The 57671-nt window shown below is 47.0% G+C and carries 62 protein-coding genes and 2 riboswitches (1 of these 64 running past the window's edge); of the genes, 19 read left to right on the plus strand and 43 right to left on the minus strand.

Annotated features, from left to right (window positions below; genetic code table 11):
• Positions 1–221: 221 nt before the first annotated feature.
• Positions 222–1124, minus strand: a complete 903-nt coding sequence (locus tag J7E21_RS12715; protein WP_215108322.1) for a DMT family transporter — start codon at positions 1122–1124, stop codon at positions 222–224.
• A 96-nt stretch (positions 1125–1220) separates the two neighbouring features.
• On the opposite strand from J7E21_RS12715, the gene J7E21_RS12720 reads away from it, so the two are divergent.
• Entirely contained in the window at positions 1221–1952 is a 732-nt protein-coding gene (locus J7E21_RS12720) for an MgtC/SapB family protein (RefSeq protein WP_215108324.1), read from the plus strand.
• Between the two features lie 13 nt (positions 1953–1965).
• On the plus strand, positions 1966–2955 hold the full coding sequence (locus J7E21_RS12725; protein WP_215108326.1) for a cation diffusion facilitator family transporter: 990 nt from the start codon (positions 1966–1968) through the stop codon (positions 2953–2955).
• Between the two features lie 37 nt (positions 2956–2992).
• Here the strand turns inward: J7E21_RS12725 and J7E21_RS12730 are convergent, their stop codons facing one another.
• The 4 genes from J7E21_RS12730 to pruA form a co-directional block, all read right to left on the minus strand.
• The gene (locus J7E21_RS12730; protein ID WP_215108328.1) at positions 2993–4156 is read right to left on the minus strand and encodes an iron-containing alcohol dehydrogenase; all 1164 of its coding nucleotides are present in this window, start codon (positions 4154–4156) and stop codon (positions 2993–2995) included.
• Between the two features lie 110 nt (positions 4157–4266).
• Positions 4267–5511, minus strand: a complete 1245-nt coding sequence (locus J7E21_RS12735) for a Glu/Leu/Phe/Val family dehydrogenase (protein ID WP_215108330.1) — start codon at positions 5509–5511, stop codon at positions 4267–4269.
• Positions 5512–5592: 81 nt separating this feature from the next.
• Positions 5593–6786 (minus strand): ornithine--oxo-acid transaminase, encoded by a 1194-nt coding sequence (locus J7E21_RS12740; protein ID WP_215108332.1) that lies wholly within the window; start codon positions 6784–6786, stop codon positions 5593–5595.
• A gap of 157 nt (positions 6787–6943) precedes the next feature.
• Positions 6944–8488, minus strand: coding sequence for an L-glutamate gamma-semialdehyde dehydrogenase (gene pruA, locus J7E21_RS12745; RefSeq protein ID WP_215108334.1), 1545 nt, complete (start codon positions 8486–8488; stop codon positions 6944–6946).
• A 139-nt stretch (positions 8489–8627) separates the two neighbouring features.
• Here pruA and J7E21_RS12750 point away from each other — a divergent pair, with 139 nt between their 5' ends.
• A complete protein-coding gene (locus tag J7E21_RS12750; protein WP_215108336.1) occupies positions 8628–9938 on the plus strand; it encodes a sigma 54-interacting transcriptional regulator in 1311 nt (436 codons plus the stop codon).
• Positions 9939–9964: 26 nt separating this feature from the next.
• Here J7E21_RS12750 and yugI read toward each other — a convergent pair whose 3' ends face one another.
• Positions 9965–10339, minus strand: a complete 375-nt coding sequence (gene yugI, locus J7E21_RS12755; protein WP_215108338.1) for a S1 domain-containing post-transcriptional regulator GSP13 — start codon at positions 10337–10339, stop codon at positions 9965–9967.
• Positions 10340–10428: 89 nt separating this feature from the next.
• Positions 10429–12957 (minus strand): hypothetical protein, encoded by a 2529-nt coding sequence (locus J7E21_RS12760; RefSeq protein ID WP_215108340.1) that lies wholly within the window; start codon positions 12955–12957, stop codon positions 10429–10431.
• Positions 12958–13099: 142 nt separating this feature from the next.
• Here J7E21_RS12760 and J7E21_RS12765 point away from each other — a divergent pair, with 142 nt between their 5' ends.
• The 3 genes from J7E21_RS12765 (at position 13100) to J7E21_RS12775 (ending at position 16168) form a co-directional block, all read left to right on the plus strand.
• Positions 13100–14437, plus strand: coding sequence for a sodium-dependent transporter (locus tag J7E21_RS12765; protein ID WP_215108342.1), 1338 nt, complete (start codon positions 13100–13102; stop codon positions 14435–14437).
• Positions 14438–14539: 102 nt separating this feature from the next.
• Positions 14540–14755, plus strand: coding sequence for a helix-turn-helix domain-containing protein (locus J7E21_RS12770; protein ID WP_215108344.1), 216 nt, complete (start codon positions 14540–14542; stop codon positions 14753–14755).
• Between the two features lie 228 nt (positions 14756–14983).
• Positions 14984–16168, plus strand: a complete 1185-nt coding sequence (locus J7E21_RS12775) for a MalY/PatB family protein (RefSeq protein ID WP_215108346.1) — start codon at positions 14984–14986, stop codon at positions 16166–16168.
• 46 nt (positions 16169–16214) lie between these two features.
• Here J7E21_RS12775 and J7E21_RS12780 read toward each other — a convergent pair whose 3' ends face one another.
• Positions 16215–16931, minus strand: a complete 717-nt coding sequence (locus tag J7E21_RS12780) for a peptidylprolyl isomerase (RefSeq protein ID WP_215108349.1) — start codon at positions 16929–16931, stop codon at positions 16215–16217.
• A gap of 130 nt (positions 16932–17061) precedes the next feature.
• On the opposite strand from J7E21_RS12780, the gene J7E21_RS12785 reads away from it, so the two are divergent.
• From J7E21_RS12785 to mnhG, 8 genes are all read left to right on the plus strand, one after another.
• Positions 17062–18294, plus strand: coding sequence for an MFS transporter (locus J7E21_RS12785; protein WP_215108600.1), 1233 nt, complete (start codon positions 17062–17064; stop codon positions 18292–18294).
• 233 nt (positions 18295–18527) lie between these two features.
• Positions 18528–20942 (plus strand): Na+/H+ antiporter subunit A, encoded by a 2415-nt coding sequence (locus tag J7E21_RS12790; protein WP_215108351.1) that lies wholly within the window; start codon positions 18528–18530, stop codon positions 20940–20942.
• The gene (locus tag J7E21_RS12795; protein WP_215108353.1) at positions 20929–21351 is read left to right on the plus strand and encodes a Na(+)/H(+) antiporter subunit B; all 423 of its coding nucleotides are present in this window, start codon (positions 20929–20931) and stop codon (positions 21349–21351) included. Before J7E21_RS12790 ends, J7E21_RS12795 begins: the two co-directional genes overlap by 14 nt.
• Complete coding sequence (locus J7E21_RS12800; RefSeq protein ID WP_215108355.1) at positions 21351–21698, plus strand: Na(+)/H(+) antiporter subunit C; 348 nt, start codon at positions 21351–21353, stop codon at positions 21696–21698. Before J7E21_RS12795 ends, J7E21_RS12800 begins: the two co-directional genes overlap by 1 nt.
• Positions 21691–23172, plus strand: coding sequence for a Na+/H+ antiporter subunit D (locus tag J7E21_RS12805; RefSeq protein WP_215108357.1), 1482 nt, complete (start codon positions 21691–21693; stop codon positions 23170–23172). The genes J7E21_RS12800 and J7E21_RS12805 overlap by 8 nt, the downstream gene beginning before the upstream one ends.
• 6 nt (positions 23173–23178) lie before the next feature.
• Positions 23179–23658, plus strand: coding sequence for a Na+/H+ antiporter subunit E (locus J7E21_RS12810; protein WP_215108359.1), 480 nt, complete (start codon positions 23179–23181; stop codon positions 23656–23658).
• The gene (locus J7E21_RS12815; protein ID WP_215108361.1) at positions 23655–23933 is read left to right on the plus strand and encodes a Na(+)/H(+) antiporter subunit F1; all 279 of its coding nucleotides are present in this window, start codon (positions 23655–23657) and stop codon (positions 23931–23933) included. The genes J7E21_RS12810 and J7E21_RS12815 overlap by 4 nt, the downstream gene beginning before the upstream one ends.
• Positions 23884–24342, plus strand: coding sequence for a monovalent cation/H(+) antiporter subunit G (mnhG, locus tag J7E21_RS12820; protein WP_251047986.1), 459 nt, complete (start codon positions 23884–23886; stop codon positions 24340–24342). The genes J7E21_RS12815 and mnhG overlap by 50 nt, the downstream gene beginning before the upstream one ends.
• Positions 24343–24379: 37 nt before the next feature.
• On the opposite strand, the gene J7E21_RS12825 is transcribed toward mnhG, so the two are convergent.
• Positions 24380–25870 carry a leucyl aminopeptidase gene (locus J7E21_RS12825; RefSeq protein WP_215108363.1) on the minus strand — a complete coding sequence of 497 codons (1491 nt, stop codon included), beginning with the start codon at positions 25868–25870 and terminating at the stop codon, positions 24380–24382.
• A gap of 258 nt (positions 25871–26128) precedes the next feature.
• Between J7E21_RS12825 and J7E21_RS12830 the strand changes: the two genes are divergently transcribed.
• Positions 26129–26602 (plus strand): divergent PAP2 family protein, encoded by a 474-nt coding sequence (locus tag J7E21_RS12830; RefSeq protein ID WP_215108365.1) that lies wholly within the window; start codon positions 26129–26131, stop codon positions 26600–26602.
• Between the two features lie 61 nt (positions 26603–26663).
• On the opposite strand, the gene J7E21_RS12835 is transcribed toward J7E21_RS12830, so the two are convergent.
• The 6 genes from J7E21_RS12835 to J7E21_RS12860 all read right to left on the minus strand — a co-directional run bounded on the left by J7E21_RS12835 (position 26664) and on the right by J7E21_RS12860 (position 30089).
• On the minus strand, positions 26664–26993 hold the full coding sequence (locus tag J7E21_RS12835; protein ID WP_215108367.1) for a YuiB family protein: 330 nt from the start codon (positions 26991–26993) through the stop codon (positions 26664–26666).
• A 143-nt stretch (positions 26994–27136) separates the two neighbouring features.
• Complete coding sequence (locus tag J7E21_RS12840; protein ID WP_215108369.1) at positions 27137–27265, minus strand: YuiA family protein; 129 nt, start codon at positions 27263–27265, stop codon at positions 27137–27139.
• A gap of 183 nt (positions 27266–27448) precedes the next feature.
• Positions 27449–27952, minus strand: a complete 504-nt coding sequence (locus J7E21_RS12845) for an NUDIX domain-containing protein (RefSeq protein ID WP_215108371.1) — start codon at positions 27950–27952, stop codon at positions 27449–27451.
• Positions 27953–28007: 55 nt separating this feature from the next.
• Positions 28008–29222, minus strand: coding sequence for an NAD(P)/FAD-dependent oxidoreductase (locus J7E21_RS12850; protein ID WP_215108373.1), 1215 nt, complete (start codon positions 29220–29222; stop codon positions 28008–28010).
• Positions 29223–29405: 183 nt separating this feature from the next.
• Complete coding sequence (locus tag J7E21_RS12855; protein ID WP_215108375.1) at positions 29406–29768, minus strand: HesB/IscA family protein; 363 nt, start codon at positions 29766–29768, stop codon at positions 29406–29408.
• An 84-nt stretch (positions 29769–29852) separates the two neighbouring features.
• Positions 29853–30089 (minus strand): NifU family protein, encoded by a 237-nt coding sequence (locus J7E21_RS12860; protein ID WP_215108377.1) that lies wholly within the window; start codon positions 30087–30089, stop codon positions 29853–29855.
• A gap of 83 nt (positions 30090–30172) precedes the next feature.
• Between J7E21_RS12860 and J7E21_RS12865 the strand changes: the two genes are divergently transcribed.
• On the plus strand, positions 30173–30499 hold the full coding sequence (locus J7E21_RS12865; protein ID WP_215108379.1) for a YuzD family protein: 327 nt from the start codon (positions 30173–30175) through the stop codon (positions 30497–30499).
• Between the two features lie 31 nt (positions 30500–30530).
• Here the strand turns inward: J7E21_RS12865 and J7E21_RS12870 are convergent, their stop codons facing one another.
• Positions 30531–31598, minus strand: coding sequence for an NAD(P)/FAD-dependent oxidoreductase (locus J7E21_RS12870; RefSeq protein ID WP_215108381.1), 1068 nt, complete (start codon positions 31596–31598; stop codon positions 30531–30533).
• 151 nt (positions 31599–31749) lie between these two features.
• Between J7E21_RS12870 and J7E21_RS12875 the strand changes: the two genes are divergently transcribed.
• Positions 31750–31986 (plus strand): YuzB family protein, encoded by a 237-nt coding sequence (locus J7E21_RS12875; RefSeq protein WP_215108383.1) that lies wholly within the window; start codon positions 31750–31752, stop codon positions 31984–31986.
• Between the two features lie 23 nt (positions 31987–32009).
• On the opposite strand, the gene J7E21_RS12880 is transcribed toward J7E21_RS12875, so the two are convergent.
• From J7E21_RS12880 to J7E21_RS12920, 9 genes are all read right to left on the minus strand, one after another.
• Entirely contained in the window at positions 32010–32783 is a 774-nt protein-coding gene (locus J7E21_RS12880) for a TIGR01457 family HAD-type hydrolase (protein WP_215108384.1), read from the minus strand.
• Positions 32770–33228, minus strand: a complete 459-nt coding sequence (locus tag J7E21_RS12885; RefSeq protein WP_215108386.1) for a DUF86 domain-containing protein — start codon at positions 33226–33228, stop codon at positions 32770–32772. Before J7E21_RS12885 ends, J7E21_RS12880 begins: the two co-directional genes overlap by 14 nt.
• Before the next feature lie 83 nt (positions 33229–33311).
• Positions 33312–33668 (minus strand): YutD family protein, encoded by a 357-nt coding sequence (locus tag J7E21_RS12890; protein WP_215108388.1) that lies wholly within the window; start codon positions 33666–33668, stop codon positions 33312–33314.
• Between the two features lie 197 nt (positions 33669–33865).
• Positions 33866–33994, minus strand: a complete 129-nt coding sequence (locus J7E21_RS12895) for a methionine/alanine import family NSS transporter small subunit (protein WP_215108390.1) — start codon at positions 33992–33994, stop codon at positions 33866–33868.
• A gap of 12 nt (positions 33995–34006) precedes the next feature.
• The gene (locus J7E21_RS12900) at positions 34007–35557 is read right to left on the minus strand and encodes a sodium-dependent transporter (RefSeq protein WP_215108392.1); all 1551 of its coding nucleotides are present in this window, start codon (positions 35555–35557) and stop codon (positions 34007–34009) included.
• Between the two features lie 199 nt (positions 35558–35756).
• The gene (locus J7E21_RS12905) at positions 35757–37331 is read right to left on the minus strand and encodes a Na+/H+ antiporter NhaC family protein (protein WP_215108394.1); all 1575 of its coding nucleotides are present in this window, start codon (positions 37329–37331) and stop codon (positions 35757–35759) included.
• A 111-nt stretch (positions 37332–37442) separates the two neighbouring features.
• Positions 37443–37623: riboswitch (Lysine riboswitch) on the minus strand.
• Between the two features lie 71 nt (positions 37624–37694).
• Positions 37695–39038 carry a bifunctional metallophosphatase/5'-nucleotidase gene (locus tag J7E21_RS12910; RefSeq protein ID WP_215108396.1) on the minus strand — a complete coding sequence of 448 codons (1344 nt, stop codon included), beginning with the start codon at positions 39036–39038 and terminating at the stop codon, positions 37695–37697.
• Positions 39039–39050: 12 nt separating this feature from the next.
• On the minus strand, positions 39051–39881 hold the full coding sequence (locus J7E21_RS12915; protein ID WP_215108398.1) for a sulfite exporter TauE/SafE family protein: 831 nt from the start codon (positions 39879–39881) through the stop codon (positions 39051–39053).
• Positions 39881–40741: a DUF72 domain-containing protein gene (locus J7E21_RS12920; RefSeq protein ID WP_215108400.1), complete on the minus strand. Its 861-nt coding sequence runs from the start codon at positions 40739–40741 to the stop codon at positions 39881–39883. The genes J7E21_RS12915 and J7E21_RS12920 overlap by 1 nt, the downstream gene beginning before the upstream one ends.
• A 263-nt stretch (positions 40742–41004) precedes the next feature.
• On the opposite strand from J7E21_RS12920, the gene J7E21_RS16335 reads away from it, so the two are divergent.
• Both J7E21_RS16335 and J7E21_RS12925 read left to right on the plus strand, forming a co-directional pair.
• Complete coding sequence (locus J7E21_RS16335; protein ID WP_251047994.1) at positions 41005–41217, plus strand: hypothetical protein; 213 nt, start codon at positions 41005–41007, stop codon at positions 41215–41217.
• On the plus strand, positions 41117–41608 hold the full coding sequence (locus J7E21_RS12925; RefSeq protein WP_251047987.1) for a DNA alkylation repair protein: 492 nt from the start codon (positions 41117–41119) through the stop codon (positions 41606–41608). Before J7E21_RS16335 ends, J7E21_RS12925 begins: the two co-directional genes overlap by 101 nt.
• 60 nt (positions 41609–41668) lie before the next feature.
• Here J7E21_RS12925 and J7E21_RS12930 read toward each other — a convergent pair whose 3' ends face one another.
• The 18 genes from J7E21_RS12930 to J7E21_RS13015 all read right to left on the minus strand — a co-directional run.
• Positions 41669–41854 carry a hypothetical protein gene (locus J7E21_RS12930; RefSeq protein ID WP_215108402.1) on the minus strand — a complete coding sequence of 62 codons (186 nt, stop codon included), beginning with the start codon at positions 41852–41854 and terminating at the stop codon, positions 41669–41671.
• 303 nt (positions 41855–42157) lie between these two features.
• Positions 42158–43555, minus strand: a complete 1398-nt coding sequence (gene sufB, locus J7E21_RS12935; RefSeq protein ID WP_215108403.1) for a Fe-S cluster assembly protein SufB — start codon at positions 43553–43555, stop codon at positions 42158–42160.
• A gap of 20 nt (positions 43556–43575) precedes the next feature.
• On the minus strand, positions 43576–44016 hold the full coding sequence (gene sufU, locus J7E21_RS12940) for a Fe-S cluster assembly sulfur transfer protein SufU (RefSeq protein WP_215108405.1): 441 nt from the start codon (positions 44014–44016) through the stop codon (positions 43576–43578).
• Positions 44006–45232 carry a cysteine desulfurase gene (locus tag J7E21_RS12945; RefSeq protein WP_215108413.1) on the minus strand — a complete coding sequence of 409 codons (1227 nt, stop codon included), beginning with the start codon at positions 45230–45232 and terminating at the stop codon, positions 44006–44008. Before J7E21_RS12945 ends, sufU begins: the two co-directional genes overlap by 11 nt.
• Positions 45232–46536 (minus strand): Fe-S cluster assembly protein SufD, encoded by a 1305-nt coding sequence (sufD, locus tag J7E21_RS12950; protein WP_215108415.1) that lies wholly within the window; start codon positions 46534–46536, stop codon positions 45232–45234. The genes J7E21_RS12945 and sufD overlap by 1 nt, the downstream gene beginning before the upstream one ends.
• 18 nt (positions 46537–46554) lie before the next feature.
• Positions 46555–47340 carry a Fe-S cluster assembly ATPase SufC gene (gene sufC / locus J7E21_RS12955; RefSeq protein WP_353047790.1) on the minus strand — a complete coding sequence of 262 codons (786 nt, stop codon included), beginning with the start codon at positions 47338–47340 and terminating at the stop codon, positions 46555–46557.
• Between the two features lie 336 nt (positions 47341–47676).
• Entirely contained in the window at positions 47677–47832 is a 156-nt protein-coding gene (locus J7E21_RS12960) for a YuzK family famiily protein (protein WP_215108419.1), read from the minus strand.
• Between the two features lie 324 nt (positions 47833–48156).
• On the minus strand, positions 48157–49323 hold the full coding sequence (locus tag J7E21_RS12965) for a dicarboxylate/amino acid:cation symporter (protein ID WP_215108422.1): 1167 nt from the start codon (positions 49321–49323) through the stop codon (positions 48157–48159).
• Positions 49324–49565: 242 nt separating this feature from the next.
• On the minus strand, positions 49566–50408 hold the full coding sequence (locus J7E21_RS12970; protein ID WP_215108424.1) for a MetQ/NlpA family ABC transporter substrate-binding protein: 843 nt from the start codon (positions 50406–50408) through the stop codon (positions 49566–49568).
• Between the two features lie 99 nt (positions 50409–50507).
• Complete coding sequence (locus J7E21_RS12975) at positions 50508–51176, minus strand: methionine ABC transporter permease (RefSeq protein WP_215108426.1); 669 nt, start codon at positions 51174–51176, stop codon at positions 50508–50510.
• On the minus strand, positions 51169–52194 hold the full coding sequence (locus J7E21_RS12980) for a methionine ABC transporter ATP-binding protein (RefSeq protein WP_215108428.1): 1026 nt from the start codon (positions 52192–52194) through the stop codon (positions 51169–51171). The genes J7E21_RS12975 and J7E21_RS12980 overlap by 8 nt, the downstream gene beginning before the upstream one ends.
• Positions 52195–52613: 419 nt before the next feature.
• A riboswitch (SAM riboswitch) is annotated at positions 52614–52718 on the minus strand.
• Between the two features lie 35 nt (positions 52719–52753).
• A complete protein-coding gene (locus J7E21_RS12985) occupies positions 52754–53077 on the minus strand; it encodes a thioredoxin family protein (RefSeq protein ID WP_215108430.1) in 324 nt (107 codons plus the stop codon).
• Entirely contained in the window at positions 53058–53420 is a 363-nt protein-coding gene (locus J7E21_RS12990; RefSeq protein ID WP_215108432.1) for a ribonuclease M5, read from the minus strand. Before J7E21_RS12990 ends, J7E21_RS12985 begins: the two co-directional genes overlap by 20 nt.
• A gap of 62 nt (positions 53421–53482) precedes the next feature.
• Positions 53483–53863, minus strand: coding sequence for a glycine cleavage system protein GcvH (gene gcvH, locus J7E21_RS12995; protein ID WP_215108434.1), 381 nt, complete (start codon positions 53861–53863; stop codon positions 53483–53485).
• A 77-nt stretch (positions 53864–53940) separates the two neighbouring features.
• Positions 53941–54294, minus strand: a complete 354-nt coding sequence (locus J7E21_RS13000; RefSeq protein ID WP_215108436.1) for an arsenate reductase family protein — start codon at positions 54292–54294, stop codon at positions 53941–53943.
• A 133-nt stretch (positions 54295–54427) separates the two neighbouring features.
• Entirely contained in the window at positions 54428–56209 is a 1782-nt protein-coding gene (locus J7E21_RS13005) for an acyl-CoA dehydrogenase family protein (RefSeq protein ID WP_215108438.1), read from the minus strand.
• A gap of 41 nt (positions 56210–56250) precedes the next feature.
• Positions 56251–57423, minus strand: coding sequence for an acetyl-CoA C-acetyltransferase (locus J7E21_RS13010; RefSeq protein WP_215108440.1), 1173 nt, complete (start codon positions 57421–57423; stop codon positions 56251–56253).
• Between the two features lie 27 nt (positions 57424–57450).
• Positions 57451–57671, minus strand: the end of a protein-coding gene (locus J7E21_RS13015) for a 3-hydroxyacyl-CoA dehydrogenase/enoyl-CoA hydratase family protein (protein WP_215108442.1). It continues 2164 nt past the right edge of the window; the window shows 221 of its 2385 coding nt (coding positions 2165–2385); its start codon lies beyond the right edge, outside the window; its stop codon occupies positions 57451–57453.

Consider the following 57671-nt stretch of genomic DNA (forward strand, 5'->3'; position numbering starts at 1 on the left):
GCCAAAGGCGACCCTCGCAAAAGCCGTTCGCACGCCTAAGCGCTCGTGACGTCTTTCGTTGACGTTTTGCTGTTCAGTTTTCAAGGTTCATGTTGTGCGCCTTGTTATTGGCGACTTGATTACTATATCCTTTTTACTTGTCGGTGTCAATACTATTTCAAAATATTTTTTCCGTCTTGTTTTGAGGACATTTATTACTATATACCGCTAGCTTTAAAAAATCAAGCACTTTCTTGAAAAAAGATTCTTCTAAGTTTTTTATAATCCGTTACAAAAAACAGTAACCCAGCAATTACAATGCTGCCTCCAATGATTTGAGTAGTGGTCACCAACTCACCGAGGATGAAATATGCGAGTATTGCAGCTCCAACTGGCTCAAACAAGATTGCTATGGAAATCACATTTGTGCTCACCCATTTCACCGCCCAGTTAAATAGCGTGTGGCCAAGAAGGTTTGGAATCAGCGCTAGCAGAATGAACCACATCCATTCACCGCCTGGATAGGGACCGAATGACTCTCCTTTGGCGATAATATAGAAAAATAGCGTTATCGTACTGAAAGAATAAACAACAAATGTATACGTAACTAACGAAAGGCGCTTCCTGACGTCTTGCCCAAACAATAAATAAGCAGTGATCAACGCACATGCAATGAGCGCGAGTATATCCCCGAACAAAGCACTTCCGCTTATCTGGAAATCACCATACGCAATTACAATACTTCCTGTGATTGCGATTGCACCTGATAACAAAGTCTTAATGGAGAGGCGCTCTTTGAAAAAGAAATACGTTCCGGCAAATGCAAAGAGAGGCTGTAGCGTCACCAAGACAGTTGAACTGGCAACCGAAGTATAGTTGAGAGATTCAAACCAGAGAATAAAATGAAATGCTAAAAAGACTCCAGCAATCGCTGAGAAAATCCAATCTCTTCTATTGAGGTTCTTTAACTCAGGCAAATAGCTATAGAGGAATACAGGTGCCATAAATAGAATAGAAAACAACATCCGATAAAACGCGGTGACACCTGCATCAGCTGTCGTCATTTTCACAAAGATCGCTGACATCGCAACTGAGATAACTCCAATCATAATAGGTATATAAGGATGGATCGCTGGTTTCTCCATAAGGCACCTCTAGCTGAATAAGATTTTCACATCACTTTACAGTTTGCCATTTGCTGGCTCGACATTCAACAGCAAAGTGAAACGGGGGTTTTGATTTTGGAATTTTTAAGCGCACTTGAGCTTTCCTCTTTTGAAACATTTTTAAAATTAATTATTGCAGCTGTTTTGAGTTTAGCAATCGGCTTGGAAAGGGAATTAAAAAGGAAGCCTGTCGGGTTAAAGACAAGCATGGTCATCGCTACCTTCAGTTGTTTGTTAACGATCATTTCAATCGAGTCGGCTTATATAGCGGAAGCCAGCAGCAACGAAGGCGTAAACATTACAATGGATCCGCTCCGTCTCGCAGCACAAATTGTTTCGGGCATCGGCTTCCTAGGGGCTGGAGTAATATTGAAGCGCGGCAATGATTCTATTTCAGGATTGACGACTGCCGCAATGATTTGGGGTGCTGGCGGCATCGGCATCGCAGTGGCTGCCGGCTTTTATATCGAAGCAGTCACTGCCGTGTTAATTGTGCTCATTGGGATTGAATTGCTTCCTCCCCTTCTCTTTCGCTTCGGGCCGAAGCGGTTGCGCCTGATGGAAGCCAAGCTGACGGTTTATGTTTCCGATGAAAACTCTATCGGGAAAGTATTAGAGGAATTAAAGCGCAGTGAAATGACTGTAGAGAACTTATCAATTCTTCATCCCGAACAGATGAACAAAACTCTCTATCATGTACTGTCGATTCGCATGTCTTATCTACAAGGAAAAGAGACGATTGATTTGTACCGGGAAATTTCAGCGATCGAATATGTGCAGCAAGTGGATATCGAAATGATCAATTAAAGGAGGAATTTTTTTGGGAGAGTTTTTTGGGTTATTAAAGGGAGGAAATAAACCGTCACTTTACGCCGCATTAATTAATACCTTCATTGCTATTATGAAAGGTGTCGCTTTCACCTTCACCGGCAACGTCGCTATGTTCGCTGAAACAATGCACTCCATCGGCGATGCGGCTAACCAATATTTTGTATTTATCGGATCTGCGTTATCAAAAAAAGCCCCAACTAAACGTTTTCCGAATGGATTTGGGCGACTGCTGAATTTAGTGCTGCTTGGAGCAGTTTTGATTGTCGGGATCATGGCATATGAAACGATACGGGAAGGCTGGCACCAAATCAGCGCCCCTGTGCAAGCGGAAGGCTTTATCATTAGCGTGGCCGTTTTATCGATAGCTATTTTACTTGAATTATTCGTCATGTATAAAGCCGGAAAAGAAGTATTGCACGAAGCCGGGGTTAAAGGCGGCGCACTTGCTCCATTAACTACTAGCTTCTCTCACTTGGACCGGGCAAAACCGGCCACAAAACTTGTTTTCTTGGAAGATTTGGTCGCGACAGCCGGCGGTATTCTCGCTTTAATTGCCGTGTTGATTGCACATTATACCGGCTTTCTACAAATTGAAGGAGCTGCATCGATTGCAATCGGCTTCATGATGTTCTATGTCGTGACAAAAGTATTTCTGGATAATGCCCGCGGTGCCATCGGCGAAACCGATGAACAAATGGTCAATCACATCGCTCACCTTTTGACCGATCGCCCGTCAGTGAAAGATATCCGCACGCTTGAGGTCGTCAAAGAAGGTGAATTTCTTCATGTCGAAACTTTAGTGGAAGTCGATCCGAAATTAACAGTGAAACAAGCGGATGAATTGCAAAACCGATTGGCTGAAATCATTTTGAGCCAGCCCAGTGTGGAAGATGTAATTGTTTCGTTGGATGCGGATGATGGCGAAACACATTGGGTTCACCTCAGCAACCGCCCCGATTCCTTGAAACAACCCGAATAAAAAAACCCGATGCTTTGGCATCGGGTTTTTTTCTGTATTAAAGTGAAGCTTGCAAGATTTTTTTGACGTCTTCGCCATTTAATTTATTGAAGTTACCGAATTCACCGTAAACGAGCGTTTTGTCCACGATGTCAGAAAAACGGGAATCGTCGATATCGTAATCTTTTAAGCTGCTCGGAGCTCCGATTGATGCCCAGAACTCAGCCAAGCGATCGATTCCTTCATGCGCAATTTGTTCCTCGGATTTATCCGCAGGATCAACATCGAATACGCGAACTGCCATCTGAGCGAAACGGGCTGGATTCACCGGTACATTATGGCGCATCCATTGCGGGAAGAGAATTGCTAATCCACCGGCATGTGGGATGTCATAAATCGCCGATACAGCATGCTCGATGTTATGTGACGCCCAGTCGCCGTTATAGCCCATCTGAAGGAAGTTATTGAGCCCCATAGTGCCGGCAAAAAGAACAGTTTCACGGTGTTCGAAGCTTTGGAGGTCCTCCAACAGCTTTGGAGCGGTTTCAATGACTGCACGCAAAACGCCCTCAATCATCTGGTCTTGCACGGGTGTATTGCTTGCGTTGTGGTAATACTGCTCAAACATATGCGACATCATGTCGACAACTCCATAAACTGTTTGATCACGGGGAACTGATTTCGTGTAAGTTGGATCTAAAATGGAGAATTTAGGGAACGTTATCGGGCTGCCCCAGCCGAATTTCTCTTCTGTTTCTTCATTAGTAATAACAGAACCAGCGTTCATCTCAGATCCTGTCGCTGCCAGAGTCAAAACAGTGCCAAAAGGCAATGCTTCTTTTGGTGCTGCTTTTCGTGTTACGAAATCCCATGCATCTCCGTCGTATTTAGCGCCGGCTGCAATGAGTTTCGTGCAGTCGATGACGGACCCTCCACCCACAGCAAGTAGCATGTCGATGTTTTCTTTTTTGCAGATTTCAATACCTTTTTTGGCTGTTGATAGGCGCGGGTTCGGCTCTACGCCTGCTAACTCGAAGATTTCTACATTCAATTCGTTCAAGGTGGCCATAACCTCATCGTACAAGCCGTTTTTCTTGATGCTGCCTCCGCCATAAACGACCAAGACTTTATTTCCATAATTAGGAATTTCGTTTTTCAATGCTTCTAGTTGATCTTTCCCGAAGATCAATTTAACCGGGTTATAAAAAGAAAATGCGTTCATGTAATTCCCTCCTTCGAATTGCGTTCAGTTTTCATTATGAATTTCCATTCCCGAAAAAGCAAAAAATTGAGCACAAGAAAACCGCTCGGCAATAGCCGAGCGGTTTGAACTTATACCCAACCGCGGAAACGTGATGCCTCTGCGGTTCTTCTTGCACCGACCATATAAGCGGCAAGGCGCATGTCGATATTGCGGTTCACGGAAACATTGTAGACGTTCTCAAAAGCTTCCACAAGTTTCTTCTCAAGCTTTTCGTCGACTTCCTCCTGCGTCCAATAATAACCTTGGTTATTTTGCACCCATTCAAAGTACGATACTGTGACACCGCCAGAACTTGCCAGCACATCCGGTACAAGCAAAATTCCGCGCTCTGTCAAGATTTTCGTTGCTTCTGCAGTAGTAGGGCCATTCGCCGCTTCTACTACAATCGACGCTTTAATGTCATGAGCGTTCTCTTCAGTGATCTGGTTGGCGATTGCCGCCGGCACCAAAATATCACAGTCGAGTTCGAACAATTCTTTGTTGGTGATCGTATTGTCGAATAAAGTCGTAACGGTGCCGAAGCTATCGCGGCGATCGAGAAGATAATCGATATCCAAGCCTTCCGGATCATGAAGCGCACCGTAGGCATCTGAAATGCCGACGACTTTCGCTCCAGCATCGTGAAGGAATTTCGCCAAGAAACTACCGGCGTTCCCGAACCCTTGGATGACGACGCTTGCGCCCTTCATATCAAGGCCACGTTTTTTCGCCGCTTCGTTAATAACGATTGTGACGCCCTGGGCAGTCGCTTTGTCGCGGCCTTGTGAGCCCCCGAGCACAATCGGCTTACCTGTGATGAATCCCGGTGAGTTGAATTCATCAATCTTGCTGTATTCGTCGAACATCCAGGCCATGATCTGCGAGTTGGTGAATACATCCGGCGCTGGGATATCTTTGTTCGGTCCGACAATCTGGCTGATAGCGCGCACGTAACCACGGCTCAGCTTTTCGATTTCGTGCATCGACATTTCCCGCGGATCACAGATGATTCCGCCTTTACCGCCGCCGTATGGCAAATCTACGATGCCGCATTTCAATGTCATCCACATGGAAAGCGCTATAACCTCGTCGCGGTTTACGTCGGGATGGAAACGGACTCCACCTTTAGTTGGACCGACTGCATCGTTATGCTGGGCACGGAACCCCGTGAACACCTTAGTCTTCCCGTCGTCCATCCGGATCGGGATACGCACTTCCAAGATCCGCATCGGTTCTTTCAGAAGTTCGTACATCGAATCTTCATATCCGAGTTTATCCAATGCAATTTTAATGACATCCTGCGTTGACGTCAACAAGTTCAAGTTTTCAGCCATTGTTTAATTTCGCCTCTTTGTATTTTAGTAATTACTCGCATCTAGTGTAACATGGCAAACATCCATTTGCCACATACATTGTTATTTTGTGAACACTTGGTGAATGCGCTCGAGCGCCCAGTCCAGTTCTTCTTTCGAGATGATGAGCGGCGGTGCAAAACGGATGACCGTATCATGTGTTTCTTTGCACAACAAACCGAGTTCTTTAAGCTGTTCGCAATACGGACGCGCTGCTTCTGTCAATTCCATTCCTATAAACAAGCCGCGGCCGCGGACTTCTTTAATAACCGGGTGGTCGAGTTTCTTCAGTTCATCCATGAAGTATGTGCCAAGCTCTAGTGAGCGGTCTGCCAGTTTTTCGTCTTGGATTACTTGCATAGAAGCGATCGATACCGCACATGCCAGCGGGTTGCCGCCAAAAGTCGAGCCGTGTGAACCTGGGTTGAAGACGCCAAGAACTTCGCTGTCCGCAACGACACAAGAGATTGGGAATACTCCTCCGCCGAGTGCTTTTCCGAGAATATACATATCCGGGTCTACGCCTTCCCATTCGCATGCAAACATTTTGCCGGTACGTGCCAGACCGCATTGGATTTCGTCAGCGATAAACAGCACATTATTTTCGCGGCAAAGTTCGCGCGCAGCTTTCAAGAAGCCCTCCGGAGGAATGATGATTCCTGCTTCACCTTGGATCGGCTCGATGAGGAATGCTGCCGTGTTTGGTGTAATAGCATTTTTCAGCGCATCCAAGTCACCGAATGGCACGATATTGATGCCAGGAAGCATCGGACCGAAACCTCTACGGTATTCAGGATCTGAAGAAAGTGAAACAGCAGTCATCGTACGGCCATGGAAGTTCCCTTCGCACGCAATGATTTCCGCTTTTCCATCCTCTATGCCTTTAACGTCATATGCCCAGCGGCGCGCAGCTTTGATTGCTGTTTCCACAGCTTCTGCGCCAGTATTCATTGGCAATGCCATTTCTTTTCCTGAAATTTTGCAGATCATTTCATACCATGGTGCCAATTGGTCATTATGGAACGCGCGTGATGTCAAAGTGACGCGGTCGGCTTGATCTTTTAAAGCCTGGATAATTTTCGGATGGCGGTGGCCTTGGTTCACTGCAGAATACGCAGAGAGCATGTCCATGAATTTATTGCCTTCCGGATCCGTTACCCATACGCCTTCCGCTTTCGAAATTACGATTGGCAGCGGATGATAGTTCTTAGCACCGTACTGTTCTGTTTTTTCAATGATTGTTTGTGATTGTGTCATTCCAAATTCCTCCTTAGTGTAAAGGCGAGACCCGATGAGCTTGAGAGACAAAGAAGCTTAATATTAAGACTTTGATTCGGCTTAACGGTACCTTTTTTTAAAAAAAGGCAGACGCGAAGTCTACCTTTTGTGCATCATTATACCATTATACGAATAATTAATACATCTCAGAAGTTGTTTGTGCTTGCATGTGAAGAACCAGATAGTCAGGACCGCCTGCTTTTGAGTCAGTACCGGACATATTGAATCCACCGAATGACTGATAACCTACGATAGCCCCTGTGCAGCCGCGGTTGAAGTACAAGTTACCGACATGGAATTCTTCGCGAGCATATTCAAGGTGTTCGCGGTTATTTGTAACAACTCCGCCGGTTAACCCGTACTCTGTATTGTTGGCGATAGCAATCGCTTCTTTAAAGTCTTTCGCTTTCATCAAGCCGACAACCGGTCCAAAGATTTCTTCCTGCATAATGCGGGCTTTTGGATCCAGGTCAGCAAAAACTGTAGGGTTGACGAAATAACCTGTTGAATCATCTCCGTCGCCACCTGCAACAAGACGTCCTTCGCCTTTGCCGATTTCGATATAATCCATAATTTTTTTGTATGAGTTTGCATCAATAACAGGACCCATAAACTTAGACTGGTCGACCGTGTTGCCGATTGTCAATTCGCTCGTCAATTCCACCACTCGCTCAAGCACTTCATCGTAAACATCTTCTACGATTACTGCGCGTGACCCTGCGGAACATTTTTGCCCACTGAAGCCGAAAGCAGATTTCACAATAGCTTGTGCAGCAAGCTCAAGGTCCGCTTCTTTGTCAATTACCATTGTATTTTTCCCGCCCATTTCAGCGATCAGGCGTTTCATCCAGATCTGTCCTTCGTTCACTTTTGAAGAACGTTGAGCAATGCGAAGTCCTACTTCTTTTGAACCTGTAAACGAAATGAAGCGAGTGTTCGGGTGGTCTACCAAATAGTCCCCAACTTCAGAACCTGGCCCTGGAATATAGTTGACGACGCCTTTAGGCATGCCTGCTTGTTCCAACACTTCGATGAATTTATAAGCAACAACCGGAGTTGTTGAAGCTGGCTTCAAGAGAACTGTGTTGCCGGTAACCATTGCCGCAACTGTCGTTCCTGCCATGATTGCAAATGCGAAGTTCCACGGGGAGATGACAACGCCAACACCGAGTGGGATATAGTCATAACGGTTGAATTCCCCTGGGCGGCTTTCCATCGGCATGCCGTCTTTTAGACGCAGCATTTGGCGCGCGTAATATTCAAGGAAATCGATTGCTTCTGCTGTATCTGCATCCGCTTCATTCCATGGCTTGCCTGCTTCTTTCGTCAAAAGAGCTGAGAATTCGTGTTTGCGGCGGCGAATGATTGCTGCGGCTCTGAACAATACGTCTGCACGCACTTCAGGCTTTACTTTTTTCCATGATTTGAATGCTTCGTCTGCTGATTGCATTGCTTTTTCTGCTAGTTCTTTATTTGATTTGGATACGCGTCCAACGATTTCTTCTTTATCTGCCGGGTTAAATGAAACGATTTTGTCTTCAGTCGTTACGCGTTCTCCGCCGATGATCAACGGGTAGTCTTGGCCGAGGTATCCTTCAACCGTTTTCAAGCCTTCTAGGTATGCGTTGCGATTCTCTTCGATCGAGAAATCTGTGAATGGTTCGTGTTTGTAGGGAATCATTGGGAATCCTCCTTGATTTTGAGTAAGCGCAAAAAAAATTTGCACTCTTAAACTGTTTCCACTTATAATAATGCAAAAGATTATTGCGTTTTTCAAGTGTTTTAATCTAAAAAGTCAAAATAATTTTGAGGTGCAGGCCATGAACCAACAGCAAATTGACTTGGCCCCTTTCTATAAATTCGCTGGAGAGCATGTGGCTGTAGGGATACACGCCATAGACGGCAAAGGGAAAACCATTTTATATAATCACAAGATGCGTGAAATTGAAGGCTTTGATTTTGAAGAACTCGCCGACCGCTCCTTGCTCGAAATGTTTCGCTTCGACCAAACCCAGAGTACATTGCTCCAAGTGCTGACAAGCGGGACACCGATTCTCAATGTCAAACAAACGTATTGGAACCGCAAAGGACAGGAAATCACGACCATCAATGATAGCTATCCGGTTTATGAGGACGGACGGCTGATTGGTGCCATTGAACTTGCGCGCGATGTGACAACACTCGAGAAAGTTATTTACCAGCCTTTAAAAAAATACGAAGAACCGATTACATTCGCCAGTCTGACTGCCATTTCCACCAGCATGAAGACAGTCATTGCCCGAGCACAAAAAGCCGCTGCGGCAAAACTTCCGGTCCTTCTTGTCGGCGAGTCAGGCACCGGCAAAGAACTGCTAGCAGAAGCGATCCATTCAGCACATGCATCTGGGTTGCCGATGCATGTTTTGTATTGCCACGGCACGGATGGCCGCTTAATTGATGCGCTCGGAGAAGAAATCGAGCGCATGCAGCAAGGTACGATTTATTGCGAGCGCATCGATTTATTGCCGCGCGCTTTGCAATTGCAGCTGCTTGAAGTGGTCGAGCGCCACGCAGCGAGTGACAGTTATTTTATCGCGAGCGTTGGCGACGACCCGGTCGAATTGATCGCTTCCGACATTTTGGTGAAAGATCTGTATTATTTCTTTTCGGCGATGACTATTAAGATCGAACCGCTGCGCTACCGAAAAGAGGATGTGTTGCCGTTCATCGATGATTATTTCTCCCGCCACCGCATGAAAATCGGTTCGGCTGTGCGCGGTTTGGACGCTGAAGTTGAAAAAATGTTTCTCAGCTATAACTGGCCTGGGAACTTGAAAGAGCTGGAACTTTTGCTCGATGAAATCACTTCATTGATTACCACACAAGAAACGGTGACCCCTGATATGCTGCCCTACCATTTCAAATACAAGACACAAGGCGGGTCATTGCAGGCGGAAGACTTTCTTGTCCGCTCTGATAAAGACCTGTTGCCGCTCGAAGAATATTTGCAGGAAGCAGAAATGTATTATTTGCAAAAAGCGATGGACTTGAATGCTGGAAATGTCACAAAAGCAGCGCACGCACTCGGCATGAGCCGTCAAAACCTTCAATACCGTTTGCGGAAAATCAAAAAAAACGCACAATCGACATAATGCCGATTGTGCGTTTTTTTGATTTCTTATTGGCCGGAACGTTTGATCCATTCCTGCATTTTGTCTTTCAATGAGTTGAAACCTTCTGAGTCACTCTCGTTCACGTGTGATTGAAGAGACTGGCGTGGTTTTTCGCTCTTTTGTGCTGCCGGCGGCTGCTCTTGCAACGCGCGGATCGACAAGCTGATTTTTTTCGATTTGTCGTCGACGTCCAATACTTTAACGTCTACTTCTTGGCCTACAGCCAAGTATTCGCTGACTTCTTTTACGTAGCCATGCGTGATTTCTGAAATGTGGACAAGCCCTTGTGTTTGGTCATCCAAAGCTACGAAAGCCCCGTATGGTTGAATTCCTGTTACTTTACCGGAGACCTTATCTCCTGTTTGATACGTTTTTGTCATAGTTAACCGCTCCTAGTCTTTTATCTAAATTACCGTCTACACCTCTTGGCATCTGTATATTATAGCACAGGTTATCTGAAATAGTAAAATCAGTAGTTAGGAAAGTGTTCAAATCGCCAGCCGCTTTCCGTTTCGACCATCTGCAAAAACTCGTACCATTGCTCTCCCGCCTCTGTTTCATAACGGATTTGCAGGTTCCCAACGGTGGTTCCTTGCACATTCAAGTCCGAAGCGGAGAATGCCATCGATTCTATATTTTCGAATCCGGCCACCTGGTGGCTGCTGGCATAATTACGCCAAAAATCCACATCCGTTTCTTCCCCTGAAATCCGCAGCAATTGATTAACGACCTCACCATCTTCTTCATCCACCGCGTGCAGCAATGCATAAACAACTACTAAAGGTGAGGTATCTGCCGGAATTTTTTTACCTTCCTTCAATTGTGTATAGGCATCTCGCCCTTGCTGCTCCAATGCCAAATTACGCCCCTCAACATATTCCCTCTGCTCGTATTGAATCAACCAAATATGGTCGATTTCCGTGACGAGTTTAAGCTGATGCGGATTCGTCTGATGCGTATACTCGGTTTGGCCGTCGTATGCCAAGCTTGGATGAAGCACCACTTTCTCCACGATGCGCTGCTCTTGGTCTGTAATCTCGACCCATAAAACTTTTTCGGTCAGTTCCGGCAGCGCTTCCCAATTAGCGGCATACTCTTCAAGGCTCGGCTTGAGTGCGCTATCGCTTTGCAGGTGCCACATCGTTTCAGCGTCTTGCTGTTGATTGGCATAAAAATAAAGCAGGTAGATATCCATCGGCTGCATACCCGCTAATAGATTACGGTCGTGTGAATCAGCAAAACGCGCGTACAATTGTTCCACGCGCCCATAGTCAAAATCCGTCAAATCCAAGATTTCAGACTCCAGCGGAAAATCGCCATTCGGCAGCGTCGCCTTTAAATCCCCGTTTCGAACAAGATGGTGCATTTCCAGGATCGTTCCGTATTCCAACGCGTCAAGCGTTGCGGAATTCCGCCAATTGCTGTCTTCCATTTCCTCGATCACCGGCAATAAAATCACTGCCGCCGCATCGAACAAAGTGAGAGATCTCCACAGCGTGCGGATTTCCGGCTTTACTTGCCCGTCTTCATAAATCTCGCTCTCCGCACCTTTAACAATCTGCCAAAAGGTTTGCTCATACATCACTTCAAGGTCGGGTTTCAATACACTGTCAGTCGGCTCATCCATAAGAAGGTATTGCATCGTATGCAAACTTTCAATGAGAAAATGCGGCTCCACCAGCCAGCCGCCTTCATCAAAATACGGATAGTTGGTTAATAGCTGCAAATAACGGTTCGCGAAAGAATGCGCATGAAATTGCGGAAGACGCTGCAATAAATTTGTGTTGCGTGTAGTCAAATACAGTTGGTCAGAATTCGCCAATCGGAAATTCAATCCGTATTCCGGCCATGAGGTGAGCAGCTGAGACAATTCTTCGGGGGCGTCTGACATATCATTCAATAATAGCGGCGGATTGGCATACGCTTCTGATTGTGCGGCCAACTGTTGCTGATGGTCTTGCAAAATGCCTTGCGCAAAACTTTGCAGTTCACCAGTCTTCTCTATGTACAGCTGCAAAAAGCGATCCACTTCCGCTGTCAACATGTTGCCGGAATTTTCTACTAGCCCGGCCATGCCCTTCGGTGTTTCGACCATCCATAGCAATTCCTTCACTTGGTTTTGAAAAGCTTCGGCATCGTCTTGCTGTGCTTTCAAATTGCTGGTGCCGAACACGGTTTCTTTTTGACGGTCCGCAGCTGAGACGTATTGAAAACTGCTATATTCGTCTTCCGTTAAACCGAGGCGCTGTTTGGCAGCTTCCCGCGTATCCACATATTGCTGCTCCATGTCTTCAGCCATTTCCGTGGTCAATTGGCCTTCTTGCGCTTGCCCGTCAGACGGCAGGCGAAAGGTATCGATAAAAAATGAAGCCCCGACCATTACAGCGAGCAGCGCGAGAGAAGCCCCGACGAGCCAAATGACCGGTTTTTTCACTTTTTGCTCTTTGTGAGGCGGTTTTTGAACGTCGGCTGCGACAGGTTCAGCAGGCATGTTCAAACTCGGCAGCTTTATGCGCGTATAGGATTTCGCCAAAAACTCCAGGCGCTGCGTAAGTTCTTGCGCGTCTGTTAACGCCAGTTTGATGAGCAATTTTTCATGCGCAGTTTCCACTAACTCGACCGCCATTTGTTCATCCAACTCGAGTATTCGAGCGGCAACGGGAAATGATTTACCGTTAACGAGATGGAGCACAACGAGCATTCGCTGTCGTTGCGGAAGCTCCTGAATTGCCTGATGGGTATCCCGGTCTTCCTGAAAACCGAGCAAAGCCCCGTCGTTCGGCTCTCCAATGTGACTTGATAATTCCGCAGCGGCTTCCTGATATAGCGTTAATGCTGCCCCGTCTCCAGGTGGGACTTGAGTTTTCAACCGCTCAACAATTTGGTGAAGAAAAACGCTCGAATCTTGATCGGCTAATCCATTTTGGTAGCCGAAACGCCATAATCCCTCCATTTCTGACTGCTTGATATGGTCCTTCTGTATCCCGTTTGCTGGCATGCCCTCATCAGCTCACTTCCGCACAAATTTCCTTTTATTTCTATTATACAAAAGAAAATCATTCCCTCTTTAAATAATTCTATTTTTTTTAGGAACGCTCGTGTAAAATAGGGAAATCCAATCGATTTAGGGGGAACTAATTATGAAAGCACGTGAACAATGGACGTCCAAGATCGGTTTTATTCTCGCAGCAGCCGGAAGCGCAATCGGGCTCGGGGCGATCTGGAAGTTCCCATACGAAACCGGAGCGAACGGAGGCAGCGTCTTTATTTTGCTGTTTATCCTGAGCACCGTCTTGATCGGCTTGCCGATTTTGCTCGCTGAATTTGTTATCGGGCGCCGCAGCCAGATGGATGCTGTCAGCGGACTCAAAAAACAAGCACCCGGAAAGCCGTGGTATTTGATCGGCTGGTCCGGATTTATTTTTTCTTTCCTCATTCTGTCTTTCTACAGTGTAGTCGGCGGCTGGGTGCTGTCGTACCTATTCCGCGCCGTCACTTTGCAGCTTTCGGGTCTCGACGACGATAATTTCGCCAATCTTTTCGGCGGCATCATCAGCAACCCTTGGGAAGTGCTGATTGCCCAAGCCGCATTTATGGCCTTGACGGTTTGGATCGTCGAGCGCGGTATCAAATCGGGGATTGAGCGTGCCAGCAAAATCATGATGCCGGCCTTGTTGATTTTCTTCGTCATTTTAATGATCCGCGCGTTGACACTTGACGGGGCCATGGAAGGCGTTCGCTTCATGTTCGTGCCGGATTGGTCATACTTCAATTTCGAAACGGCTCTCGTTGCATTAGGGCAAGCCTTCTTCTCCTTGAGTGTCGGTGTCGCCGGGATGATTACGTACGCATCTTATTTAAAAAAATCCGAGAACTTGACGCGTTCTGCAGTGAGCGTCGTATCGCTCAACATCCTCATTTCCATCATGGCGGGCTTGATCATCTTCCCGGCGGTGTTTGCACTCGGATACACGCCGGACCAAGGACCTGGACTAGTGTTCATCATCTTACCAGCTGTTTTTGACCAATTGTTCATGGGACAATTTCTGATCATCATTTTCTTTATCCTTCTATTGTTTGCGACTTTGACTTCATCGATTTCAATGTTGGAAATCACTGTTTCGATCGCCGTCAAAAACAAATACGACCGCCGTCGCCGCTTGGCATGGATCATCGGCTTGGCCATTTTTGTTGTCGGGATTCCGAGTGCCCTGTCGTTCGGCGTCATGAGTGAATCGGTGTTCTTCGGCTATACATTCTTTGATTTCGTCGACATTTTGACCAGCCGGATCGGGCTGCCGCTCGGTGCATTGTTCATTTCCTTGTTTGCAGGCTATGTCCTGACAAACAAAGATGCACATGACGAGCTGACACAACAGACGACTTGGGTCGAAGTCTGGCGCATACTTGTCCGTTACGTAGCACCGATTGCTATTGTTGTCGTGTTCATCAACGGAATCATCGACATTTTTTCCTAATTCCGTTGTTTGAAAAATGCCACAACTCTTTTTGTAAGCTGGGGCTTCCACGTGGTATGATAGAGCTAGAAGAAAGTTTTTAATGAAAAGGAGTGTATCGCTTTGAAAAAAGATTTGCACACCCAATTGAAAATGCTGCGGGAAGAACGCAACCTGTCACTTGACGACTTGTCTTTAAAGACACGCATCGGCACAGCACGCCTCGAATCCTATGAAAGTGGCGAAGAAGTACCCTCTGTCCAAACCATTCTCGTCTTGTCAAATGCACTGGAAGTACCTGCTTCCAATTTGCTTGACGGACTGGAAGCACCAAAATAAAAAAGCTTCGGCAATTGCCGAAGCTTTTTTTATTTGCCTTATTTTACTACTGCACTCAGTTTCATCTCCACAGCCAAGACTTATAGGAAACGGCCATGCATTTCCCTGACGGAATTCTCCGCGCACTTCAGTTCATTCTGGCAATGTCCATTTGTTTTTCACCTATCATTCCTGGAGCAGAAACCGCTATACTATTTATAGAAACCAAAAAGAAAAGAGGAGATTGCCTTGAGTTTGTTCGAACGAGTGCACGATCGCAGGGATAGCCGCTCGGTTAAATGGGAGCGGATGGAGAAAGTCTATGGAATTGGTGATGCATCCGATATTTTGCCGATGTGGGTCGCTGACATGGACTTCCCTGCGCCACCTGCAGTGACGGACGCTTTGCGCGAGCGATTGGAACATCCGATTTTCGGTTATTCATATATATGCGAAGAGTGCAAAACCGCAGCAGCCAACTGGCAGAAAAAGCGCCATGGCTTATCGATTGATACCGACTGGATGCTGTTCCATCAAGGCGTTATCCCAGCGATGGCGAGCATCATCGATGTGTTTACAACTCACGGCGACAAAGTGCTCGTCACGCCGCCCGTTTATCCGCCGTTTTTCTCTATCCCGAAAAACCTCGGCCGCGATGTGCTGTATTCAGAGTTGAAAGAGCAAGATGGCGAGTACACGATCGACTTCGCAGATTTCGAAGACAAACTTCAAGATGCGCGCTTGTTCATCTTATGCAATCCCCATAACCCGGGCGGGAAACTTTGGACCTCAGCAGAACTGGAACACATCATCCGATTATGTGCACAGCACGACGTATTGATCCTATCAGATGAGATCCATAGCGACCTGATCCATCAAGGCGAAATCCATATTCCTCTGCTGTCGGTCGCCGGCAGTGAGCGCGACCGCATATTCACTTGCCTGGCTCCGACGAAGACGTTCAACTTGGCCGGCATTCAAGCAGCGATGATCGTGGCAGCCGATCCTCATAAGCGCAACTTGCTGGATAAGCATATGCAGGCGCATGGTACGGGTTCATTGAACGCATTCGCTCCGGTCGCCTGGAAAGCCGCTTATGAAGAAGGCGAGCCATGGCTTGACGAATTGCTCGACGTCCTATCCAGCCATATCAGCTTTGCAGTGGAACGCCTTGAGCGTGAAGTGCCGGGCTTGAAAATCAACAAGCCGCAATCGACGTATTTATTATGGATTGATTACCGGGCGCTAGGCCTTTCTGAAGACGAAGCGATGCAGCGTTTGCTAAGGGATGGAAAAGTCGCGCTCGAAGCGGGTTCGAAATACGGGGAATCCGGACGCGGATTTTTGCGTATGAACATCGCTTGCCCGAGAACCACTTTAGAAGACGGCATCAGCCGGGTCATCCGCGCACTGGGCACCGACTACAACACGTAAAAGACTGTATAGAAAAAAGCTATCGAGAACTTCGATAGCTTTTTTCTTATGGCTCGATGATGTCGATCGATTCGATGACGATGTCTTCAAGTGGTTTGTCCTGTGCATTCTTTTCAACAGCGGCAATGGCATCGACGATTTCCAAGCCCTCTTCGACTTGTCCGAAGACGGTATGCGCGCCGTCAAGCCAAGGCGTCCCGCCCATTTCTTGATAAGCTGAGGCAACTTCTTCAGGATAATCAGCGACACTGCCATCTGGAACTGCGCCTGCCTGGACGATAAAGAACTGGCTGCCGTTCGTGCCCGGCCCAGCATTTGCCATGGATAGTGCACCATGGAAATTGAACAGCCGGTCGCTGAATTCATCTTCAAATGTTCCTCCGTAAATGCTTTCTCCGCCACTTCCTGTGCCTGTCGGATCTCCACCTTGCAACATGAAGTTCTCAATGATGCGGTGGAAGATGACGCCGTCATAATAGCCTGATTCTGCATGTCCAAGGAAATTCTCCACCGTTTTCGGTGCAATTTCCGGGAACAGGCGGATGCGGAGCGTGCCTTCTGATGTATGCATGTCCACTAAAGTTTCTTCTGTAACGCCTTCCGTAAGCTGCGGGTAGCTTGCCGGTTCAGAAGAAGATTGTGCTTCTTCGGTTTGGTTTGTTTGGTCTGTTTGGTCTGTTTGCACTTGTTCTTCCGCAGTTCCGCATGCCGCCAAGACGACCGCTGCCACTGCAATGAGCATAATCCATAAAGTTTTTTTCATATCAATTCACCCCGCTTTATTCTAGCATAGAATATTTCGGAATACAGCGGTATTTAATTCTCCTTTTTTCGGATAGCGAACTATTATATAATATAGGAAGAGTTTTGCTTTCAGAAAGAAGGGGTTCCAACTGGATACTCAAAAAAGAAACTTTTATATCATTATGTTCACCAATTTTCTTGTAGCAGGCAGCACAACAATGATCATGCCTTTTTTGTCCCTCTATATCGACTCGCTCGGCGATTTCTCGAGTGAATACGTACAGCGCTGGTCAGGACTGGTGTTTGGCGTCACCTTTGTTGCGGCTCTTATCATGTCGCCGATTTGGGGGCGCATTGCCGATAAATACGGGTTCAAGCCGATTCTCATCATCAATGGCTTCGGCATCGCGGTGAGCATCTTCCTGATGGGGACTGCCGGCTCAGTCGGTGAGTTGTTCATGATCCGTTTGTTCATGGGCATCGTCACAGGCTTTATTCCGACTTCACTCGCCTTCGTCAGCGCTCAAACTTCAAAAGAAACCGCCGGCAAGACACTCGGCACATTGCAGATGGGCAGCGTTTCGGGAACTTTATTCGGTCCGGTTCTCGGCGGGTTGATGGCCGATGCATTCGGCTTTACTTATACGTTTTTGATTACTGCTATAATCATCGGCATCGCCGCGTTGTTCGTCGTTTTCGGCTTGAAGGAAGTCCGCAAGCCCAAACGCAAAGATGCGCATGTCTACGCGCGCAGCACGGTCATTCACGGGATCTTGCATCACCGTTTATTGCTTAATGTGATGATTATCACCTCCCTCATTCAAATCGGCAATTTCAGCATACAGCCGCTGTTGTCTTTATATGTGGCGGAATTGACAGAAGGAACTGCGCAAGTGGCATTTTTAGCCGGTGTCACTTTCAGTGCGACCGGCGTCGGCACTTTGCTGTTTGCAAGACTTTGGGGGCGGCTCGGGGATTCAGTCGGTTATGAGAAAATTCTTGCCTTGCTTCTATTGCTCGCATTTTTGTTCATCATTCCGCAAGCATTCGTCACCGAGCTATGGCAATTGATCGTGCTGCGCTTATTCTTCGGCGTTGCGGTCGGCGGGATGATCCCGACCACTGCCGCTTTGATGCGCCGGGAAGCACCGATCGACATCCAAGGTGAAGTGATGGGCTATAACACTAGCTTCCGCTTTCTCGGCAATATCGTTGGGCCGATGTTCGGAGGCATCATCAGTGGATTCATCGGTATCTCCTCCGTTTTCATCGTCACAGGTTCCTTGTTTGTTCTCGCCTTTGCATTTCTTTGGTATACGAAAAGACAGCCTGAACAGGATTTCGAGGATGTTCTGCTTGAGCAGGAATTGAAACATTCCTAAAGAACAGCTGAAAAACACCCGCTTAAGGAAAAAAACCATCCTTTTGCGGGTGTTTTTATGCCCTATTTTAAATTCGCAATTTTCCGATTGCTGAGTTTCTTCCTATTAGAAAATAAACGAAAACACCACGCCTCTTCCATTCTCCGCAAGGGTGTACGGTGCAAATAAGCTTTCAATGCGTTATACTTTTTAATTAGAAACTCATCATGTATTGCATTGGAAGGAGGATTCAATTGTCTCTCGTATTTCTGATTTTCTTACCGATCCTTGCAGCGCTTTTTATTCCGCTGCTATTTAAACGACTCGGTCAGATCCATACAGGCTGGTTTGTCTTGCTTGTGCCGACAGCCTTGTTCTTATACTACGCCACTCGCCTTCCCTCTGTTATGGAAGGTGGCACTTATGTATCTGAACTTTCTTGGATCCCTTCCCTCGACATCGCCTTTATAGCGTACCTCGATGGATTGAGCTTATTGTTTTCACTGCTGATCACCGGTATCGGCGCATTGGTTGTGCTCTACTCCGTATTCTATTTGGATAAGCATCGTGAACAATTACATAATTTCTATGTTTATCTTTTGATCTTTATGAGCGCCATGCTTGGTGTTGTTCAATCGGATCATTTGATCACGCTGTACTTATTCTGGGAGTTGACATCGATTTCGTCATTCCTGTTGATCGCTTATTGGTACACGCGTGACCGCTCCCGCTTCGGCGCATTAAAATCAATGATGATTACTGTTTTCGGCGGGTTGATGATGCTCGGCGGTTTTGTTTTGCTCAGCATCATCGGCGGCACTTATTCCATCCGGGAATTGATTGCCCAAGCACCGGAACTTGCCGAACATGATTTCTTCATCTGGGCACTTGTTCTTGTGTTGCTCGGAGCCTTTACGAAATCCGCCCAATTCCCATTCTACATCTGGCTGCCGGATGCGATGGAAGCGCCGACACCTGTCAGTGCTTACCTCCACTCCGCAACGATGGTCAAAGCGGGCATCTATTTGGTCGCCCGCTTGACTCCGGTCTTTGCTTTATCTGAAGTATGGATGTGGCTCGTCGCAGGTGTCGGATTGTTCACCATGGTGTGGGCTTCGTTCTTTGCCTTAAAGCAAAAGGACTTGAAAGGGATTCTGGCGTTTTCGACCGTCTCCCAGCTCGGCCTCATCATGTCGCTGCTCGGCGTTGCCGCTGCTGCCTATCACGTTGAAGGTGCAGCTGAAACCTATCTGAAGTATGCGGCATTTGCGGCCATTTTCCACTTGATCAACCACGCAACGTTTAAAGGAAGTCTCTTTATGATCGCCGGAATTGTCGACCACGAAACCGGTACGCGCGACATACGAAAACTGGGCGGCTTGATGAGTTTGATGCCGATCAGTTTCACTGTCGCGTTGATCGGCTCACTTTCGATGGCCGGCATGCCGCCATTCAACGGCTTCCTCAGTAAGGAAATGTTCTTGACGGCGATGCTGTCGCTTCAGGAGTTCAATTTATTCTCGATGGATGTTTGGTGGATCCTGTTCCCTGTAATCGCTTGGATCGGATCGGTCTTCACTTTCATCTATAGTTTATACTTCGTGTTCCATACGTTCGCCGGAAAACACAAACCGGACCAATTGCCGAAACAAGCACACGAAGCACCGGTCGGCATGCTCATTTCACCGGTCTTTCTTGCTGTTCTCGTCGTGTTGATTTTCTTCATCCCGAACGTTATCGGCGATTGGCTTGTTAAACCTGCCGTTGCCGCAATACAGCCGTTCCTGTACGATTCACCGCAGAGCGTGGATATCACCGTTTCGGCATGGCACGGCTTTAACACAGAACTCTTTATGACGCTCGGCATTTTTGCTATCGGCGGCTTGATGTTCTGGACGCTGCGCAAATGGCAGCATTTATATGACCTTTACCCGGATCCTATTTCCTTGAATAGACTTTACGATGAATTGATGGTGCTCAGCGAGAGTGGTGTCAGCCGCTTCTCGAAAATGTATATGACCGGGTTTATCCGGACGTACCTCGTTTACATGTTCAGTTTTGTAATTTTCATTGTATTGTTGACTTTGTTCATGACCGATGCCTTCAGGTTGAATTTCGATAACCTGGCTCCAATTGGGGTTTATGAAATCGTCATTCTGTTTGCCATGCTCGGCGCGACGGTGACGATTCTTGTCTCGAAATCTCGTCTGACTGCCATCATCGCACTCGGTGCCGTCGGTTACTCTATCGCTTTGCTGTTCGTTATCTTCCGGGCACCTGATTTGGCACTGACTCAGCTCGTTATTGAAACCATTTCCGTTGCGTTGTTCTTGCTGGCATTCTACCACTTGCCGCAAATCAGCCGTAAGGAAGAGCGCATGAATTTCCGTTTCGGAAACGCAGTAGTCGCGTTCGGTGTTGGTCTCACAATGACACTGGTCGCCTTGTCAGCGCATTCCCAAAAAGCGCTGCCGTCGATTTCCGAATTCTATAAAGAAACGGTTTACACAGAAGCGGCTGGCGGTAACATCGTCAACGTAATCCTAGTCGACTATCGCGGATTCGATACTTTGTTTGAAATTGCGGTGCTTGCCATTGCCGCCATCGGAATCATCTCGATGATTCGCCTGCGATTGACGAAAAAGGAGGACCAGCATGAGAACAAATGATGTGATGCTTCAGACAGCCACAAAAGTGGTGACTTTCATCATCTTGATGTTTGCTGTCCACATTTTCTTCGCCGGCCATTACACTCCTGGCGGCGGATTTATCGGGGGACTTTTGACGACGACTGCAATCGTTCTGCTCATGCTGGCGTTTGATATTCCGACCGTCAAAAAAGTATTGCCGATCAATTATGTAGTACTGACCGCTGTGGGCTTACTGTTTGCAATCGCCACAGCCAGCGCTTCTATCATCTTTGATGTACCATTCTTCACCCATGCCTATGATTATTACGATTTGCCGCTGTTCGGCGAGACTTCCCTGCACTCGGCATTATTATTTGATATAGGTGTCTATTTGGTTGTTGTAGGTGTAACGATGACCATTATTCAAACGATTGGAGAGGATGAATAATGGAAATAATTATGTCAGTTGCCATCGGCTTGATGTTTATGGCAGCTGTGTACCTAATCCTATCGAAAAGCTTGATTCGCATCATCATCGGGACGAGCCTCTTGAGCCACGCCGCCCACCTATTGTTCCTGACCATGGGCGGGCTTGGCGGCATAGCGCCGCCGGTCGTATCAGACGGCGTCACCGTGAACGATTATGCAGACCCGCTCCCCCAAGCATTGATCTTGACCGCAATCGTTATCGCTTTCGCGGTTACATCGTTTTTCCTGGTGCTCGCCTACCGCGCTTACCAGGAGCTTGGAACGGATAATATGGAGCAATTGAGAGGTACTGAAGATTATGAGTAATTTATTATTGTTTCCGATTATCATTCCGTTACTCTTTGCCACGGTCTTAATGCTATTCCCGAAAAAAGTATATTTGCAGCGTCTGCTTTCCGTCATCGCTGTAGTTCTGACATTCATTTCGGGATTGTTCCTGCTCGCAAAAGTGTCAGCAGATGGCGTGCAAGCAGTTACACTCGGCAGCTGGCCAGCACCATTCGGTATTTCCATGGTGTCGGATATGTTCTCTGTGTTGCTTGTTTTAAGCTCCACGCTTGTTACGCTATTCATTTTGTTCTATAGCATCCCGACCATCGGGATCAGGCGCGAACGGTCGTTTTACTATCCAGCTGTCCTGTTCTTGATGGTCGGTGTAAACGGCGCTTTCACGACAGGCGATATTTTCAACTTGTTCGTCTTCGTTGAAGTTCTCTTGATGGCATCGTATGCGTTGATCGTCCACGGCGGGGAGAAATCCCAAATGCGCGAGTCGATCAAATACGTGCTCGTCAATATCATCTCCTCTGCGTTATTTGTAGTTGCGGTGGCGTATTTGTATTCTGTCACCGGGACATTGAATATGGCCGATCTGGCAGTTAAGATTCCAGAGATCGAAGCCGTTGGAATTTTGACGGTCATCGCTATCTTGTTCCTCGTCGTATTTGGATTTAAGGCGGCGATTTTCCCGCTTTACTTCTGGCTACCAGGTTCATATTTTGCTCCTCCTGGCGCGGTGTTGGCGCTGTTTGGCGCTTTGCTGACGAAAGTCGGCATCTACGCGATCATGCGGACCTATACTTTGTTCTTTACGATGAATATCGGATTTACGCATGAAGTGCTCGCAATCATCGCCATTTTGACGGTTCTCGCAGGCTGTGTCGGGGCACTCGCTTATTTCGATGTCAAAAAGATCATCATTTACAATATCATCATCGCCGTAGGAGTCGTACTGTTCGGCATTTCCCAAATGAATGTCGCAGGTACAGAAGGAGCCATCTTCTATTTGATCCATGATATGCTGATTAAAGCGGCATTATTTCTGCTAGTTGGCATATTGACGATCATCTATGGGACGAGTGATTTACGCAAAATGGGCGGCTTGATGAAGAGCTATCCAGTTCTTGGTTGGGTATTCCTCGTCACTGCTTTCGGCCTTGCGGGCATCCCCCCCCTTAGTGGGTTTCCAGGAAAGTTATTGATTGTCCAAGGCGGCTTTGAAGGTACGCATTTCTGGGGCAGCATCATCATCCTGGCTACCAGCTTGCTTGTATTGCTCAGCGTCATGCGTATTTTCATCTATGCTTTCTGGGGAGAGCCTAAGAAGATTCTTCCGGTCGATAAAGCACGCTATTATGCCATGTTCGTTCCAACTGTCATTCTTGTCGCCTTGACCATCGTGCTTGGCGTCGGTGCGGAACTCTTCATGCCGTTCATTGAGGACGCGGGTGAAGTGCTACTGAATCCATCGCTGTATTATGATGCGGTATTAAAGGAGTAGATTGATATGTCTTTGCAAATCCTATTGAATTTCTTCCTCGCGTTCGTCTGGATGTTCATGACAGTGTCATTTACTCCTTCCGGATTCACCATCGGCTTTTTGATTGGACTCGGCATCATCATGTTGATGCGCCGCTTCTTCTCAAAACGCCTCTACATTTCACGCGTATGGGCTTTGATTTCGTTGTTCCTGCTGTTCTTGCGGGAGCTGTTCAAATCGAGTGTACAAGTATTATCGATCGTTATCCGCCCAAATATGAACATCAAACCGGCCATTTTTGAAATGGAGACTGAGCTGAACGATGACTGGCAAGTGACATTATTGTCGGCGCTTATCACTTTGACGCCGGGTACGCTCGTCATCGGCATTTCGGATGACCAAAAACGTCTTTATATCCACGCGTTGGATTTCGAAGATATTGACGCTGCCGTCTCTTCGATCAAGAATACGTTCGAACGGGCGATTCTGGAGGTGAGCCGCGCATGATGACATTTTATTGGGTATCACTTTTTATTGTCAGCATCTCTTTTACTGGGTTGTTGTTTAGATTGGTGAAAGGGCCGACAGTTGCCGACCGTGTCGTAGCACTCGATGCTATTGGTGTTACGCTCGTTTCGATCGTTGCCCTGTTGTCTTTAATTATCGAGACGGAATTCTTCCTGGAGGTCATTCTTTTGATGAGCATCCTGTCGTTTATCGGTACAGCGGCCTTTGCGAAATTCCTGGAGAGAGGAGAGATTTTCGATCGAGATCCTCGTTGATATTCTCATAATCGTTCTGATCAGCATCGGTGTTTTGTTTAGCGGCGTCACCGCTCTTGGGTTGATCCGCTTGCCTGATGTATATACCCGTACGCATGCGGCTTCCAAAAGTTCGACGCTTGGCGTATTATCCGTGCTGCTCGGGACATTCATCCATTTTTGGTTTAATGAAGGCATATTCAATACACAGATGGTCATCGCCATCGCCTTCCTCTTCATCACCCAGCCGGTTGCGGGACATTTAATCGGCCGCGCTTCTTATATGACGGGCATCAAGTTAGCTGACGAAACGGTTCGCGACGATATGGGCCCTGCGCTGGAAAGAAAGCGCAAACAGCATGAAGAAGCTATGGACCAAGCCCCGGCAAGAAAGCGCACCACTCAACAAGAAGAATTGGAAAACCAATAAAAAAACAGCAGCCGGCGGGCTGCTGTTTTTTTATTGGTTATTCTTTGCTGAAGCCTTCGACGAAAAGCGCCAACGTTCTGACCATTGCTCCGGTTCCGCCTTCCGGTCCCAAATCATGGGCCGAATCAGCATGTGATGTACCCGCGATATCCAAATGGATCCACGGTATATCGCCGACAAACTCCCCAACAAAGCCGCCGCCAAAAATCATATGGCCGTCGCGCCCAGGTGAATTGTTCAAGTCGGCGACATTGCTTTTTCTCAGGCGCTTTTTATCATTTTCGGTGAGCGGCAATTGCCAGACAAACTCATCTGTTTTCTTTGAAGCTTCCAAGAGCTTTCCGTAAAATGCTTCATCGTTTGTCAGTGCACCAGTTTTGTCTTTGCCGAGTGCGACAATCACGCCTCCGGTCAATGTCGCGACATCCACCAGTTCAGTCGCTCCGAGTTGCTTAGCGTAAGTGACCGCATCCGCCAACACTAAACGCCCTTCCGCATCAGTGTTAAGCACTTCAATAGTTTTTCCGCTCATCGAGGTGATGACATCATCTGGTTTGAATGCAGTGCCAGATACCATATTGTCTGTCGAGGCAATCACTGCCACGACATTTTTATCCGGTTTGGTCTCTCCGATGATGCGCATAGCGCCGAGGACAGCAGCAGCCCCGCCCATGTCCCCCTTCATCCCCACAATGCCGTCTTTCGGCTTCAAGGAGTATCCACCGGTGTCGAATGTGATGCCTTTGCCGACGAGCGCTAAGGGTGCTTCAAAGCCCTCTGTTGCTTTGTACTTCAAAATGATGAGGCGCGGTTCTTCGTCAGAGCCTTGGTTGACCGCGAGCAATGCCCCCATGCCGAGCTCTTCCATTTCATTGCGCCCCAAAATTTCCGTCTCAAAGCCATACGCCTCACCTAGTTCTTCGGCATACTCCGCCATTGCAGTCGGTGTCAAAATGTTTGCTGGCATATTGACGAGCGTTCGCGCTTCGTTGACTGCTTCTGCATGGACCGTTCCAATAAATGCAGCGGTGCGGATCGACTCGTCTTTCTGCTCCGTCAAAAAACTCAGCAATTCCAAACGATGGTCTACTTCGTTCGAGCCGGTTTTATAATCGGCAAAGCGATAAGCGCCCATTTGAATCCCTTCCGCTGCTAAATGTGCGACTTGCTCACCCACCAGCGCATCATTTTCAAACGAAGCAGTATAAATGGCAGCATGACCGATTTTTTCTTTTGCTAATTGTTTGCCGACTAACCCAAATGCAAGGCGCATGTCTTCTGCTGTCCATTTCTTGCGATCCCCTATGCCAACAAACAGCACACGTGGAATGCTTCCGTTTAATGTCGGGTAAATGCTCAGCTTTTGTGAATCAAACGACAGCCCCCCTTTGAGCCATTCTGTCAAGCGCCCATCAAACCGTTTCTCCAATTCACTCCAGCCTTGCGCGTTTTCAGGGTGACGGCTCAACCCGACGATTAAAATCTCTGCCTGGCACGGTTCGGTTGGTTTCGTTACATTGATTTCCATGTGATTCCTCCTTTATCCCGCTTTAACGGCCTGTAAGACTCCCACTGCGAAAACTGTAAGATCCAACTGGCCGTAAAAGTCCGATTGGATCAACTAACAATTAACAGGGATGCCCCCATTAATTGAAGTTTCTCTTTATCCTACTTGTTTAGTGTATCATTACTTCGGCTTCCGGAATAGATAGACGACGCGCTCGATTTGCAAGGCGTATGGTATACTTTCTGTACCGACTTTTATGAAGAAAGGATTGCTCGCCGAATGGAACTTTTATCAAATACCCCATTAATGATTGCTTTGTTTGCAATCCTGTTTGCCCAATTCGTCAAAATTCCGATTCAATACGCTGTCACACGGGAATTGAATTGGGGACTCTTTACATCAACAGGCGGGATGCCGAGTTCGCATTCCGCCGCTGTCACTTCCTTGACGACGGCCGTAGCGTATGAAGCCGGTATTTCCTCCACTGTGTTCGCAGTTTCTGCCCTGTTCGCTGTCATCACGATGTATGATGCAACAGGCGTCCGCTTCCAAGCTGGACAACAAGCGTTAACGATCAATAAAATGCGCCAGGACCTCAATTCCTTTATGGAAGAAACGCGCAAGTGGCCATCCAAAAAAGAAGAAGAGAAAATAGAGGAATTAAAAACCCTGCTCGGTCATAAACCGAGCGAAGTGTTTATGGGTGCATTGACGGGGATTGCCATTTCGGTTATTTTCTATAGCATGATGTAAACGAAAAAAGCCGGACTGCTGATTGCAGTTCGGCTTTTTTATGTTGCGTTATGATAATGGATCAAAACATTTGATAACCCATTTTGCGTAAGACTTTCATGACGATCCCTGAAGTTACCGCACCTAAAAACCCAGCCGTAAGCACTGCAACATCACTGCCAGTCAAAGACCGGATCGTATCGCCAAGCATGGAAAACGACTCGCCTGGTGCAGTGAAATAATCGAATACCCCGACATCATCAATGACGAGCAAAATGACGATAGGATAGACGACTGCCATCAGCCACGTCATGCGAAGCAGCATGTTGAGCAAAAAGCCGATTCCAAAAAACATAACATAAAACAGCAAAATGGAAATGATCAATTGGACAATAGTAAATGAACTGTTCATGGACTCTAACCTCCGTTATTCCCTTACTCAGTTTACCCGAAAGCTCAAGTCCTTTCAATGTGAAGAACCAGTATTCATTACTTTGTCACAGACACTCATTCAACATAAAAAAAAGCACCCTAAGCGGCTGCTTTTTTAATCACTTATTTATTTTTTCCGGATCCGGAACAGCAGGAGCACGTTTCAGAACCGCCCAATCGTAATTGGAAATAACCTTGGCCCGCACAGTATGGGCAATGGTTTTCATTTGTTCTTTTCTTGAAGACTGTCATTCGAAACACCTCCTCTGTTGTTTTAATATTCTGAATTATTAGCAATATATCACGTATCGCAATTGCGTGCAAATTAAAAAAAGCATTTGTAAACGGATACAAATGCTTTTTTCTCTAGTATTCTCACTTTATCTTAATAATTCTTACTTTCTTCAAATTATCTGTTAATTCTTTTAAGCTTTTCTATTCTTGCCTGCGGAAAAACAATTTATAATCGGTGTAACCGAAAATCTGCCCTGGGTCGACATCTTCAATCGGCTCAAAACCTTCCTCTACTACATAGGCAGCCATCTCATGGAGCATCACCGAAGCTTCCGGATCCAGTGCCAACTCTTGCGGCGAACGCCACGCAGCATCATAGAGTTCTTCTGCTTGAGGGATGATTTTTTGCCCTTCCACCACCGGCCGGAGCAAAAAGACGGCCATATTATCGCTGATTTTCCCTTTAATGACGCCTGAGCGAAAACCGATCATTCCGAGCAGACGGCAATCAATTCCGGTTTCTTCTTTCACTTCCCGCAAAGCGGTTTGGTCAATGGTTTCGTCCCTTTCGACGAATCCAGCCGGCAGCGACCATTTGCCATGAAGGCCGCCGTAGCGTTTTTTGACGACGAGCCATTGCTGTTTCTCATTCACCACGAGTCCTGCTGCCCCAAGCCAAACATCCCCGCGTTTGCTTTTCGACATCCAAACGCCCTCCTGTCTTCATATGAAAAAGCCCCCCGCACCGGGAGGCTCATTTTTACCAGACTTTAAGTTTTCCTTTTTTCATGACAAGACCGGCTCCGCCGATCATGTACAATGCGCGGTTGTCGATCATTTTTTTCATGAACGCAGCGCGTCTTCCAGTCACTTTTTTGCCGAAGACTACACCAATTGCATCTTCATCACCAAGTGAGCAGACTGTTCCTTTTAGGTCCGGAACGAATTCTTCTGTCGTTCCTTCGCCAGCAAGCGCCTTAATGTTTTTTGCAATGCGCTCACCTTGCTGCATGGCAATTTGCGCAGTCGGAGGATACGGACGATTGATTTCTTCGTTGATCATCAATGCACAGTCTCCGACGATGAAGACATCAGAATAGCCAGGAGCACGCATGTCTTTTTCGACTTTGACGCGCGCACGCATGCTTTCGATCGATGTTTCTTCAATCAATCGGTTGCCGCGGACACCCGCTGCCCAAACCACTGTTCCGGCTTTGATGAATTCGAATTCTTCTTCGCCTTTTTTGATCTTCACGCCTTCTGGAGTCGCTTCCACAACTGGCGTGCCGATAGAGAATTCGATGCCTTTTGATTGAAGATGCCCTACAGCATAATCTACCAATTCCGAATCGAATCCTGGCAACACCATAGGAGCAGCTTCTACACAAATGACGCGGACTTTTTCTTGGGGAACATCAAATTCCTTGCACAGTTCCGGCACACGGTTCGCCAGTTCGCCCAAAAACTCGATGCCAGTGAAGCCAGCTCCGCCGACAACGATCGTCAAACGGCTATCATCTTTCACTTGCTCTGTTGACCAAGTCGCGAACTGGAATTCAATGTGCTCACGGATGTAACGAGCCGCCTTAACGTTGGCGATCGACAAAGCATATTTATCCAGTCCTTCGATGCCGAAAGTTTCTCCTTCATAGCCAAGCCCGATGACAAGGTAATCATATGTAAATTCACCATTGTCAGTTGAAACTTTTTTGTTATCTACGTCGATTGCTTCGACTGTCGCTTGAACAAAATTCGTTTTGCCGCTGTCGATGACGTCGATGATATCATAACGAACATCCTCCGGAAGCATTGTACCTGCTGCTGCTTCATGCAACCATGTGCTTTCGTAATGATATTCATTTTTGTTGATGAGCGTAATGTCTGCAGCGTCTGTCCCAAATTCTTTCTGCAAATTTACAACAGTGGTCAAGCCACCATAACCTGCACCTAATACTAAAATTGACGGTCTTTTCAATACAATCGCAACCACCTTCAAGTCATTTTATGCACCGGAAATCGTCGAACGTTCTTCCAGTAAACACCTACCCTCTATATTAGCCCTTTTGCCAATGCTTTTCAACAGTTGAGTGCCTATCCGGAAGATGGCCGCGAAAACTGAACATGAAGAAACCCGCTTTTATAAAAGCGGGTTTTCATTTCAGCAATTTTCAGGAGTTCCTTCTTTTTTTGCAGTGCGGAAACTGGTGCCGCATCCACAAGAAGCGATGGCGTTCGGGTTATCGATCGTAAACCCGCCGCCCATGAGCGATTGCTTATAGTCGACGATGGTGCCTGTTAGAATAGGCGCATCTTCTTTATTGATAAGTATTTGGATGCCATGCTGTTCGTATTGCTCATCGGCATCCGTCACTTCATGCTCAAAGCCCATGCCATACGTTAATCCGCTGCACCCTCCGCCATTGACGGCCACGCGGAGAAAAGCACCTTCTTCTTCATTGTGGCGCATCATTTCCTTCACTTGGAAAGAAGCGGCTTCTGTAATTTCTACGACTTGTGTCATCTACGTTCACCCTTTCTTTACCATGGATTTGCTCATCCACTTATGTGTGGACAGAAAAGGGACCTGTCAAAAGGTCCCCGAATATTAAAAGACTTGTTCCACTTCTACAATGCCGGGAACTTCTTCGACAAGTGCGCGCTCTATGCCCGCTTTCAATGTGATAGTGGAACTTGGGCAGCTTCCGCATGCACCCAACAGGCGCAATTTCACGATGCCGTCCTCTATATCCACCAATTCACAGTCTCCTCCGTCACGCAAAAGGAATGGACGCAATTTATCTAGGACTTCCATTACTTGGTCTTCCATCATAGCTTCAGTCATTTCTATCGACTCCTTTCATTACAATCATTATAATGTGATTAAGAAGAAAAAGCCAATAATGAATTTTCAGGAGGCCATTATCTATGACAAAAATTCCGACGATCGAAGTTTACGGTACTGAACAAATCTGCGCCAGCTGTGTAAATGCCCCGTCTTCAAAGGATACGTACGAATGGTTAGAGGCAGCTATTTCACGGAAGTACAAAAATCAGCCATTTTCAATAAGCTATATTGACATTGAGAACCCGCAACTGGAGGAACAGCACAAAGACTATGCCGCGCGCATTATGGAGGATGAATTTTTCTATCCGCTTGTGCTGATCGAAGGCGAAGTAGTCGGAGAAGGTTATATTCAGCTGAAGCCCGTTTACCGAGAACTTGAAAAACATGGCTTTAAAGCTGAACAATAAAAAAAGCGCTCCGCGGAGCGCTTTTTCTTATTTAACCATTATGCCATTTGTACATCCAAAGAACACCCGACTTCATTAATCGTGCGATGCGTCCTGTAACAGTGCGGTCAGCGAGATAAGCGAATCCTTGCTTTTTCCCGAGCGAGCCGAGGAAACCTTTGAGTTTGATCTCCGGCATCGTTTCAGGCAGTTCTTCGCCCTTCCACTTCATCCGCAGCACTTTGACAATTTGTTCGGCTTGTTCTTCCGCTAACTGAGCTGAAGGCGCCATCGGCAAAGCTGCACAATCGCCGACAACGTAGACATTCTCGTCCTGCGGCAATTGATGGTATTGGTTGATGATGACACGCCCGCTGCCATCGCATTCAAGATTCAGGTCGCGCACCGGCTTAACAGGCTGAATCCCTGCTGTCCAGACGACGGCGTCGACCGGAATCGTTTCTTCGTGATTATGGAGAAGATTCTGGTCGACTTTGGTGATGTTCGCATTGGAAACAACATCTACATTATTGTTATCAAACCATTTGTTGACGAAATTGCTGAGCCGTTCCGGAAAGTCGCGCAAAATCCGCGGACTGCGGTCAAACAGCTTGATCTGCAAGTCACTGCGGCTCTCGCGCAACTCACTTGCGAGTTCGATGCCGCTAAGTCCAGCACCGACAACACCTACTGTGGCGCCTGACTTCAAGCCGAGAAGAGCTTCATAGGTTTTGCGTGAGTTGCCGATCGTCTGGATGCTATACGTAAACTCATCCGCACCTGGCACTCCGTGGTATTTATCGATGCATCCGAGCCCAATAACCAATTCATCATATTCTATGCGCTGGCCGTCTTCTAAGAAGATGCATTTTTCCTCCAATCCGATTTCGCGGATTTCGCCGTTGACCATTTTCAAGCGTTCATGTTCAGGGAATGGAACGCGCACTTCCTGGTCTGATTCAGTACCGGCTGCCAGTGCATAAAATTCCGTTTTCATGCTGTGAAAAGGTGTTCTGTCGATTAAGATTATTTCCATGTCTTGTGGGAAATTGTTCGGCAAGAGGCGCAGCAAGACCCGCATATTGCCATATCCGCCACCAAGTAAGACTAATTTTTTCATAAAATTCTCCTTTAGCCCGTCATTCTGCTCATGATTCCACATATGAGTATAGCTGATTGTGATAACTTTCACAATCCTTTCGGGACAAAATCAATTAATTGACGGTTGCGCTAAAACACGGTAGGATTTTCTAGTAGTGAGGTGAGCTAGAATGAATCCGATTATTGAATTTTGCATGAGCAATCTTGCCAACGGTTCGGAAGAAGCTTTTGCAAAATTAGAGCAAGACCCGAATTTGGATGTGCTCGAATATGGTTGCTTAAGTTATTGTAGCCAGTGCGCCGAATCCCTATTTGCACTTGTCAATGGTGAAATTGTGGAGGCTGACACTCCGGAAGAGCTGACCAAAAAAGTTTACGAGTTTATTGAAGAAAACCCGTTATTTTAAGCCGCCATTTGGACGGCTTTTTTTTAATGTTCCCAAAACCCGAGATTCTCGAGCACAAAGCTTGCTGGGCGGTCTTTTTCAAGCACTGCCTCCATTGGGGTGACACCGGTATTCACGTGGACAGTATCAATGCCGAAACGAAGGCCGGCTTGGATGTCTGTATCGTAATTATCACCGATCATGACCATGTCTTCTTTACGGAATCCATACTCATGGTGGATCGCTTCGAGCATATGGATTTCCGGTTTGCCGATAAAGACCGGATCAATATCCGTCGCTTGGGCGACCAGTGCTGTAAACGCCCCATTCCCAGGCAGCAACCCTCGCTCTGTTGGAAATTTCAAATCCCTATTAGTCGACAAAAATACCGCTCCGCGCTGAACTTCCAGGCAAGCGCGCGCTAATTTATCATAATTGACTTGTGGGTCGAGTCCCATCAAAACGATATCCGCCTGCTTTTCGACCCGATTGATTCCGTGATCATCAAGCGCTTCCTCCAAGCCTTTCGAACCGACGAGAAAAACGGTTCTATCCGGGTACCAGCGGCGTATGTACTTAGCTGCCGCGATTGCGGAAGACATGATGCGTGCTTTTTCTGCATGAACGCCTACTTTTTCCAGCTTGTGATGCAGTTGGTCAACTGTCATAGAAGCGTTATTCGTAATATAGAACGGTTCAATGCCGCTTTCTTGCAGGCTTGCGACAAATTGTGCTGCTTTTACGACAGGCTCATTGCCGCGGTAAACCGTCCCATCCAAGTCCAAGCAATAAGCTTTATAGCGTTTAATTTTGGCCATTGTCATTCTCCGGAATAAATGCCGAAACAGGGCCCAATTCATGCTCGAGGTAATGGCTCACTTTCGGGCCGAATTGCTTTAATGCATCCAGATGAACATCCATTACCCGTGTAATTTCCTTGTGGTCGACAGCGATGAAATCTCTTACAAGCATTTTGCGCAGCCCGACCACTTCTTTAAACGGCTGATCCATTTCTTTGGTGATGACTTTTTCGTCTACGAGAATGTCGATGATATCTTCGTAGCTTCCCGGATCCCTCATGATAAACCCATCAATCATGGAATTCCCCACATCTATCACGGCCTCAATAGCACCAAGCGACAGCCGTTCAAGCGCAAGTTGGTCTTTCAATGAATTCCAGCTTGCATTTTCTTCATATAATGCGAGCAACGCATCCATATAAACAATAGCTTTTTTGATTTTTCCGCGGTCGATAAAATACATATTGAGTCCCTCCATTTAGCTGTTACTGCTAATGTCATTTCTTCTATATCATATCATATGCACATGAAAAAACCCCCGGCAGGTCAATCTGTCTCGGGGGTTTCCACTTGTTCTTCTTGTTCTTCCACTTGTTCTTTCGTTTGTTCTTCCACTTCTATTTCCGGTGCTCTTCCAGCCTTTTTCAGAATGAAATAGGAACAGCCAAAATTACAGTATTCATATAAATAATCCTGTAATGTGCTGATCTTTGTATCGTAGCTTGCCTTGCTGTTGCTGTCTTCGAAGAAACCTTTCAAGCGAAGTTGCCCGTAGCCCCAATCACCTAAGATATAATCGTATTTGGCCAGAATATCGCTGTACCTGTTCTGGAATGCTTCTTCCTGAAAGCCTTCGCGATGATCCACGTTCACCTCATAGTTCCATTTTTCTATTGTGATCAATATACTCACCATCCATACCTAGTAATGACGCCAGCACCGGAACCGAGCCGCTTGTTACGCATTCCTTTTGCAGCGCATTTCTACAAACTTATCCTCTTTCAAATGTATCACACCAAACCTTTCTGAACAAGCTGCGCTACTGATTGCTAAAGAAAACAAAAACCTCCAGCTGACTAGCAGCCGGAGGTTTTCAATTATTACCCTATATTTTGTTCTTTTGCTTTATTCGCTTTGCTTGATCTTACAGCGTGGAAAATGCTCGCTGCCAATCCTCCCCAGAGGAGGACCATACCGATAATCATGACGACAATAGCACTAACTGACATGTCGATCCCTCCTTATTTCTTTTCTTTTTCTTTCACTGGGTGTTCGGAATGCTCGTCGTAAAAGCGGTAGTTTTTATGCCACTTGCCGAGCGTGAATAATATTCCGAAGAGCAAGGCGCCCCCAGCGACTGCAACGCCGCCGAATAATGTGAACATATTGGAATAGCCTTCATAGTTCCCGGTATCCGTGTCAAATTGCTGGAATATGTTCAAGCGCAACAATCCGAACATCATGTAGCCGAGAACAATCGGCGTGATGATACCGAGGCTGAATTTCCACCAGCCGCCGAGATGGATGTCGGAAACTTCGTTCGCGTGATTCTGCAAATCGCCTGTTTTCCGCAAAATCCAGACGACCATGACAACTTCCACAAGACCGACTGCCGCGACACCGAATTGGTTGATGTAGTAATCGGCGATATCCAAGAAGAACAAACCACCCTGTGTTGCAAAGAGAACGGAGATCAATGCAGCAAGTCCGCCACCGAACGCTACGGCTTTGCGTCTTGAAATACCAAATTTCTCAGTGAATCCTGCGACATAAGTTTCTGTGATCGACATGAGCGATGTAAGCCCCGCAAGTGTCAGCGACAGGAAGAACAAGAAGCCGAAGAGACCATTCATTCCTGGGAATTGATTGATGATTGCCGGGAATACGACGAACGCGAGTCCGACCCCTGCAGAAGCGACATCCGCAACAGCAACATTTGATTGTGTCGCCATGAAGCCGAGTACAGCAAATACCCCGATACCCGCGAGCAACTCAAAGCTTGAGTTCGCAAAACCGGTAATGAAAGCGTTATTGGTAATATCCGATTTTTTCGGAAGATAACTGGAATACGTTATCATGATCGCAAAAGCAATCGATAAACTGAAGAATATGTGCCCATAGGCCGCAACCCAGACGACTGGATCCATTATGGCGTCGAAATTCGGTTTAAAGAATGCATCGAGACCCAACATCGCACCGTCAAGCGTTACAGCTCGTATTACGATGATGATGAAAATGACGATCAAAGTCGGAATGAAAATCCGGTTCGCCATTTCAATGCCGCGTTTTACGCCCGCTAATAAAATACCTAATGTGATGACCCAAACAACGACTAACGGGATGAAGATGCCCCAGACGATTCCCCCTGTCTCACCTGGTGACACGGTCAACTCGAGAAAATCATTGAATAAGAAGGCTTCCGTATCCTCTCCCCATGCCTGATTGAATGAGAACAATGTATAACGCATCGCCCAAGCAATAATGACGGCGTAATACACCGATATGACGAACGAAACAAATATCGCCCACCATCCAAGCCATTCTGCTTTCTTGCCGCTCATTCTAAAGAATGAAAGTGGCGCGGATCCGCGATAACGATGACCAATCGTGAATTCCAAGATTAAAATTGGAATACCGGCCGTTAAAAGAGCAAACAAATACGGAATAAAAAATGCGCCGCCACCATTTTCATAAGCTACATACGGGAATCGCCAAATATTCCCTAATCCTACTGCCGAGCCAACTGCCGCCATAATAAAACCGGCTCTAGTTCCCCATGTAGAACGTTCCATCTCTCTTCCCCCTTTGTTGTTAACTCCCATTTTTTTAACAGAAAAATAGGAAGTTTGTTTATATTCAGATTATTGTGGAATCTAAATTTAGTATAACTAGCACATACCTCAAAGTAAAGATAATTTCTATAAATTTTTCAAAAAAACTATTATAGCAATAATAAAAAGACGGAGATAAAATATCTCCGCCTTTCAGAACTTAGTTTTGAGTGTGTTTTTCCATTAAAGTAGTGCGTCTTGACCAAAAAATGAATAGTATTGCCAATGCAATGGCAACTGCTCCGAGTGCCAGTGGCAGCGAGCCGCTAAAGCCTATGACGATATACCCTATAGACGCCACAGCTGCAGAAGTTAACGCATATGGCAACTGCGTTACTACATGGTCCATGTGGTTGCTTCCCGCCCCTGTCGACGACAAGATTGTCGTATCGGAAATCGGTGAACAATGGTCTCCGAATACAGCCCCTGCCAACACGGCAGATAATGAAGGAAGCAATAATTCAGGCTCTGCCTGGATCATGATCGTTCCGGAAATCGGCAGCAAGATCCCGAATGACCCCCAGGAAGTTCCTGTGGAAAATGCCATGACACCCGCAAGCAAAAACAGCAGGACTGGCAAAATGCTCGTCGGGACATTGCCTTGTGCTACAGCATCTGCAAGGTAAGTACCGGTCTCAAGCGCGCCGATCAGGTACGTCAATGACCAGGCGAAGATGAGGATAAAGACGGCACCGGACATCGATTGAATCCCTGCCCAAATTCCTCTAACGATCCAATGTGCTTCTGCCGCTTCATTGCGTTTGATCTGCAACGCATATAAAATGATTGCCGCAAGCGCACCAATGATTCCCCCCGAAATCAAGGACAAAGGAACATCCGTGTTTTCAAAAATAAGCCAAATGTCGAATACTTCCCCAGCATTGACATAGCCGGTCCAAATCATCGCTGAAACAGTTCCGACAATCAGCAGTACGATCGGCAATACCAAATCACGGACTCTTCCGTGGGAATGGCTCGGAAAGTCTTCCTTCATCTCTCCAGGAATAGTTTTATCCGGGTTGAACAAACGGCCCTCCGTAATGGCCAGATGTTCGTGCTTTTTCATTTCCCCGAAGTCCACATCCCGGAAAGCGACGAAGAAAACAATCGCCAGTGCAGCGATGACATAAAAGTTCATCGGCGCCATCCAAAGAAATGCTTCTAATGCAGAGTAGTCAACAAATGTCTGCCCCGCCAGGATCGTGCCGATGATGCCGATAATTGCTGCTCCCCAGCTCGATACCGGAGAAACGACACAAATAGGCGCGGCCGTAGAGTCGATGAAATACGCCAGTTTTGCACGCGACACTTTGTAGCGGTCTGTAATCGGACGCGCAACTTGCCCGACAGCCAACGCATTAAAGTAATCATCGATGAAAATGAGGATACCAAGAAATACCGTAACGAGTTTAGCCCCCCGGCGAGTCTTTACACGGCTGGATGCCCAGTCCGCAAACGCGTGGCTTCCTCCCGATAAGCTGACAAATGCCGTAATAATGCCGAGCAAGAATAAAAACAAAATGATAAAGACATTGTAAGCATTAAAGCCTCCGTCCCAGAAAATGACGGCAAACGATGTGACCAGTTCCGTCAATGCTTCTATTGGAGCAAAAGATGTCAAGAGAAATGCAGCTGCAATGATGCCGACACCGAGCGACAATAGCACGCGCCTTGTCAAAAGCACCATCGCAATGGCGATAATCGGCGGTAGCACCGAGAAGATTGTGTTTTCCATAATTAGATTTCCTCCTATTCATTGTGATGGTAGGCCTACACGAAAAAAAAGCCGGTTTATCCATTGGATAAACCGGCTTTCTACAATTCGTCTGTGTGCTCAAGCATCAAACAACCCTGTAGCTCTTCATGTGCAGTTATGCAACATGACAGTGGCATTCCTCTTTGGAATGCCCCCAATCGCCGCCCCTTGACCCAGAAGCGGGAATTTCGGCAAGCTTCCCTTTCGAATGCGGTCAACGCGGTCAAACTCGCACATTCTACTGATGAAGGCTGCAGCCTCTACCCATCGATATCTAATTCATCAAAATCATATCCCAAATAAAGCGCGAAATCAACTAACAGTCCATTCCGAATGTTCCTTCTATTTCGCTGCTTTCATACGGAAATAATCTCCGAACATATCACGTAAAAATTCGGGCATAAAGTAGGTTTTCGGTGCTCGCTTCAGCGCAGGGAAAAAATAGCCGAATGTGAAAAGGTCGAGTGTTGCCAGGCGATACATGCGATCCGGGTCAGCCAGTTTGCCGCCCACCATCAACTGATGCCCGTACAACTCCATTCCGCTATGGATCATGCGCCCGAATACTACTCCCCGGAAGCCCATGCCTTTGAGCTCGAGTTGCGGCCAGTCTTCATTTAACGACTGCAAGTATATTTCTTTCAGCTCTGCCCCGCTCAGCTGGATGACGCACGGATTGATCGGATGCGGAAGCATGCGGTGAAAGTCATAGCGCGTCATTTCGCCTTGCGGCATGTCTTCCATAAAAATTCCGGCATTGAAAAGACCACAATCTGCGGAGGCGAACTCGACCAATGCAGATCCAAACAGCTCCGCCATAGGAGATGATTTAAACCATTCGGCTTTTAAATGCTGTTCGTTATAAAAAACCGTTTCCGCCAACTGCTGCTTGCCGATACTGACCAGATGTTCATTGAATCCTTCATCGACTTCCGGCAAGCGATCAGTCTCAATCACTTCAGCGGACATTTCACCTGAATCGATATCAATTTCAATATGCCCCACATAGAAGCCGAATTTCCCGGCAGCACCGAGCAATGTGCCTTCGATTTTTTTGCCTTGATGAAACAGATGATGCGTATGCGCCCCTAAGATGATATCCAGTTCCGGACATTCGGCTGCCAACAGTTCATCATCTTTAATACCCAAATGCGACAAGCACACGACAAAATCGACCGATTGCCGAATTTTTTCGGCTTCCCGCTTGATTGCGTCCCTTCCGCTCGTGACGTTCCAGCCAAGCCGGCGATAAAATGGCGTAAATTCAGCCGTCGCTGCGATCAAACCGATTTTGGTGCCTTGTTTCGTTTCAATAATATGGCTCGGACTTGCCCACTCTGGCTGGTTCCCATCGAGATCCAATAAATTGGCGATAATCACAGAAAAATCGGCTTGAACGTATAATTCATCCAGTTCCTCTTTTGACAGCGTAATGCCTTCATTATTGCCGATCGTCACTGCGTCGTATCCCGCTTCATTAAGCAGTTGGACGTTGCCTTTACCGGCTGTCCCTTCAGTGAAAGGATGCGAGCGGTCCGCGTGGTCGCCGATATCGAGCACCAAACACGCATCCCCCGCTTCTTCATGCCAGCGTCTGCGCTCTGTCAGCAGAGATTTGATGCGCGGCCAATGATCGAAATGGCTATGCAAATCGTTCGTATGATAAATATGAATGGTTTCGCTCATGTACAACACCTCTTATGAACTGAAAATTCCTTCGTAAATCGAGCGAAGCCCGAATAATAATAGCGCGAGACGCAGCAGTACGACCAATGTCTCGGATTTGATGCTCTGGTTGAGTTTGGCACCGATCTTCGCTCCGATATAAGCAGCAGGGACAACCGCCAGCGTATAGACCCACGGTACATTGCCAAGGGAGATATGCGTGACGGAATTAATGATGGCTGATAAAAAGACCATGAACATCGATGTTCCGACCGCAACATGCGGCGGGAACAAAAACAGCAGAATCATCGCCGGCACCAGAATCGATCCGCCACCTATGCCGAATAGCCCAGAGGCGAAACCGATGAAAAAGGTTAAGGCGAGCGCAAACCAAATCGGATAACCGTATACATATTCTTGATCCGTTTTGCGGTCATGAAACGTTCGTTTCTTGCCATTCTCGACAAACCAGCTGACCGAACTCAACCGGTCCCTCAACAGCAAGAGCAGCGAGAGAAACACCAGCAGCAAGCCGAAATACAATTGAAACGATGGGACGTCGAGATTGCGGTTGACCAAAGCCCCGATCACCGTTCCAGGTGCACTGCCCAGAAAGAAGATAAAGCCGCTCCGGTAATCGACTGTTCCCATTTTCATATAAGCAAGCGTTGATGATAAACCGGTGAAAATCATCATGACCACGGACAAACCGACAATTTCTTGCGGGGACAGATCCGGGAAAAAACTGATGGATGAACCAAGGAATAATAACGCCGGAACTAAAATGACGCCTCCGCCAAGTCCGATGAGTGCCCCGACGATTCCGGATGCCAAGCCGACAATTATCAATAGAAGAAAAACCATCAAACCCCGCCTTCAAACAAATCGAGCTGCTTGGGCGACAATCCGTCAAAATGCAAGCCGTTCAATTGCTGGAATTCTTTGGCATTCCCTGCCGCATGCCCGCCGGAATTATTATTGAAGATGACATAGACATCTTCCGCTTGTTTCGCGAGCGACTGCACAGCTCTGCTTATTTCATCGAGCTCTGGACGGTTGTAATCATATAAATAGCGCACTTCCCGCCATTTTTCGGCATTTCCTGGATTGAGCCAGCCGTGAACATTGCGGCCATGCAGACGCAGCAATACTTTGTCTTTGCTGCTCGACTCGGGAACGAGCGGGATCGAGCCATCGCCTGCTTGCGGTTCATCGCACACCGAATGGATCAGCCCATGTTCCCGGAGAAATGCTACAGTCTTGTCTTTCATCTCATTAGCATACCAGGATTGGTGGCGGAATTCGATTGCCAAATCAAACTCCTGCAACTCGTCGATTATATTGCGGATTTCTTGCACATTCTCTTTTTGGCAATCAAACCAAGGCGGAAATTGCAGCAACACCATCGCAAGCTTTCCAGCCTCTTTAAGCGGCCTAACCGATTTCCTGTAGGCATCAAACATTTCCTTCCGGCTGTCGAACGGATTTTCGCCGCGCTGATGGCCTGTCATGCCTTGATAGGCTTTGACGACAAATCGGAAGTTGTCCGGAGTTTCGCGGATCCATTTGCTGATATTGCGTTCAGGCTGCACCGCATAAAAGGAGGAGTCCAGCTCCACAATCGGAAAATGAGCACTGTAATCGGCCAATTTATCTTTTTGTTTCGAACCGGGGCTGTAGACATCCGGATGATCGCCCCAGCCCGTCAATCCAACATAAATCATCGCACTGCCTCCATTTTCGTTATTATTTTATGATAGCATAGAACAAATGGAACGTCCTTTTTTCGGATTTGAATGATTAACGCTCTGAAAATGCCTTCTTGTTATTTAGTTCCCTGCTTCTTCACAAGCTACACCTTCATATAAATCTTTAGGAGATGAATGGAATTGAAACAACAAGATGAATGGAATTGAAACAACAATGGGACTCCCAAGCACTCATCGATCTACTCGAAGCAAACCGCAACCCAGAGCTCGCTGCCCCCATGGGGGCATACATGAGAAACCAATTTCCATTTCTAGGGATTAAAACTCCTCTTCGAAAAAAAACTGCTGAACCAATATTTTTCGGACCACCATTTTCCGCAACAAATACAGTTGAAAAGAGTTGTATGGGAACTCTATCAGTTGCCAGAACGCGAATACCAGTATGCATCCATTGCCGTGCTGGAAGGGATGAAAACACAATTAACCCCTGATGACCTGCCTTTTCTGCGCCAACTGATTGAATCCAAGTCCTGGTGGGACAGCGCGGATGCCATCGCTCCAAGAATTGTCGGGCCTATCGTCATGGAACATCGCAGAGCTGGTACAGTAATGATGCTCGACTGGTCTCAAGCTGACAATATATGGACCAACCGCGCATCCATTCTTCATCAACTGAAGTTCAAACACCATACCGATACGGCTGTCCTCAGTCCCGTCATTTTGGAGCATGTCGATTCTTCCGAGTTCTTCCTCCAAAAATCAATCGGCTGGGCGCTTCGCGAATATGCGAAAACCGATGCGGAGTGGGTTTATGATTTTGTCTCTGTGCATCCGCTGAAACCGCTCAGCAAGCGTGAAGCTTGGAAAAACATTAAAAAATAAGCTTTGGCATACATTTAAGTATGCCGAAGCTTATTGTCTTTTATCTCATATTGCAGATTGTTAAAATAATCCGCCGAGTCCCCCGCCGCCAATCTTGGATTTTGCGAGGTCCATCAATTCGTTCTTTTCATTTTCATCAATCTTTCCATCTTCATATGCCTGCTTGACTTGGGTGATTATTTCTTTCGCTTCTCCCATATCTGCATTGCTGATTTTTTCTTTTAATGCATCAAACATTTGACTCATAAGAAAAATCCCTCCTCCAATTATTCCTTCTTAAGTTGTATACCCTGTACAAAAGTCATAAAACTGTATATCTTCAATTGGCGCTATACTGCGCAATAATTAAAGTTGAATGAAAAATTCCATAAAAATAACCCTTGGCATGAACAATGTCATGCCAAGGGTAATAAAGAGAAACTTCAATCAGTGGGGGGTTCTTCATCCCCACTGATTGTTAGTTGATCCAATCGGACTTTTACGGCCCGCTGATCTCCCGCTTAAAGAAGTGGGAGTCTTACGGACCGTTAAAGCGGAATGAATCATTTATTAACCGATCGAACCTTCCATCTCGAACTTAATCAAGCGGTTCATTTCTACTGCATATTCCATCGGCAATTCTTTTGTGAATGGCTCGATGAAGCCCATGACGATCATTTCCGTTGCTTCCTGTTCGGAAACGCCTCGGCTCATCAGATAGAATAATTGTTCTTCGGATACTTTCGAAACTTTAGCTTCGTGCTCCAAAGAAACATTGTCGTTCAAGATCTCATTGTAAGGAATCGTATCTGAAGTGGATTGGTTGTCCATGATCAGCGTATCGCATTCAATGTTTGAACGTGCTCCGTCGGCTTTGCGGCCGAAGCGGACGATTCCGCGGTAGGAAACTTTGCCGCCCTGCTTCGAAATGGATTTCGAAACGATCGACGACGATGTATTCGGCGCCAAGTGGATCATTTTCGCGCCTGCATCCTGGTGCTGGCCTTTGCCGGCAATCGCGATTGACAAAGTCATGCCGCGAGCGCCTTCGCCTCGAAGGTAAACAGCCGGATATTTCATCGTCACTTTAGAACCGATATTGCCGTCAATCCATTCCATTGTCCCGTTAGCATCAACGAATGCACGTTTTGTGACAAGGTTGAACACGTTGTTTGCCCAGTTTTGGATGGTTGTGTAGCGGCAATAAGCATTTTCTTTGACGATAATTTCAACAACTGCTGAGTGAAGCGAATTTGTCGTATAAACCGGTGCTGTACAGCCTTCAACATAATGAACGCTTGCGCCTTCATCTACAATAATCAGCGTGCGTTCAAACTGCCCCATGTTCTCCGAGTTGATGCGGAAATAGGCTTGAAGCGGTGATTCGACTTTGATGCCTGGCGGTACATAGATGAACGAACCACCGGACCAAACCGCCGTATTGAGAGCGGCGAATTTGTTGTCGGCAGCTGGAATTACGGACTGCCAGTGCTCTTTGAACAAATCTTCGTTCTCTCTTAAAGCGGAGCCTGTATCCTTAAAGACGATTCCCATGTCTTCAAGTTCTGATTTCATGTTGTGGTAAACAACTTCCGACTCATACTGCGCCGAGACACCAGCCAAGTATTTTTGTTCAGCTTCAGGAATTCCCAGTTTATCAAACGTACGCTTGATTTCCTCAGGAACTTCATCCCATGAAGTTTGGCTTGCTTCTGAAGGTTTTACGTAATACGTAATTTCATCAAAATCAAGTGAACTTAAATCTCCGCCCCATTGTGGCATCGGCATGGAGTAGAACAATTTAAGAGCTTTCAGGCGCGATTCGAGCATCCACTCAGGCTCTTCTTTGATTTTCGAGATTTCTCTGACAATGTCTTCTGTCAGACCACGCTTGGATCTGAAGATGGAGACGTCCTTGTCATGGAACCCATATTTATAATCTCCGATTTCCGGCATTTTTTTCGCCATCGTCGTTCCTCCGTTCTATGTTACGATTTTTCTTCGTTGTGCACACCTTTTTCCATGGCTTTCCATGCGAGCGTTGCGCATTTGATGCGCGCCGGGAACTTGGAGACGCCTTGCAGCGCTTCAATATCCCCGAGGTCTACTGAATCGTCGTATTCTTTCCCAAGCATCATATCCGAAAAGATTCCAGACATCTTCAATGCAGTATCAACGTCTTTTCCTTTGACCGCTTGCGTCATCATGGACGCGGATGCCATGGAAATCGAACAACCTTCCCCGTCGAATTTGGCGTCTTTGACGATGCCATCTTCCACTTGCAGCGTCAGATGGATCCGGTCGCCGCATGTTGGGTTGTTCATTTCGATATTGACACTATTTTCTTCGATCGTCCCTTTGTTGCGGGGCGTTTTATAATGGTCCATAATCACTTGTCGGTACAATTGATCTAAATTATTAGAAGACATCGCTAAAATACTCCTTTGCAGAACGCAAACCTTCCACCAGACGATCAATATCTGATTCGTCATTATATAGATAGAAGCTTGCGCGTGCTGTCGCTGTCACGTCAAGCCATTTCATTAGCGGCTGAGCGCAATGATGGCCGGCGCGGACAGCGATGCCGCTCATATCGAGCACTGTCGCCACGTCATGGGGATGAACTTCTTTCATATTGAAAGTGACGATTCCTGCCCGTTTCGCAGGATCTTTCGGGCCGTAGATTTCCAGGCCTTCAATCGCGCTCATCTTGTCCATGGCAATGGCAGCCATGTGATGTTCGTGTTTTTCGATTTCGTCCAAACCGATTTCTTGCAGGAAGTCGATCGCTGCTGCGAGTCCAACTGCTCCGGCAATAATCGGTGTGCCGCCTTCAAATTTCCAGGGAAGCTCTTTCCATGTCGAATCATACAAGCCGACAAAGTCGATCATCTCTCCACCAAACTCGACCGGCTCCATTTGCTCAAGCAAGTGCTTTTTGCCATACAGGACGCCAATGCCGGTTGGGCCGACCATTTTGTGACCGGAAAATGCGAAGAAATCACAATCCAGATCCTGGACATCGATCTTCAGATGAGGAGCTGCTTGGGCACCGTCCACGACCATGACCGCGCCGTGTTCGTGTGCTATTTTCGCAACTTCTTTAACCGGGTTCATCGTTCCGAGTACATTGGATACATAAACCATCGACACAATTTTTGTCCGGTCGGTGATGGCTGCCCGAACATTTTCGAGTGAAATCGTACCGTCTTCTTCAAGCTCGATATACTTCAATACAGCGCCTCGCTCTTTCGCCAGCTGCTGCCACGGAATGATATTAGAGTGATGCTCCATATACGTAATAACGATTTCGTCGCCTTCTTCCACGTTCGCACGGCCGTAGCTTTGAGCAACTAAGTTGATCGCTGTCGTCGTGCCGCGGAGGAAGATGATTTCTTCCGTTGCATTCGCGTTAATGAATTTTTGTACTTTTTCGCGTGCGCCTTCGTATTTTTCCGTTGCCCGGTTGCCGAGCGTATGAACGCCGCGGTGGACATTGGAATTATCGGACTCGTAATACTCTTTCAACGCTTCGATCACTTGTATAGGTTTTTGCGAAGTGGCTGCACTGTCCAAATAAATGAGTGGATGGCCATTGACTTCTTGCTTGAGTATCGGGAAATAGCTCTTAATCTCTGGATTCATTAGCGGACTTTCCTTTCGATAACCTCCGTCAATTGCTTTTTAACGCCTTCGATTGGCAACACGTTTACTACCGGTGCCAGGAAGCCGTGAATAACAAGACGTTCAGCTTCTTGTTTTGTAATGCCGCGGCTCATCAAATAATACAATTGAAGCGGATCAACACGGCCGACTGACGCCGCATGTCCTGCCGTTACATCGTCTTCGTCGATTAATAGAATTGGGTTCGCGTCACCGCGCGCATTCGGGCTCAACATCAGAACGCGTGATTCCTGCTCTGCATTGGCTTTCGTCGCGCCGTGTTCGATTTTTCCAATGCCGTTGAATATGGATGACGCCGAATCTTTCATGACGCCGTGCTTCAAAATCTGGCCCTCGGTGTTTTTTCCCCAATGGATGACTTGCGTCGTGAAGTTCTGTTTCTGATTGCCTCTACCGACGACGACCGTTTTCGTATCGCCGACAGAGTTGTCGCCGATCAGATAAGTCGTGTTGTCGGAAATCGTATCGCTGTCGCTCATAAGACCTAAAGCCCATTCGATGCGCGCATCGCGCTGTGCGACGCCGCGGCGGTTCACATAAGCTGTGAATCCTTCCGCGAGAACGTCGACTGCACCGTAAGTGACTTGTGCATTATCTTCTGCAAACACTTCTGAAACGATATTCGCTTGGCCTTTTGCTTTTGGCACTGTGGAAATATAATTTTCGACATACGTTACCGAACTGCTCTTATCCGCCACGATCAGCGCATGGTTAAACAGTGAAGCATCCTCGTTGTCGTGGATGAATACCGCTTGTACCGGCTCTTCGATTACGACATTTTTCGGCACATAAAGGAAAATCCCGCCATTGACCAAAGCTGCATGAAGAGCTGTCAATTTATGCTCTTCCGCTTTGACCGCTTCCGTCATGAAATACTTGGCGACCAAATCACTGTGTTCACGGATCGCTGTTTGAATATCCGTTAAAATAACGCCCTGCTCTTTCAGCTTGTCATCTAAAGAGATGAATGCAGGGGTGTTATTGTGCTGGATGTATAGATTTTTTTGTTCAAGATCAACAATGGATTTTACTTGTTCCGGCAGCTCTTCCAATGAAGCATAAGTGGAGCTTTCCACTGTGTGGACCGGAAAATCAGTAAAGTTCCAGTTGATGATTTTTGTCTTATCAGGCTTCGGCAAAGGCAAAGCTTCTGCAGCAGCCAGCGCCTGTACGCGCAAATTCGTAAACTCTGCTGGTTCTGAGTGGGAAGCCGAGAAGGAGCGTACATCCTGCTCGGTCATTGTTAGTTTTGTTTCAACCGTCACGTTAGTCTCTCCTTCCAATTATGCTTCTTGTCCGACAGTCTCGTCTTCGATGCCGAGTTCTGTCTTGATCCAGTCATAGCCTTCCGCTTCAAGTTTGTGCGCAAGTTCAGCTCCGCCAGATTTCACAACGCGTCCTTGCATCATTACATGGACTTTATCCGGTGTGATGTAGTTCAAGAGGCGCTGATAGTGAGTGATGATCAGGCAGCCGAAATTTTCGCCTTTCATCTGGTTGATGCCGTCTGATACGACTTTCAATGCATCGATATCAAGGCCGGAGTCAATTTCATCCAATACAGCGAATGTCGGTTTGATCATCATCATTTGGAGAATTTCGTTGCGTTTCTTCTCACCGCCAGAGAAACCTTCATTCAAGTAACGCTGTGCCATGTCCTGCTCCATGCTCAATGTTTCCATTTTGCTGTCGAGTTCGCGAATGAATTTCATCAAGGAAATTTCACTGCCTTCTTCGCGGCGCGCGTTCATCGCAGAGCGCATGAAGTCAGCATTGGTGACGCCGGAAATTTCGCTCGGGTATTGCATAGCCAAGAAGAGCCCTGCACGTGCACGCTCATCGACTTCCATCGCCAATACATCTTCCCCGTCCAATTCGATGGAACCTTGTGTTACTTCATATTTAGGATGCCCCATGATCGCTGACGCCAAGGTAGATTTCCCTGTTCCGTTCGGCCCCATGATGGCATGGATTTCGCTCGTATTAATTGTTAAGTTTACACCTTTTAAAATCTCTTTTCCTTCGATTTCAACGTGTAGATCTTTAATGACCAAAGTTGACATGTAAATACCTCCATAGTGTTATTCAAGAATGCCTGGCACTCTTAATTAGTATCATTCTAATCTTAACTTATATTCACCTCAGTAGCAAATGTTAAAATCGGCCGCAAGCATAGAGCAAAAACCATTTTGAAATCCGGATTTCCTGCTAGCGGCGCCTTTTTTTTGCATGGTACAATGGATTCCCTGCATTTTCAATAAAGTCAGGCTAAATGAGAATGCATTTCAATAACAACCTCATATTGCGCTGCGGATTTCTGTAAAAATCCATCAAAAAACCGGATAGAGAACGAGGTCTCTTTCCGGCCGCTTTCAAGGTCATATGTTTGTGTCAACTAACTTCGACTATTCACGGTGCGCTTGGCGCTCGATTTGTGCCGCTACCGACTGGCCTTGGCGATAATCTTGCTCCCGGCGCTGTTCAACTTCAAGGATTTTTTGCGGGTCATTTTGGTATTCGCTCAGTCCGTACCCATGTACGTCCCTGAATGCCTGTTCCATTTTTTCCGTCTTTTCAAAACCTTGAGAATCAATAATAAACCATTCCTTTCGAGTTGTCGGATTTACTTTTACAAGTATACCCGACATCACTCACCATAAACAACATAAATAATCTAATTTATCTGAAAATAGACCTATCGTCATAGCTAATGGGTAAATATGGATAAAAAAGAAACGCTGTACTTTTTGGACAGTGTCAAGCTTAGTCGATAATTTCACTAGCTTTAATCGCTCGCTTTGTCTGTTCAGCCCAGTCGGCAGCTTGATCGGACTTGCACGTTGCGCGTAGAAAAATAGCCGGAATTCAATGAATTCCGGCCTGGTTCATGCTTTTTCAGATGGTGTGAAGCGGTCGACGATATTGGTTAAAGCACCGTCTCCTGTAACGTTAGCGGCTGTTCCGAAACTATCTTGCGCCATGTACAAGGCAATCATCAGCGCGACCATCGTCGCATCGAAGCCTAGCATCACTTCAAGCAAGCCGATTGCGGCCATGACTGCGCCACCAGGTACACCTGGCGCCGCAATCATCGTCACCCCGAGCATCAAGATGAACGGGAAGAAACTGCCGAATGCAGGCGTTTGTCCTGTCAACAATATGACGCCGACGGCACAAGTGACGAGTGTTATGGTGCTGCCGGACAAATGGATCGTCGCAAAAAGCGGCACCGTAAAGTCAGCTACTCGTTCTTTGACGCCCGTTTTTTTCGCTTGGCGCAATGTGACCGGAATCGTCGCGGCAGAAGATTGCGTACCGAGCGCTGTGAAATACGCCGGCAGCATGATGCGGATCAGGCTCAACGGATTTTTCTTTCTCAAAAGGCCAGCAGCGGAATACTGTCCGGAAAGCATGACCCAATGCAGCGCGATGATTAGAATAAAGACCACGGCAAAGAGCGACAAGATTTCCATGACGGCACCGCCGTATGCCATATTCGCGAAAATCCCGAAAATGTGAAACGGCAATAGCGGAATAATAATGACGGAAATCACTTTCTCGATAATTGCTTGAAACTCTTCAAAGAACGATACCATTGTGCGGCTTCCTGTTGAAGCCATTCCGATGCCGAGCAAGAACGCTAAAATCAATGCGCTCATGACGCCAAACAATTGTGGAATTTCCAACTCGATGAAACTTGAAGCTAAAGCAGTGGCCGGGTCGTCCAAATTATTCAAAGAACCCCCGGTCATTAAATTCGGCAAGATTGTAGATGCGACGGCAAAAGCTAAAACTCCTGCTGTAATGGTAGAAACGTAAGCAACAGCTGTCGCCAGCCCCAATAGTTTGCCGGAACCTTTGCCCAGTTTTGCGATGCCGGGTGCAATAAAGCCGAGAATGATCAGTGGCACGATGAAATTCAAGAACCCGCCAAAGATTCCTGTGAACGTGGCAAATACCCGAACGAGCGCTTCTGGTGCTACAGAACCGATTAAAACGCCGAGCACGATGGCCAGCACAATTCTCGGCAGCAAGCCGAATTTAAACTTCATGATGTTGTCCTCCCTGTGTATACAGTTGTTTATTTGTTATTATCTGAAATTACCATAGTTTTCGAAAAGCTAATAGCTATTTTCTAATACACGTAATATTTTTATTATTCCGAAAAAATAATCACTCGAAATTTTCGCATTCACCTTCAGATTTTATCGTTGGACGCTGCTGCTAGCCCACTATTTCGACGAACAAAAAACAGGACATCCTTTTGAAGGATGCCCTGTTTTCATATGTGTTTTTATTGTTCGACTGGAACGACAGCGCCGCTCCATTCTTCTAGGATAAAGTCTTGGATTTCTTGCGAAGTCAGTGCTTCAACAAGTGCTTGGATGTTTTCATTATCTTCATTTCCGGACTGCACAGCGATGATATTGGCATACGGAGAATCAGAGCTTTCAAGTGCGATAGCGTCATCCATCGGGCTCAATCCAGCATCGATTGCATAGTTCGAGTTGATCAATACTGCATCACCTTCACCCGCTTCATACATTTGCACGAGCAATGCCGCTTCATATTCTGTATCAAACTGGAGGTTTTTCTCATTGTCTACGATATCGCTCGTTTCAGCAGCTGTTTTTTCGATGCCTTCTTCAAGTGTAATCAAGCCTTCCGCTTCCAGCATGGACAAGATGCGGCCATGGTCAGCGATTGAATTGCTCATCAAAATTGTAGCATCGTTCGGCAATTCTTCAAGAGACGCATAGTCTTGCGAATAAACACCGATCGGCTCAATGTGGATGCCGCCTGCACTCACAAAGTCATAGCCGTGATCAGCAATTTGAGAGTCCAAGTACGGTACGTGCTGGAAATAGTTCGCGTCCAAATCACCCGACTCGAGATCTTGGTTTGGCAAAATGTAATCCTGGTATGTTTCTACTACCAGTTCGATGCCTTGTTCTTCAAGAAGCGGCTTTGCTTGTTCCAAAATGATAGCGTGCGGTACGTTTGATGCGCCTACCGTCAATGTGCTGGATTCAGCTTCTGATTCTGAACCTGCATCGCCGTTGCTTGTTTCTTCTTCTGCGCCACACGCGGATAAAGCCAATACTGCTGCAAATGAACCAAATACTAATTTTTTCATTACAAAATTCCCCTTTTCTTCTATATAATATATTTTTGCAAAAACACCGGGCGGTTGAGCGCCCATTTTTTAACAACGATTGATTTGATACGAAACTTTTTAGCGTTTATCGGATTTTCCTGTCAGGAAATCTCCAAGAAATTGAATGGCGAAGACGATGACTAAAATCATGATCGTCGCCATCAGCGTGACATCTTCACGGCTTCTTTGGAAACCATCCAAGAATGCGAGCGTTCCGAGGCCGCCTGCTCCGATGATGCCAGCCATAGCGGTATAGCCAACTAAAGCGATAGCAGTGACGGTGATGCCGGAAATCAATGCCGGCTTGGATTCAGGCAGCAACACTTTGCGGATAATAGTCCATGTCGTTGCTCCCATCGACCGTGCAGCTTCGATGACCCCTTTATCGATTTCCTTCAATGCAATCAGCACCATGCGTGCATAGAATGGCGCCGCCCCGATGATCAGTGCGGGAAGTGCCGCATTCGGTCCACGAATCGTGCCGATCAAAAACTTCGTGAACGGAATGAGCAAGATGATCAAGATGATAAACGGAATCGAACGGAAAATATTGACGAAAGCGCCTGTCAGCCAGTTGACAATTTTATTGGCCCATAATTGATTGGGCGCTGTCAGGAACAAGACGATTCCGAGTATGAGGCCGATGATGAACGTAAACAGTGTAGACATCCCGGTCATGTAAATCGTTTCAAGTGTCGCTTCCCACATATTCGGCCAGTCAACGTTCGGGAACAAAGTCTCAAGCATCGCCCATCACCTCCGTTTGCACGTCATGCGTGCTGAGGTAGGCAAGTGCTTTCCCGATTTCTGCCGAATCCCCTTTTAATTGGAGAATGAGTGTGCCGTATGCGCCGCGCTGGGTATGGGAGATATTACCGTGAACGATATTGACATCTACTGTGTGTTCCCGGATCAACTGAGTCAAAATCGGCTGCTCTGCCTGGTCGCCGACAAAAATCAGTTTGACCAATTGCCCTTCCGGATATTGCTCGCGCAGATGGCGAACCGTTTCTGCAGAATCTTCGGTTTCGGTCACTTGGGCCACGAAACGTTTTGTGATGTTTTCTTGTGGATGCTGGAACACATGCAAGACTTCCCCGAGTTCGACGACACGACCACCTTCCATGACCGCCACGCGGTGGCAGATCTTCCGGATGACGTGCATTTCATGTGTAATCAACACAATCGTCAAGCCGAGCCGCTTGTTGATATCGACCAATAAATCCAAAATCGCATCGGTCGTTTGTGGATCGAGTGCCGATGTCGCCTCGTCACATAACAATACTTCCGGGTCATTGGCTAATGCGCGCGCAATGCCCACCCGTTGTTTTTGCCCGCCGGAAAGCTGGGAAGGATAAGCGCTTTCGCGGCCTTCCAAGCCGACCAGTTCAATTAACTCCTTCGCACGTAATCGCCGCTGCTCTTTTGGAATGCCTGCGATTTCCAGTGGAAACTCGATGTTTTCCTGAACGGAGCGAGACCACAGCAAATTGAAATGCTGGAAGATCATACTGACTTTCTGGCGTGCTTTACGGAGTTTCGGACCGGATATGGCAGTGATGTTCTGGCCATTGATTTCAACTGAACCGCCGCTCGGCTTTTCCAAACCGTTCAACAAGCGGATCAAGGTGCTTTTCCCTGCTCCACTGTATCCGATGATACCGAAAATCTCCCCTGCCGGTACCGACAAGTCGACATGGTCCACAGCGGTCAAATGTGCTTTACCTGTGTCGAATATTTTAGTTAAACCTTTTAACTCAATCATGGTTGGGCACTCTCCTAAATCTTTGAATCGATAAATTAAATGAAAAATGTAATTTTTATACCTATTAATGTGTTGCCTATTCAACTGTTGAAGAGATAAGAAGCAAACCCGCGTAGTAACTGAGATTGCTCCTACAGCGCTAAGCACTGCATCGCAAAAAATCGACCTCGAGTGCCTCGGCCAATTCTTGCCTGCTGAGACCCTGCAAGCTAATACGTGAAGGAAGCTGAATGCATTCGGTTGCGAAGCTCGAACGCAGTGAGAGTTGAGCAGGTAGGTTTTAGCACAGCGACGAAGCAGCTCAGCGCTCGCCCGCGCAAGCATAGAGGTTTTGCGGAATATCGGAAAAACTTACTCAACAAAAAAACCTTTCTGCTCAGATAAGCAGAAAGGCACATGTGGAAACACAATAAACCGTTCTCTCATCTTTCAAAGTTTACACTTTGAGTGACTTGGCACCATTTCATTTTCATGACGGTTGCCGGGCTTCATCGGGCACTTCCCTCCACCTCTCTTAATAAGAGTTACGCTATTAAATTAATTTCAGAAATTAAATTTATCACGGCCTGCTGTATTCGTCAACCGTTTTCAATTTGTCATATAAATACGGCACTGAATGAAACGCGTAAATCTTGTCTGTCACTTTGCCGCCTTGTGAAATGAGCAGGCATGGCACGCTTTCCACCTTATATAATTCCGCCACTTCCTGAACATAATTCAAGTTGGCTTTACCAATTTTAAGATCAGGCAATAGCTCTGTCACCACGCCGAGCATTTTGCTAGCGACTTGGCATGTGCCGCACATCGGCGTATAGAGATAATAAGCCGTGACTTGTTGCGTATTTTTTACTTTGAGCCATTCTTTATGTGTCCATTCGTTCATAACAGTCATTCCTTATTACGTGATTAAAGACTCGCACGTCCGCAGCGATCAGCACGTCGATCAGCTTGCCGAGAGGCGTGGCCGCTACTTCCTTGTAGCTTTTGTCGATATGAAAATGGCGCGCTTCCGGAAATTCACGCTTGATCAGCTTGCGTAATTTGTCGCCGGAACGGTCTGCATCGACCAAGACGATGATGTCCAGTCCTTCAAACGGCAATAGCATTTCCTCGAGTCTTGTTGCACTTACTGTACCATTTGTGCAGAGAATCGTCACGGGTTCTGCAATCAATGGCGCAATCCGGGTTTTGTCGCTGATCCCTTCGACCACTATCACTTTCTCCATACGTCTCCCCCCAAAATCTCGGTGTATGAAAAAAAGCGCCAAAAAACAGGCGCTTTAAAGACTTACTCGTTTGTCATTTCTTTGTATTCATCAGCAGACATCAATCCATCCATGTCTTCTTCAGAAGGGGCTTCCACAACGACCATCCACGCTTTTTCGTAAGGGGATTCGTTGACGAATTCCGGGCTGTCTTCCAATTCGGAGTTGACTTCGACAATTTTGCCACTTATCGGCGCATACAATTCCGATACCGTTTTAACAGATTCGACACTGCCGAACGGCTCGTCTTTTTTCAATTCGTCGCCGACTTGCGGAAGCTCGACAAATACGATGTCTCCAAGTTCGTCTTGCGCGAAATGCGTAATACCGATCCGTGCCTTGCCATCTTCAACTTTGACCCATTCGTGTTCTTTTGAATAGCGAAGCTCTTGTGGTGTGCTCATCCAAACCCCTCCAAATATGTAATAGTCTCAATTTCAGTTTGCCATACTCAAGGATGAAAAACAAGGTGACAAACTTGTCAGCTCCATGTATTTCCATAGGCCTCTTCTTTAAAACCGAGTGTCGCTTTTGTACCGTCCCAGGCGAGCGGGCGCTTGATCAACATGCCGTCCGAGGCGAGCAACTCATATTGTTCAGCGGCTGACATCTCTGGCAGTTTATCTTTCAACCCAAGCTCGCGGTATTTCTTGCCGCTCGTATTGAAAAACTTCTTCAGTTCAATGCCTGAAGTTTCATGGATTTCTTTCAATTGCCCGGCAGAAGGCGGGTTCGTTGAAATGTCGATATAATCAAAATCGACAGCGTTCGTTTCGAGCCATTTTTTGCCATTTCGGCAAGTCGAGCATTTCGGGTAAGCGTAATAACGAATCATCTAGTCTCCTCCTATCATTGTTTTCAGCATATCAAAAACACGTTTAACCGTCGACTTCGAGCAAACCACATTGCAAATGCAAGTATAAAAAAAGCAGGAAGGAGTTTCCCTTCCCGCTTTCCGGCATTGCTTATTACACTATATATTTCTCTGCATTGATTAGTTTTTCAGATGCTTCGCGTTTTTTCACGATCAAGTTGTATGGAGTCGAGCGCGTCAACTTGCGCAGTGCGGACAGCATCATGCGCTGGTTATCGCCTTCGATAGCCGCAATCAATGTTTCTTTCGCGTCTTTTTCGATTTCTTCAAATGCTTCCTGGCAGAAGATCTGCGTATAAAGCAGCTTCTGCTTCGCTTTGTCTTCGCCGCTCGCTGCGATTGCTTTTTCCGTGCGCAGAACGACTGACTCCATTGCGAAGACGTTGCTGACGATGTCTGCAATGTTCACAAGAATTTCCTGCTCTGCTTCAAGCTTCTTGCCGTAAGTCTGTGCAGCAAGTCCCGCTGCTAGAATAGCGATTTTCTTGGCGTTTTTCACCAATGCTTTTTCCTGTGCCAAAGCTTCTGTGCCGACTTCTTCCGGCATCATCATCAATAGCTCTTCTTGCAGGGCTTGTGCGTGCTGAAGAAGTGGCAATTCGCCTTTCATTGCTTTACGCAGCAATGTACCCGGTACGAGCAGGCGGTTGATTTCGTTTGTGCCTTCAAAGATCCGGTTGATGCGGGAGTCGCGGTAGATGCGCTCGATTTCATATTCCTGCATAAAGCCGTAGCCGCCGTGCAGCTGAACGCCCTCATCCACAATATAATCTAAAGTTTCCGTTCCGAAGAATTTGTTCAGCGAGCATTCCACTGCGAATTCTGCAATCGAATCTGCTACGAGTTTGCCGTCTGCCTGCTGCTCATCAGTAAATCCGCTCATGCGGTCTTCGAACAAACCGACCGTGCGGTAAACCGAGCTTTCGACCGCATACAATTTGGAAGCCATCGTCGACAGTTTTTCTTTCGTCAAATTGAACGAAGAAATCGGTGTTTTGAATTGCTGGCGCTGATTCGTATACGGAATCGTCAATTCCATCGCGCGTTTTGAAGCACCGATTGTGCCTACGCCAAGTTTGTAGCGCCCGATGTTCAAAATATTGAAGGCAATGATGTGTCCGCGCCCTGCTTCACCGAGCAAGTTTTCGACCGGCACTTCTGCATCTTGCAAGACTAGCGTACGCGTCGAAGATGATTTGATGCCCATTTTCTTTTCTTCCGGCCCGACCGATACGCCACTGTAGTCGCGCTCGACGATAAAGGCAGAGAACTGCTCGCCATCGATTTTCGCATAGACGATAAAGACATCCGCGAATCCTGCGTTAGTGATCCACTGTTTTTCGCCGTTCAAGACGTAATGCGTGCCCGCTGCGTTCAGTTTCGCGACCGTTTTCGCACCCAGTGCATCCGACCCGGAGCTCGGCTCAGTCAACGCATAAGCTGCGATTTTTTCACCTGTGGAAAGAACCGGTAAATATTTTTTCTTCTGCTCTTCGTTTCCGAACAACACGATTGGAAGAGACCCGATCCCAACGTGAGCGCCGTGTGTGATCGAGAAGCCGCCCGCTTTGGACATTTTCTCAGCGATCAAGGCAGAAGCGATTTTATCGAGTCCGAGCCCGTCGTATTGTTCTGGAACATCCGCACCAAGAAGCCCGAGTTCGCCCGCTTTTTTCAACAGTTTAACGGAATGCTCGAATTCATGGTTTTCCAGCTTTTCAACTAAAGGCATTACTTCCGTGTTGACGTAATCCTCAGTCGTTTTGGCGATCATTTTATGCTCTTCTGTAAAATCTTCTGGTGTGAAGACGCGTGAAAGGTCTGCCTCTTCGACTAGGAAACTGCCGCCTTTGATCAATGTTTTTTCTTGTTCCATTGTGAATTCCTCCTAGTTTTTATTGGTTCGATTACTGATTTTTATAGCATTTCAAAGACGCCTGCTGCGCCCATTCCGCCGCCGATGCACATCGTCACCACGCCGAATTGTTTGCCTTGGCGCTTCAATTCGCTCATCATGCGGATTGTCAAAATTGATCCTGTTGCGCCCAGCGGATGCCCAAGGGCAATCGCTCCGCCGTTGAAATTCACTTTATCGATGTCGATGTCAAGGTTGCGGACAACCGCCAGTGATTGTGAAGCAAAAGCTTCGTTCAATTCCCAGACGTCGATGTCACTGATTGACAATCCAGCCAGCTTTAAGGCTTTCGGAATAGCCACGATCGGACCAATGCCCATGATTTCAGGCGGCACCCCACCTGTCGCGAACGCGCGGAATTTAGCCAAAGGCTTAAGCCCAAGTGCTTCCGCTTTTTCACGGTCCATCACCAATAACGCGCCTGCGCCGTCAGATGTCTGCGACGAATTCCCGGCCGTTACCGAACCGCGGACAGAAAATGCCGGGCGCAATTTAGCCAAGCCGTCGATGTTCGTGCCATGGCGTACGCCTTCGTCCATCTTGAACATGAACGGTTTTTCCTGGTATTTATTGTTTTCATCGACAAATCGTTTGGTCACTTCAACCGGCACGACTTCGTCATCGAACTTGCCAGCTGCGATTGCCGCTCCCGCACGCTCATGCGAGCGGACGGCAAATGCATCCTGGTCTTCCCGGCTGACGCCGTATTTTGTCGCCACTTGTTCTGCGGTATGGCCCATGCCCATGTAATACTGGGGTGCCGTTTCCGCCAATTTCGCATTCGGGCGGATGACGTTGCCCATCATCGGCACCATGCTCATCGATTCGACTCCGCCGGCGACGACCGCTTCAGCCGAGCCGACCATGATTTTCTCTGCAGCGTAGGCGATGGACTGGAGCCCTGATGAACAAAATCGATTGACTGTCACTGCCGGCGTTGTATCCGGCAAGCCGGCCAATGCCCCGATATTGCGGGCGATGTTCATGCCCTGCTCCGCTTCAGGCATTGCACAGCCCATAATCAAATCATCTATCGGACCGTCATACCCTGCCCGGTTCAATGCTTCCCGTACCACCAATGCGCCGAAATCATCCGGCCGCACAGTTGCTAGAGAGCCTTTTGTCGCTTTTCCGACCGGCGTTCTCGCTCCGGCTACAATTACTGCTTCGCGCATATCATTTCCTCCTTTAATATCGAGCTATTAGTTGCGGAGCGGTTTGCCTTTGACCAGCATATGCTGCATCCGTTGTTGAGTTTTCGGTTCAGCGACTAAGCTCAAGAATGCTTCGCGCTCGAGGTCGAGCAAATACTGTTCATCGACCTTCGTGCCGTACGGTAATTTCCCGCCGGACAATACATATGCCAGTTTTTTTGCGATTTTCATGTCGTGTTCGCTAATATAGCCGGACAACAGCATGCCTT

Origin of the sequence: Planococcus sp. ISL-109, from assembly GCF_018613655.1 — a bacterium.
Classification (GTDB): domain Bacteria; phylum Bacillota; class Bacilli; order Bacillales_A; family Planococcaceae; genus Planococcus.

Coding starts and splice junctions, on each gene's coding strand:
- J7E21_RS12980 (WP_215108428.1), bottom strand. CDS start 52,194: ATGATTGAGTTAAAAGGTTTAACTAAAATATTCGACACAGGTAAAGCA.
- J7E21_RS12870 (WP_215108381.1), bottom strand. CDS start 31,598: ATGAAAAAATTAGTCTTACTTGGTGGCGGATATGGCAATATGCGGGTC.
- J7E21_RS12860 (WP_215108377.1), bottom strand. CDS start 30,089: ATGACTGAAGCTATGATGGAAGACCAAGTAATGGAAGTCCTAGATAAA.
- J7E21_RS12905 (WP_215108394.1), bottom strand. CDS start 37,331: ATGGAAAACACAATCTTCTCGGTGCTACCGCCGATTATCGCCATTGCG.
- J7E21_RS12810 (WP_215108359.1), top strand. CDS start 23,179: ATGTCTTTGCAAATCCTATTGAATTTCTTCCTCGCGTTCGTCTGGATG.
- J7E21_RS12920 (WP_215108400.1), bottom strand. CDS start 40,741: ATGATTTATGTTGGATTGACGGGCTGGGGCGATCATCCGGATGTCTAC.
- J7E21_RS12990 (WP_215108432.1), bottom strand. CDS start 53,420: ATGGAGAAAGTGATAGTGGTCGAAGGGATCAGCGACAAAACCCGGATT.
- J7E21_RS12715 (WP_215108322.1), bottom strand. CDS start 1,124: ATGGAGAAACCAGCGATCCATCCTTATATACCTATTATGATTGGAGTT.
- J7E21_RS12750 (WP_215108336.1), top strand. CDS start 8,628: ATGAACCAACAGCAAATTGACTTGGCCCCTTTCTATAAATTCGCTGGA.
- J7E21_RS12930 (WP_215108402.1), bottom strand. CDS start 41,854: ATGAGTCAAATGTTTGATGCATTAAAAGAAAAAATCAGCAATGCAGAT.
- J7E21_RS12730 (WP_215108328.1), bottom strand. CDS start 4,156: ATGAACGCATTTTCTTTTTATAACCCGGTTAAATTGATCTTCGGGAAA.
- J7E21_RS12985 (WP_215108430.1), bottom strand. CDS start 53,077: ATGAACGAATGGACACATAAAGAATGGCTCAAAGTAAAAAATACGCAA.
- J7E21_RS12760 (WP_215108340.1), bottom strand. CDS start 12,957: ATGCCAGCAAACGGGATACAGAAGGACCATATCAAGCAGTCAGAAATG.
- J7E21_RS12855 (WP_215108375.1), bottom strand. CDS start 29,768: ATGACACAAGTCGTAGAAATTACAGAAGCCGCTTCTTTCCAAGTGAAG.
- J7E21_RS12895 (WP_215108390.1), bottom strand. CDS start 33,994: ATGTCAGTTAGTGCTATTGTCGTCATGATTATCGGTATGGTCCTCCTC.
- J7E21_RS12970 (WP_215108424.1), bottom strand. CDS start 50,408: ATGAAAAAATTAGTATTTGGTTCATTTGCAGCAGTATTGGCTTTATCC.
- gcvH (WP_215108434.1), bottom strand. CDS start 53,863: ATGAGCACACCACAAGAGCTTCGCTATTCAAAAGAACACGAATGGGTC.
- J7E21_RS12740 (WP_215108332.1), bottom strand. CDS start 6,786: ATGACACAATCACAAACAATCATTGAAAAAACAGAACAGTACGGTGCT.
- J7E21_RS12910 (WP_215108396.1), bottom strand. CDS start 39,038: ATGAGCGAAACCATTCATATTTATCATACGAACGATTTGCATAGCCAT.
- sufU (WP_215108405.1), bottom strand. CDS start 44,016: ATGTCTTCTAATAATTTAGATCAATTGTACCGACAAGTGATTATGGAC.
- sufB (WP_215108403.1), bottom strand. CDS start 43,555: ATGGCGAAAAAAATGCCGGAAATCGGAGATTATAAATATGGGTTCCAT.
- J7E21_RS12965 (WP_215108422.1), bottom strand. CDS start 49,323: ATGAAGTTTAAATTCGGCTTGCTGCCGAGAATTGTGCTGGCCATCGTG.
- J7E21_RS12840 (WP_215108369.1), bottom strand. CDS start 27,265: ATGACAGTCTTCAAGAAAAGAACAAATGAAAACCATTGCCCATACTGT.
- J7E21_RS12780 (WP_215108349.1), bottom strand. CDS start 16,931: ATGAAAAAAACTTTATGGATTATGCTCATTGCAGTGGCAGCGGTCGTC.
- J7E21_RS12915 (WP_215108398.1), bottom strand. CDS start 39,881: ATGGTTTTTCTTCTATTGATAATTGTCGGCTTGGCATCCGGAATCGTC.
- J7E21_RS12875 (WP_215108383.1), top strand. CDS start 31,750: ATGAATCCGATTATTGAATTTTGCATGAGCAATCTTGCCAACGGTTCG.
- pruA (WP_215108334.1), bottom strand. CDS start 8,488: ATGATTCCCTACAAACACGAACCATTCACAGATTTCTCGATCGAAGAG.
- J7E21_RS13010 (WP_215108440.1), bottom strand. CDS start 57,423: ATGCGCGAAGCAGTAATTGTAGCCGGAGCGAGAACGCCGGTCGGAAAA.
- J7E21_RS12800 (WP_215108355.1), top strand. CDS start 21,351: ATGGAAATAATTATGTCAGTTGCCATCGGCTTGATGTTTATGGCAGCT.
- J7E21_RS12960 (WP_215108419.1), bottom strand. CDS start 47,832: ATGGAACAGGCATTCAGGGACGTACATGGGTACGGACTGAGCGAATAC.
- J7E21_RS12825 (WP_215108363.1), bottom strand. CDS start 25,870: ATGGAAATCAATGTAACGAAACCAACCGAACCGTGCCAGGCAGAGATT.
- J7E21_RS12830 (WP_215108365.1), top strand. CDS start 26,129: ATGGAACTTTTATCAAATACCCCATTAATGATTGCTTTGTTTGCAATC.
- J7E21_RS12845 (WP_215108371.1), bottom strand. CDS start 27,952: ATGTCGAAAAGCAAACGCGGGGATGTTTGGCTTGGGGCAGCAGGACTC.
- J7E21_RS12900 (WP_215108392.1), bottom strand. CDS start 35,557: ATGGAACGTTCTACATGGGGAACTAGAGCCGGTTTTATTATGGCGGCA.
- J7E21_RS12805 (WP_215108357.1), top strand. CDS start 21,691: ATGAGTAATTTATTATTGTTTCCGATTATCATTCCGTTACTCTTTGCC.
- J7E21_RS13000 (WP_215108436.1), bottom strand. CDS start 54,294: ATGATTCGTTATTACGCTTACCCGAAATGCTCGACTTGCCGAAATGGC.
- J7E21_RS12880 (WP_215108384.1), bottom strand. CDS start 32,783: ATGGCCAAAATTAAACGCTATAAAGCTTATTGCTTGGACTTGGATGGG.
- J7E21_RS12735 (WP_215108330.1), bottom strand. CDS start 5,511: ATGGCTGAAAACTTGAACTTGTTGACGTCAACGCAGGATGTCATTAAA.
- J7E21_RS16335 (WP_251047994.1), top strand. CDS start 41,005: ATGGGGGCATACATGAGAAACCAATTTCCATTTCTAGGGATTAAAACT.
- J7E21_RS12945 (WP_215108413.1), bottom strand. CDS start 45,232: ATGAATCCAGAGATTAAGAGCTATTTCCCGATACTCAAGCAAGAAGTC.
- J7E21_RS12795 (WP_215108353.1), top strand. CDS start 20,929: ATGAGAACAAATGATGTGATGCTTCAGACAGCCACAAAAGTGGTGACT.
- J7E21_RS13005 (WP_215108438.1), bottom strand. CDS start 56,209: ATGGAACAAGAAAAAACATTGATCAAAGGCGGCAGTTTCCTAGTCGAA.
- J7E21_RS12865 (WP_215108379.1), top strand. CDS start 30,173: ATGACAAAAATTCCGACGATCGAAGTTTACGGTACTGAACAAATCTGC.
- J7E21_RS12975 (WP_215108426.1), bottom strand. CDS start 51,176: ATGCTTGAGACTTTGTTCCCGAACGTTGACTGGCCGAATATGTGGGAA.
- J7E21_RS12835 (WP_215108367.1), bottom strand. CDS start 26,993: ATGAACAGTTCATTTACTATTGTCCAATTGATCATTTCCATTTTGCTG.
- J7E21_RS12885 (WP_215108386.1), bottom strand. CDS start 33,228: ATGTATTTTATCGACCGCGGAAAAATCAAAAAAGCTATTGTTTATATG.
- J7E21_RS12765 (WP_215108342.1), top strand. CDS start 13,100: ATGAAAGCACGTGAACAATGGACGTCCAAGATCGGTTTTATTCTCGCA.
- yugI (WP_215108338.1), bottom strand. CDS start 10,339: ATGACAAAAACGTATCAAACAGGAGATAAGGTCTCCGGTAAAGTAACA.
- J7E21_RS12815 (WP_215108361.1), top strand. CDS start 23,655: ATGATGACATTTTATTGGGTATCACTTTTTATTGTCAGCATCTCTTTT.